Origin of the sequence: Halorubrum sp. JWXQ-INN 858 (assembly GCF_009806985.1) — an archaeon.
In the GTDB taxonomy this organism is placed as follows: domain Archaea; phylum Halobacteriota; class Halobacteria; order Halobacteriales; family Haloferacaceae; genus Halorubrum.
The window spans coordinates 1-55,803 of sequence record NZ_WUAX01000004.1; the positions used below are offsets into that span (position 1 = coordinate 1).

Annotated in this window: 51 protein-coding genes and 2 tRNA genes (1 of these 53 only partly in view); 15 read left to right on the plus strand and 38 right to left on the minus strand. The window is 69.9% G+C overall.

All coding sequences use genetic code 11. From position 1 onward, the window contains the following. Window positions 1-265: 265 nt before the first annotated feature. Window positions 266-775, minus strand: coding sequence for a DedA family protein (locus tag GRS48_RS00850; RefSeq protein WP_159483059.1), 510 nt, complete (start codon window positions 773-775; stop codon window positions 266-268). 148 nt (window positions 776-923) lie between these two features. Between GRS48_RS00850 and GRS48_RS00855 the strand changes: the two genes are divergently transcribed. After that, window positions 924-2,978, plus strand: coding sequence for a DEAD/DEAH box helicase (locus GRS48_RS00855; RefSeq protein ID WP_321168224.1), 2,055 nt, complete (start codon window positions 924-926; stop codon window positions 2,976-2,978). Between the two features lie 135 nt (window positions 2,979-3,113). On the opposite strand, the gene GRS48_RS00860 is transcribed toward GRS48_RS00855, so the two are convergent. The 3 genes from GRS48_RS00860 to GRS48_RS00870 form a co-directional block, all read right to left on the minus strand. Further along, complete coding sequence (locus GRS48_RS00860) at window positions 3,114-3,497, minus strand: DUF5611 family protein (RefSeq protein ID WP_159483060.1); 384 nt, start codon at window positions 3,495-3,497, stop codon at window positions 3,114-3,116. Between the two features lie 91 nt (window positions 3,498-3,588). Then, complete coding sequence (locus tag GRS48_RS00865) at window positions 3,589-4,806, minus strand: hypothetical protein (RefSeq protein ID WP_159483061.1); 1,218 nt, start codon at window positions 4,804-4,806, stop codon at window positions 3,589-3,591. A gap of 122 nt (window positions 4,807-4,928) precedes the next feature. Further along, window positions 4,929-5,237 (minus strand): thiamine-binding protein, encoded by a 309-nt coding sequence (locus tag GRS48_RS00870; protein ID WP_159483062.1) that lies wholly within the window; start codon window positions 5,235-5,237, stop codon window positions 4,929-4,931. Between the two features lie 149 nt (window positions 5,238-5,386). On the opposite strand from GRS48_RS00870, the gene GRS48_RS00875 reads away from it, so the two are divergent. Then, window positions 5,387-5,701 carry a 2Fe-2S iron-sulfur cluster-binding protein gene (locus GRS48_RS00875; protein ID WP_159483063.1) on the plus strand — a complete coding sequence of 105 codons (315 nt, stop codon included), beginning with the start codon at window positions 5,387-5,389 and terminating at the stop codon, window positions 5,699-5,701. Window positions 5,702-5,906: 205 nt separating this feature from the next. Here GRS48_RS00875 and GRS48_RS00880 read toward each other — a convergent pair whose 3' ends face one another. Next, window positions 5,907-6,101 carry a cold-shock protein gene (locus GRS48_RS00880; RefSeq protein WP_159483064.1) on the minus strand — a complete coding sequence of 65 codons (195 nt, stop codon included), beginning with the start codon at window positions 6,099-6,101 and terminating at the stop codon, window positions 5,907-5,909. Window positions 6,102-6,338: 237 nt separating this feature from the next. Here GRS48_RS00880 and GRS48_RS00885 point away from each other — a divergent pair, with 237 nt between their 5' ends. Next, on the plus strand, window positions 6,339-6,833 hold the full coding sequence (locus GRS48_RS00885) for a hypothetical protein (RefSeq protein WP_321168225.1): 495 nt from the start codon (window positions 6,339-6,341) through the stop codon (window positions 6,831-6,833). 76 nt (window positions 6,834-6,909) lie between these two features. Here the strand turns inward: GRS48_RS00885 and GRS48_RS00890 are convergent, their stop codons facing one another. From GRS48_RS00890 to GRS48_RS00920, 7 genes are all read right to left on the minus strand, one after another. Continuing rightward, window positions 6,910-7,392 (minus strand): hypothetical protein, encoded by a 483-nt coding sequence (locus GRS48_RS00890; RefSeq protein ID WP_159483065.1) that lies wholly within the window; start codon window positions 7,390-7,392, stop codon window positions 6,910-6,912. Window positions 7,393-7,540: 148 nt separating this feature from the next. Next, a complete protein-coding gene (locus tag GRS48_RS00895; RefSeq protein WP_159483066.1) occupies window positions 7,541-8,554 on the minus strand; it encodes an aldo/keto reductase in 1,014 nt (337 codons plus the stop codon). A gap of 192 nt (window positions 8,555-8,746) precedes the next feature. Beyond that, window positions 8,747-9,664, minus strand: a complete 918-nt coding sequence (locus GRS48_RS00900; RefSeq protein WP_394351180.1) for a metal ABC transporter permease — start codon at window positions 9,662-9,664, stop codon at window positions 8,747-8,749. Between the two features lie 65 nt (window positions 9,665-9,729). Further along, a complete protein-coding gene (locus GRS48_RS00905; protein ID WP_159483067.1) occupies window positions 9,730-10,488 on the minus strand; it encodes a metal ABC transporter ATP-binding protein in 759 nt (252 codons plus the stop codon). 72 nt (window positions 10,489-10,560) lie between these two features. Continuing rightward, window positions 10,561-11,571: a metal ABC transporter solute-binding protein, Zn/Mn family gene (locus GRS48_RS00910; RefSeq protein WP_159483068.1), complete on the minus strand. Its 1,011-nt coding sequence runs from the start codon at window positions 11,569-11,571 to the stop codon at window positions 10,561-10,563. Window positions 11,572-11,689: 118 nt separating this feature from the next. Beyond that, complete coding sequence (locus GRS48_RS00915) at window positions 11,690-13,447, minus strand: helix-turn-helix domain-containing protein (RefSeq protein WP_200840181.1); 1,758 nt, start codon at window positions 13,445-13,447, stop codon at window positions 11,690-11,692. Window positions 13,448-13,577: 130 nt separating this feature from the next. Next, window positions 13,578-15,554 (minus strand): histidine kinase N-terminal 7TM domain-containing protein, encoded by a 1,977-nt coding sequence (locus GRS48_RS00920; RefSeq protein WP_200840182.1) that lies wholly within the window; start codon window positions 15,552-15,554, stop codon window positions 13,578-13,580. Between the two features lie 123 nt (window positions 15,555-15,677). On the opposite strand from GRS48_RS00920, the gene GRS48_RS00925 reads away from it, so the two are divergent. Beyond that, window positions 15,678-16,082 carry a hypothetical protein gene (locus GRS48_RS00925; protein ID WP_159483069.1) on the plus strand — a complete coding sequence of 135 codons (405 nt, stop codon included), beginning with the start codon at window positions 15,678-15,680 and terminating at the stop codon, window positions 16,080-16,082. Window positions 16,083-16,114: 32 nt separating this feature from the next. Here the strand turns inward: GRS48_RS00925 and GRS48_RS00930 are convergent, their stop codons facing one another. The 3 genes from GRS48_RS00930 to GRS48_RS00940 form a co-directional block, all read right to left on the minus strand. Then, on the minus strand, window positions 16,115-16,558 hold the full coding sequence (locus GRS48_RS00930; protein ID WP_159483070.1) for an acyl-CoA thioesterase: 444 nt from the start codon (window positions 16,556-16,558) through the stop codon (window positions 16,115-16,117). 553 nt (window positions 16,559-17,111) lie between these two features. Then, window positions 17,112-18,641, minus strand: a complete 1,530-nt coding sequence (locus tag GRS48_RS00935; RefSeq protein WP_200840183.1) for a PQQ-dependent sugar dehydrogenase — start codon at window positions 18,639-18,641, stop codon at window positions 17,112-17,114. A gap of 61 nt (window positions 18,642-18,702) precedes the next feature. Then, entirely contained in the window at window positions 18,703-19,767 is a 1,065-nt protein-coding gene (locus GRS48_RS00940; protein ID WP_159483071.1) for an ion transporter, read from the minus strand. Window positions 19,768-19,964: 197 nt separating this feature from the next. Here GRS48_RS00940 and GRS48_RS00945 point away from each other — a divergent pair, with 197 nt between their 5' ends. Then, window positions 19,965-24,656: a GLUG motif-containing protein gene (locus GRS48_RS00945; RefSeq protein ID WP_159483072.1), complete on the plus strand. Its 4,692-nt coding sequence runs from the start codon at window positions 19,965-19,967 to the stop codon at window positions 24,654-24,656. 187 nt (window positions 24,657-24,843) lie between these two features. Here the strand turns inward: GRS48_RS00945 and GRS48_RS00950 are convergent, their stop codons facing one another. Further along, the gene (locus tag GRS48_RS00950; protein ID WP_159483073.1) at window positions 24,844-26,118 is read right to left on the minus strand and encodes an RNA-guided endonuclease TnpB family protein; all 1,275 of its coding nucleotides are present in this window, start codon (window positions 26,116-26,118) and stop codon (window positions 24,844-24,846) included. A 273-nt stretch (window positions 26,119-26,391) separates the two neighbouring features. Further along, window positions 26,392-27,780, minus strand: a complete 1,389-nt coding sequence (locus tag GRS48_RS00955) for a M28 family peptidase (protein WP_159483074.1) — start codon at window positions 27,778-27,780, stop codon at window positions 26,392-26,394. Between the two features lie 240 nt (window positions 27,781-28,020). Between GRS48_RS00955 and GRS48_RS14980 the strand changes: the two genes are divergently transcribed. Further along, on the plus strand, window positions 28,021-28,161 hold the full coding sequence (locus GRS48_RS14980) for a hypothetical protein (protein ID WP_200840184.1): 141 nt from the start codon (window positions 28,021-28,023) through the stop codon (window positions 28,159-28,161). A 34-nt stretch (window positions 28,162-28,195) separates the two neighbouring features. Here the strand turns inward: GRS48_RS14980 and GRS48_RS00960 are convergent, their stop codons facing one another. After that, entirely contained in the window at window positions 28,196-28,990 is a 795-nt protein-coding gene (locus GRS48_RS00960; RefSeq protein ID WP_159483075.1) for a winged helix-turn-helix domain-containing protein, read from the minus strand. 118 nt (window positions 28,991-29,108) lie between these two features. After that, the gene (locus tag GRS48_RS00965) at window positions 29,109-29,357 is read right to left on the minus strand and encodes a hypothetical protein (RefSeq protein WP_159483076.1); all 249 of its coding nucleotides are present in this window, start codon (window positions 29,355-29,357) and stop codon (window positions 29,109-29,111) included. A 293-nt stretch (window positions 29,358-29,650) separates the two neighbouring features. Between GRS48_RS00965 and GRS48_RS00970 the strand changes: the two genes are divergently transcribed. From GRS48_RS00970 to GRS48_RS00990, 5 genes are read left to right on the plus strand one after another with little or no spacing between them, the layout of a single operon-like run. Next, the gene (locus tag GRS48_RS00970) at window positions 29,651-30,643 is read left to right on the plus strand and encodes a tripartite tricarboxylate transporter substrate binding protein (protein ID WP_159483077.1); all 993 of its coding nucleotides are present in this window, start codon (window positions 29,651-29,653) and stop codon (window positions 30,641-30,643) included. 50 nt (window positions 30,644-30,693) lie between these two features. Next, entirely contained in the window at window positions 30,694-31,368 is a 675-nt protein-coding gene (locus GRS48_RS00975) for a tripartite tricarboxylate transporter TctB family protein (protein WP_159483078.1), read from the plus strand. Continuing rightward, the gene (locus GRS48_RS00980; protein WP_159483079.1) at window positions 31,369-32,877 is read left to right on the plus strand and encodes a tripartite tricarboxylate transporter permease; all 1,509 of its coding nucleotides are present in this window, start codon (window positions 31,369-31,371) and stop codon (window positions 32,875-32,877) included. Window positions 32,878-32,934: 57 nt separating this feature from the next. Further along, the gene (locus GRS48_RS00985; RefSeq protein ID WP_159483080.1) at window positions 32,935-33,462 is read left to right on the plus strand and encodes an LUD domain-containing protein; all 528 of its coding nucleotides are present in this window, start codon (window positions 32,935-32,937) and stop codon (window positions 33,460-33,462) included. Beyond that, on the plus strand, window positions 33,455-35,677 hold the full coding sequence (locus GRS48_RS00990) for an LUD domain-containing protein (protein ID WP_159483081.1): 2,223 nt from the start codon (window positions 33,455-33,457) through the stop codon (window positions 35,675-35,677). The genes GRS48_RS00985 and GRS48_RS00990 overlap by 8 nt, the downstream gene beginning before the upstream one ends. 34 nt (window positions 35,678-35,711) lie before the next feature. On the opposite strand, the gene GRS48_RS00995 is transcribed toward GRS48_RS00990, so the two are convergent. The 7 genes from GRS48_RS00995 to GRS48_RS01025 are packed head-to-tail and all read right to left on the minus strand — an operon-like array spanning window position 35,712 to window position 43,005. Continuing rightward, window positions 35,712-36,260: a hypothetical protein gene (locus GRS48_RS00995; RefSeq protein ID WP_159483082.1), complete on the minus strand. Its 549-nt coding sequence runs from the start codon at window positions 36,258-36,260 to the stop codon at window positions 35,712-35,714. Then, a complete protein-coding gene (locus GRS48_RS01000; protein ID WP_159483083.1) occupies window positions 36,257-36,697 on the minus strand; it encodes a hypothetical protein in 441 nt (146 codons plus the stop codon). The genes GRS48_RS00995 and GRS48_RS01000 overlap by 4 nt, the downstream gene beginning before the upstream one ends. After that, entirely contained in the window at window positions 36,690-37,370 is a 681-nt protein-coding gene (locus GRS48_RS01005; RefSeq protein ID WP_159483084.1) for a hypothetical protein, read from the minus strand. The genes GRS48_RS01000 and GRS48_RS01005 overlap by 8 nt, the downstream gene beginning before the upstream one ends. Continuing rightward, window positions 37,367-37,807: a hypothetical protein gene (locus GRS48_RS01010; protein WP_159483085.1), complete on the minus strand. Its 441-nt coding sequence runs from the start codon at window positions 37,805-37,807 to the stop codon at window positions 37,367-37,369. Before GRS48_RS01010 ends, GRS48_RS01005 begins: the two co-directional genes overlap by 4 nt. 58 nt (window positions 37,808-37,865) lie before the next feature. Then, window positions 37,866-38,657 carry a type IV pilin gene (locus GRS48_RS01015; protein WP_159483086.1) on the minus strand — a complete coding sequence of 264 codons (792 nt, stop codon included), beginning with the start codon at window positions 38,655-38,657 and terminating at the stop codon, window positions 37,866-37,868. Then, a complete protein-coding gene (locus GRS48_RS01020; RefSeq protein WP_159483087.1) occupies window positions 38,654-40,672 on the minus strand; it encodes a type II secretion system F family protein in 2,019 nt (672 codons plus the stop codon). Before GRS48_RS01020 ends, GRS48_RS01015 begins: the two co-directional genes overlap by 4 nt. Beyond that, window positions 40,669-43,005: a type II/IV secretion system ATPase subunit gene (locus GRS48_RS01025; RefSeq protein ID WP_321168226.1), complete on the minus strand. Its 2,337-nt coding sequence runs from the start codon at window positions 43,003-43,005 to the stop codon at window positions 40,669-40,671. The genes GRS48_RS01020 and GRS48_RS01025 overlap by 4 nt, the downstream gene beginning before the upstream one ends. A 185-nt stretch (window positions 43,006-43,190) precedes the next feature. Here GRS48_RS01025 and GRS48_RS01030 point away from each other — a divergent pair, with 185 nt between their 5' ends. Further along, window positions 43,191-43,352: a hypothetical protein gene (locus tag GRS48_RS01030; protein WP_159483088.1), complete on the plus strand. Its 162-nt coding sequence runs from the start codon at window positions 43,191-43,193 to the stop codon at window positions 43,350-43,352. A gap of 28 nt (window positions 43,353-43,380) precedes the next feature. Here GRS48_RS01030 and GRS48_RS01035 read toward each other — a convergent pair whose 3' ends face one another. Next, window positions 43,381-44,289, minus strand: a complete 909-nt coding sequence (locus tag GRS48_RS01035; protein WP_159483089.1) for a methyl-accepting chemotaxis protein — start codon at window positions 44,287-44,289, stop codon at window positions 43,381-43,383. Window positions 44,290-44,414: 125 nt separating this feature from the next. After that, window positions 44,415-44,948 (minus strand): inorganic diphosphatase, encoded by a 534-nt coding sequence (locus tag GRS48_RS01040; RefSeq protein ID WP_159483090.1) that lies wholly within the window; start codon window positions 44,946-44,948, stop codon window positions 44,415-44,417. A 414-nt stretch (window positions 44,949-45,362) separates the two neighbouring features. Between GRS48_RS01040 and GRS48_RS01045 the strand changes: the two genes are divergently transcribed. After that, complete coding sequence (locus GRS48_RS01045) at window positions 45,363-45,722, plus strand: PadR family transcriptional regulator (protein WP_159483091.1); 360 nt, start codon at window positions 45,363-45,365, stop codon at window positions 45,720-45,722. Window positions 45,723-45,828: 106 nt separating this feature from the next. Here GRS48_RS01045 and GRS48_RS01050 read toward each other — a convergent pair whose 3' ends face one another. The 4 genes from GRS48_RS01050 to GRS48_RS01065 all read right to left on the minus strand — a co-directional run bounded on the left by GRS48_RS01050 (window position 45,829) and on the right by GRS48_RS01065 (window position 47,579). After that, complete coding sequence (locus tag GRS48_RS01050; RefSeq protein WP_159483092.1) at window positions 45,829-46,566, minus strand: hypothetical protein; 738 nt, start codon at window positions 46,564-46,566, stop codon at window positions 45,829-45,831. After that, entirely contained in the window at window positions 46,553-47,149 is a 597-nt protein-coding gene (rnhA, locus tag GRS48_RS01055; RefSeq protein WP_159483093.1) for a ribonuclease HI, read from the minus strand. The genes GRS48_RS01050 and rnhA overlap by 14 nt, the downstream gene beginning before the upstream one ends. A gap of 143 nt (window positions 47,150-47,292) precedes the next feature. Further along, window positions 47,293-47,368, minus strand: a tRNA-Ile gene (locus GRS48_RS01060). 138 nt (window positions 47,369-47,506) lie between these two features. Beyond that, window positions 47,507-47,579 (minus strand) — tRNA-Asn (locus GRS48_RS01065). A 124-nt stretch (window positions 47,580-47,703) separates the two neighbouring features. On the opposite strand from GRS48_RS01065, the gene cca reads away from it, so the two are divergent. Next, entirely contained in the window at window positions 47,704-49,167 is a 1,464-nt protein-coding gene (cca, locus tag GRS48_RS01070; RefSeq protein WP_159483094.1) for a CCA tRNA nucleotidyltransferase, read from the plus strand. A 28-nt stretch (window positions 49,168-49,195) separates the two neighbouring features. Here the strand turns inward: cca and GRS48_RS01075 are convergent, their stop codons facing one another. The 4 genes from GRS48_RS01075 to GRS48_RS01090 all read right to left on the minus strand — a co-directional run bounded on the left by GRS48_RS01075 (window position 49,196) and on the right by GRS48_RS01090 (window position 53,191). Beyond that, window positions 49,196-50,200, minus strand: a complete 1,005-nt coding sequence (locus tag GRS48_RS01075) for a histone deacetylase (protein WP_159483095.1) — start codon at window positions 50,198-50,200, stop codon at window positions 49,196-49,198. Further along, window positions 50,201-50,632, minus strand: a complete 432-nt coding sequence (locus GRS48_RS01080; protein ID WP_159483096.1) for a histone — start codon at window positions 50,630-50,632, stop codon at window positions 50,201-50,203. A gap of 198 nt (window positions 50,633-50,830) precedes the next feature. Continuing rightward, window positions 50,831-52,315: a single-stranded DNA binding protein gene (locus GRS48_RS01085; RefSeq protein WP_200840185.1), complete on the minus strand. Its 1,485-nt coding sequence runs from the start codon at window positions 52,313-52,315 to the stop codon at window positions 50,831-50,833. A 234-nt stretch (window positions 52,316-52,549) separates the two neighbouring features. Further along, a complete protein-coding gene (locus tag GRS48_RS01090; protein WP_159483098.1) occupies window positions 52,550-53,191 on the minus strand; it encodes a riboflavin synthase in 642 nt (213 codons plus the stop codon). Between the two features lie 110 nt (window positions 53,192-53,301). Here GRS48_RS01090 and GRS48_RS01095 point away from each other — a divergent pair, with 110 nt between their 5' ends. Continuing rightward, window positions 53,302-53,592, plus strand: a complete 291-nt coding sequence (locus GRS48_RS01095; RefSeq protein WP_159483099.1) for a hypothetical protein — start codon at window positions 53,302-53,304, stop codon at window positions 53,590-53,592. A gap of 129 nt (window positions 53,593-53,721) precedes the next feature. Here the strand turns inward: GRS48_RS01095 and GRS48_RS01100 are convergent, their stop codons facing one another. Next, window positions 53,722-55,116, minus strand: coding sequence for a M24 family metallopeptidase (locus GRS48_RS01100; protein WP_159483138.1), 1,395 nt, complete (start codon window positions 55,114-55,116; stop codon window positions 53,722-53,724). A 62-nt stretch (window positions 55,117-55,178) separates the two neighbouring features. Next, window positions 55,179-55,803: the 3' portion of a UvrD-helicase domain-containing protein gene (locus GRS48_RS01105; RefSeq protein ID WP_159483100.1), read on the minus strand. Its footprint extends 1,220 nt past the window's final position; 625 of the gene's 1,845 nt are visible here — the last part of the coding sequence; its start codon lies beyond the right edge, outside the window; the stop codon is at window positions 55,179-55,181.

Genomic DNA, 55,803 nt, shown 5'->3' on the forward strand with positions numbered 1-55,803 from the left:
TTCGAGGCCGCTACAAACCGTAAACATCCCAATCCAGCGGCGCGGTGCCGTGGGAATCTTCGCCCTTCAGGGCGGAGAGGATGTCAAGACGAGCATCGGTCGGAGCCACCGCGTCGTCCCGCCGGGCATCGCCATGTCGCGTCATCCGACGCCGTCCCGCCGGCTGTCGCCGTATCGCGTCCTCCCACACCGCCCCGCCGGCCGTCGTTCCACACCGCCCCGCCGGCCGTCGTCCCACGCCCCCTCGTCGCAGACGGGACGACGACTACAGCCCCGCGATCACGTCGACCGATCCGACGACGACCCAGACGATAACCGCGTAGTTCAGTACGGTCGAGACGGTCGCGTACACGACGACGCGCCCGAAGGGATAGCGGGCGATCCCCGCAGGGATCAACACGAAGCTGCCGACGTAGGGAACGAGGTTCGTGACGAAGACGCTCACCCCGCCGTAGCGGCGGAACCACCGGTTCGCGCGGTCCAGCCGTTCCTCCGAAACGGAGAGCCACCGCGAGTCGACGACGTCGGGCCCGTACCGCCTCGCGCCCCCGTACACCAACAGTTGACCACAGACGTAGCCGGCGGCCGCGACGGCGACGGCGGCGGCGACGAGCCGATCGGACGCCGAGACCGCGAGCAGGTAGCCCGGGAGCAGCACGGAGGTGGGAAGCGGCTTCCCGATCAGCGCCCCCTTCATCACGAAGACGACGAACATCGCCGGGAGCCCGAACTCGAGGAGGGCGGTCAGGCCGGCGTCGGCGAGCGCGTCGGTCATGGTCGTCCCGACCTCCCGTTAGATACGGGACGGACCGGATACGGGACGAGGTAGCGTGGCTATCGCTATCGGCCTTTCGCTCGGGTCCGTCGTCCGGGAGGTGCGAAGGCGAACCGCTGAAATACCCGAGACGCGTAGCGTTCGGATAGTGTCACAGCAGTTGGCAGCGGTCGACACGCTGTTCCTCCACGAGGCGCGGAGCGACTACACCGTCGTCGCGACTCGGGACGGGAGCCGCGTGCTACGTGGACGGCTCGAACTCAAGGAGACGTCGGCGGGCCCGCGGCCGGGCAAGTTCCGGGTGGCCCGCGACGACGACGAGGAGCCCCGCCGCCCGGAGGAGTTCGTGGCCCTCGCCCGCGCGGCCGACCGGATCCGGATCTCCCAACAGACCCCCGCGGAGGGCCGCGACCGGCTCGAAGCGATGCTCGACGGGTATCAGCTGGACGCGTTGACGGTGCGGACCTGTCGACGCTGTTCGAACGACGGCCGCTACGGCCCGATCACCGCGGACACCGCGATCGAGCACAACGGCGAGCACGTCTGCCGGGACTGCGCCCGGCGCGAGCTGGAGCGCGAGCTCTCGTATAAGGGGTCGTTCACCGGAGCCGCCGAGGAGCGGCTGGAGGAGCTGCTGTACGACTCGAAGGACCTGAACCGCATCATCAACCTGCTTCAGGGCGGGCTCGACCCGGACCTCACCAAGTACGACGAGGTGTCCGCGAACGTCGACGACGTGACCCCCGTCCGAACGGACGAGCTTGACCTCCATCCCGAGCTCGCCTCGAGGGTTCAGGGGCGGTTCGAGGAGCTGTTGCCCGTCCAGAGCCTTGCCGTGCGGAACGGCCTGCTCGACGGCGACGACCAGCTCGTGGTGAGCGCGACGGCGACCGGGAAGACGCTCGTCGGCGAGCTGACCGGGATCGACCGCGCGCTCCGCGGTGACGGGAAGCTCCTCTTTCTCGTGCCGCTCGTCGCGCTCGCCAACCAGAAACACGAGGACTTCGAGGACCGCTACGGCGACCTGCTCGACGTCTCGATCCGCGTCGGGTCCTCGCGGATCAGCGACGACGGGAACCGGTTCGACCCGAACGCCGACGTGATCGTCGGCACCTACGAGGGGATCGACCACGCGCTGCGGACGGGCAAGGACCTCGGCGACGTCGGGACCGTCGTCATCGACGAGGTCCACACGTTAAAGGAGGGCGAGCGAGGCCACCGCCTCGACGGGCTGATCTCCCGGCTGAAGTACTACAGCGAGGAGCGACAGCGGACCCACGACGGCTACGACGGGACGCAGTTCGTCTACCTCTCCGCGACCGTCGGCAACCCCGAGTGGCTCGCCGAACGGCTCCGCGCGACGCTCATCGAGTACGAGGAGCGACCGGTCCCGATCGAGCGACACGTCACCTTCGCGGACAGCCGCGAGAAGGCGACCATCGCCGACAAGCTCGTCAAACGCGAGTTCGACACGAAGTCCTCGAAGGGGTATCGCGGGCAGACGATCGTCTTCACCAACTCGAGGCGGCGGTGTCACGAGATCAGTCGGAAGCTCCGCTACGACTCCGCGCCGTATCACGCCGGGCTCGACTACAAGCGCCGGAAGCAGGTGGAACGCCAGTTCGGGAACCAGGACCTCTCGGCGGTCGTGACGACGGCGGCGCTGGCGGCCGGCGTCGACTTCCCCGCCTCGCAGGTGATCTTCGACTCGCTGGCGATGGGGATCGAGTGGCTCTCCGTCCAGGAGTTCTCCCAGATGCTCGGCCGAGCGGGCCGCCCCGACTACCACGACCGCGGGCGGGTGTACCTCCTCGTCGAGCCCGACGCGGTGTACCACAACTCGATGGATCGGTCGGAGGACGAGGTGGCGTTCACCCTCCTGAAAGGCGAGATGGAAGACGTCGAAACCCACTACGACGAGACGGCCGCCGTCGAGGAGACGCTGGCGAACGTCGTCGTCGCCGGTAAGCGAGCGAAGCGGCTCAACGACCGGATGATCGGCGAGGTGCCGACGACGCACGCGGTCGGGAAGCTCCTCGAGTGGGAGTTCATCGACGGCTTCTCGCCGACCCCGCTCGGACGGGCGATCTGTCGGCACTTCCTCGCGCCCGACGAGGCGTTCCGGATCCTCGATGCGGTCCGGAAGGGGACCGATCCCTACGACATCGTCGCCGCGCTGGAGCTGTACGACGACGACGAGTGAGCGCGGGCGACGCGGCGAAACGCGTGATCGGCTGAAAACGGCGGGCGATCGGCGGACGACAGTTCGTGGTCGGTGGAAACACCGCGTGGTCGGTGAAAACAGCGGGTGATCGTGAAAAACGGATCCGAGAACGGCTCAGTAGTCCGGCGCGTCGTCCTCGACTTCGCGTTTCAGCGAGTTGCGGCGCGACTTCGCGTCGCGGGCCGTCGCCTCGAGCAGGAAGGAGTTCTTCGCGTCGACCGCGTCGGCGGCGGCGTCGGCGTTCCCCTCGGCGATGACGTCCTCCGCGGGGCGCTCCTCGAAGTGGACCGCCAGTTTGTCCTTCTTGCCGCTGTAGCTGGCCGCTCCGGCGACGATGCGTTCGAAGACCGGGTTGTCGGGGTCCGAGACGACGTACAGCTCGTGACCGTTGACCTCTTCCGTGCCCGTGACCTCGCCGAAGTACTCCTCGATGGACCCCTTCAAGTCCGGCATGCGGTCGTCCAGATGCTCTCCGCGACGCATCTTGTACTCCTTCATGCTGCGACCGTTCGGCAGGAGCGCGTAAACCAGTTTCGTCACGGGTGTGGCCGCCCGGGCGGCCGGTTCGTCGGTCTCGGATTCGCCCGTTTCAGATCGGACGCTCCGCGACGTAGCCACGCTTGCACTCGGGGCAGATGTCGCCCGGCCGCATCGAGACGCCGTCCGCCTCGCGAACCATGCCGCACTCGGGGCAGTAGTACTCCGTCTCCGCGTCCTCGACCGACGTCCGGAGCTCGGGGCTCCCCTCGCGCGTGATCCCCGTGTCGGTCAGGTCAGCCCCCGCGTCGCCGGCGGCTCCGGCGTCGAACGTCGTCGCGTCGCCCTCGGGGGCCTCGACGAACTCCGTCTCGCCGTCGTCAGGGTGATCGACGCGATCGCCCGCCTCGGGGGTGAGCCCTCCGCCGAACTCGACATCTGCCCGCCCGCCGGCATCGTCGTCAGCCGCGACTTCGGCGCTGAATCCCTCGTCCTCGCCGCGCGGGTCCGGCCACGGGGTCGGCTCGGCGGCCGGGTCGGCGTCGGCGTCGACCGCCGGCCACGCGCCGCGCTCCCGCTCGGCGGCGGGCTCCTCCCCGTCCGCGTCGAGGATCACGCCGTCGTCGCCCGCGGACTCCACCTCGGCGGCGTCCGCATCGGTGGGGACGGGGTCGACGGCGTCGTCGTTCGGGGAGTCGCTGCCGTCGCCCGAGCGGTCGCTGCCGACGTCGTCCGCGTCGCTCCCGTCCGGCCCGTCGTCGATCAGTTCCACGCCGGTGTCGGGCGCGTCCGCATCGGATCCGGCCTCCGAGCCGGATGCCCCGGCTCCACCGACATCGGCGTTCGCGGCGTCGGCGTCGACGGTGTCGGTGTCGGTCGTCTCGGCGGTGGCCCCGGACGCTTCGCCGGAGACGTCACTGGAACCGTCGACGTCAGGCCCGTCGTCGATGATCTCCGCGTCGTCCCCCGAGCCGGCCGCGGCCGCGGCGTACTCCGAATCGTCAACCGGATCCGCCGCCGGCCCCTCGCCTCGGTCGGCGGCGGGCCCGACCGGCGCGTCGTCCGGTTCGGCGGTCGGGGCCGGCGCGTCAGCCGGCGCGGACGTCGAGACGTCGGCGTTCGCGTCCGCTTCGGCGGCCTCGGCGGCGACCTCCGCCAGCTGTTTGACAGTCGTGACCTCCGTGTTCTCGCTGACGATCTGCGTTTCGCCGCAGCGAGCGCAGGTTTTCACCTCCCGGAGGGTGGTGACGACCTCGTTGCCGTCCTCCGCACGTTCGCGCTCGACCTCGGGTTCGCCGAAATCGTGCCCGAGCAGACACCTGAGTCCCATTGTCCACCCCTCCGGCGTCCCAACGTAAAAAACGACCCGTCACGGCGTCGGACGCCCGTCACACGGCCGCGACACCGGCCGCTCACCTCACGAACCCTTCGGCGTCCGCCGACCACACCGGCTCATTCGCTGGTCGGATCGCGACCGAGCGCGTCGGCGACGGCGTCCACTTTCTCCTCGGCCGCCATCTCCGTCCCCCGTTTGTCGTCGACTTGGAGGAGCGTCTGGACGTTCGTTCCGTCGACGGCCTCGTGGGCGGCCGCACACGCGCGGAAGAGCTCGCCGACGTCATCGGCCTCGATCGTCGTCGCCATCGGCGTCGTCTCGTAGCGCACGTCGAACCCGTCGAGGGCGTCGACGGCGGCCGCGACGTCCTCGGTCACGTCGTCGTCGGTGATCGGCGTCACGCGGAGCAGCCCAAACACGGTCATACCGAGCGATCCGGGGACGCCGGGGAAAGAGGTTTCGCCGATGGTCGGCACCTGGATCGGCGACCGGGAGCGACGACGAAAAGCGCCGACCGAGAACACCGTCGGACGCACAGTACTATGAGTGTCGACGACATACCACACGATGACACATGCCGACCGTGTACTACCAAGGCGAGGCGATCGAGTGCGAGAAGGGTGCCGTGTTACGCGACGTGCTCCGGGAGGCGGGGCTCTCCGTTTACAACGGGCGGGCCGAGAAGCTCAACTGCCGGGGAATGGGCTCGTGTGGCACCTGCGCGGTCACGGTCGATGGCGAGGTGAGCGAACCGGAGCGGAAGGAGGCGGTCCGCCTCTGGTTCCCGCCGCACCACCCGAGCCACGACGTCAGGCTCGCGTGTCAAACCCGTGTCGAGGGCGACGTGGAGGTGACGAAGGGACGCGGTCTCTGGGGACAACACGTCTGAGAGCGAACGCGCCGGTCGTCGCATCGAGTGCGAAGCCCGGAGACGGGCTCTAGAAGCCGGCGTCACCGCTCGGCGACGGAGGCCCCGAACCGGTCGGGAGCGCCGTCGCTCAGTGGGTGAAGATAACCCCCGCACGGACGTGAATCCGAAGCGGAGTCGAAAACTCGTTTTCGCGTGTGAAGCCTATCGCGGCGAGGCGTACGACTTACTGTCGAACGACGCTGGCCGCGCGCGGGCCCTTGGGCGAGGACTCGATCTCGAACTCGAGCTCCTGACCCTCTTCGAGGTCCGGACCGCCGACGTCTTCCATGTGGAAGAACACGTCATCGTCCGCATCGTCCGTCGTAATGAAACCGTAGCCGCCAGTATCGTTGAAGAAATCAACTTTCCCTTCTGCCATTGCGTATAGACGCATGAGCGTTTGGGGGATAAGGCTTGCGAGTGTACAGTTACCATGCAGGTATGGTGGACGTTCGTCACACGAGACGAGGAGAAAACGGAGGGAAGTTCCGACGTGTGGTCGGTTCGGCGGGGGTGGAGCCGATCGGTTCGGCGGTTTCGGACGCGTTTCCGTCCGGACGCGGTCCCCTGTTCCGCGTGGGTGACGACTTAAGCGTGTTCACGCCCAACACGGGTCGTGCTCCGATCCCTTCGCGAGAACGGGCCGGCGCTCCTCGTTCCGGCCGCCTGGACGGTCGCCGGGGGAGCCGTCGCCGGGGTCGTGTCGACGCACGCGCTGTTCGTCGCACACGTGGTCATGAGCGTCCTGCTCGTCGCGTTCGCGGTCGCCTCCCGACGCGAGATGGCGACGGGGGTCCTCGCGGGCTGGCTCCGGGTGATCCTCGCCGGAACGCCGGTCACCCTCGCCGGCGTCGCCGGGTTCCTCCTCGGGTCCGGTCCCCTGCTCGCGATCGCGTTGTACGGTTGGGCGGTGCTCCCCGCCGTCGGCTTCGTGTACACCGCTCGCCGGGTGACCGCCGGTCGTGGGATCTACGCGGCGGGCGCGGGCTGTTGTGTCGTCGGCGTGGCGGGCCTCGCGCTCGCGTCGACGGCGACGGGCGCGGTCCTCGCTATCGGGCTCGTCGGCGTCGGACAGACCGCGGGGATCCTCGACGCGACGCTGCGATACTGACCCACACCGAGGTACAGATCGGCATCGAGGTACAGATCGGCATCGAGACACCGGCCGACGACGATCCGCGGCCCGGTCACGGTCGGAGCCGACCGAGGACGACGCCCCCGATGACGTCGAGGACGCCGAACGCGACGGCGATAAGCGCCAGCGCGAACTGGTCGATCCCGATCCCGAGCCCGGGAGTCGCCTCGACGAGCGCGATCCCGCCGACGGCGACGACCCCGATCGCGTAGCCGGCCGGCGTTCCCTCGACCGGCAACCGGTCCCGGAGGAGGTACGAGAGGACGCCGGTCCCCGCGACGAACCCGGCGGCGACGAGCGGCGGCGCGACGAGCGCAGCCAGCCCGAGGAGGACCCCGCCGACGCCGACGCCGACGCCGGCCGACCGGAGCCGTGCGGGAGCGTCGTCGGGGTCGACAGCGGATCCGCCGCCGGTGGGTGATCCCTCGTCGATTCGCGATCCCTTACTGCCCGACGGCCCGACGTCCGGTCCGCCCGGACCGTCGTTCGCGGGCGGATCGGCGGTCGAGGCGTCGACCACGGACGGTTCGTTCATAAATGCGGGGACGGTCCACCGGACATTACGGTTGGCGGTCCGATCGGACGACGGTGCCGCAGTCGATCGGACGGCGGTGCCGCAGTCGATCGGACGACGATGCCGCAGTCGATCGGACGGCGCTGTCGCGGTGTGGCGATGTGGCGGTTTATAAGCCCTCGTACGGGCCGGGCTTCGCCACGGTCAGCCGCTCGACCTGTTCGTCGGAGAGGTCGATCGCCGCGGAGGCGAGGTTCTCCGCGAGCTGGTCGACGGTGCGCGCGCCGACGATGGGGGCCGTGACCCCGTCGCGGTGCGAGAGCCACGCGAGCGCGACCTGTGCGGGGGAGGCGTCGACCTCGTCGGCGACCGCGTCGAGCTCGTCGTGGACGTCGAAGTTCTCCGGGGTGAGGTACGACTCCTGGAACCGGCTCGATCCGGCGATCTTCGAGTCCTCCGGCAGGTCCTCGTCGCGGTCGTACTTCCCGGTGAGGAACCCCTGCCCGAGCGGGCTCCACGGACAGACGGCGAGCCCCTGCGTCCGCGCGAACTCGAGGTAGTCGCCCTCGATCTCGCGGTCGACGAGGTTGTACCGCGGCTGGAGGACGCTGAACGGCTCCCACCCTTCCGCGCGGGCGATCTCGTTGGCGCGGGCGACCTTCCACGCGTTCGGTCGGTGCGTCGACGCGCCGAGGTAGTGGACCCGACCGGACTCGACGAGCCCGTTCAGCGTCTTCATCAGCTCGCGGGCGTCCGTCGCGTCGTCCCAGCGGTGGATGTAGAGGACGTCGACGTAGTCGGTGCCGAGCCGGTCGAGCAGCGCCTCGATCCGGTGGCGGATGTTCTTCCGGTTCGTTCCCAGGCTGTTCGGGTCGCCGTCGCGGATCTGCCAGTAGATCTTCGAGGCGACCGTGTAGCGCTCGCGGTCGCGGTCGGCGAGCCAGTCGCCGATCCACTCCTCGCTTTCGCCCCCGCCGTACACGTCGGCGGTGTCGATGTAGCGCCCCCCGGCCGCCTCGTAGGCGTCGAGCAGCTCGTGGGCCCGTTCCTCGCCGATCTCGACGTCGCCCGACTCGTTCTCCTTGCCGAAGCGCCAGGTGCCGAACTGGAGCTCGCTCGTGTGGATGCCGGTGCCGTCGAGCGAAACGAACTCGAGATCGAGGTCCGCGGGTGCGGGTGTCATCGAGTGGACGTTGGGGCGACCGGGGCAAAAGGGTACAGGAACCGGCGACGGGACGAGATCGACGAACGGGAGACGGAGACATCGGTGGACGGGAGACGAAGGAGTCGACGAACGGGACGGGGCGGTCGACGAACGGAGGAAGGGGATCGGTGAGGAACGGGACGGCAGCGTCGGCGACCCCGAAACGCGGAGCTACCGCGAGCCGACGACCAGCGACAGGAGGTAGACCGCGATGGCGACGAGGATGATCGTCGCGCCCGTCGCGATGTTCCACAGGTACGAGGCGAATATCCCGCCGAAGACGGCGACCTGCCCGAAGACGACCGACAGCAGGAGCCCGCGGTTGAAACTGTCCGTCACCTGCATCGCCGCGGCGACGGGGATGACGAGCATGCCGGCGACGAGGATCGCCCCGAGGATCTGCATCGCGGCGACGACGACGAGCGCGGTGAGGACGATGAGGAGCGTGTCGTAGAACCACACGTCGACCCGCGCGAGCCGCGCCGCCTCCCGATCGAAGGTGATGAACAGCAGCTGCTTGTGCGTGAGCGCGACGGTCCCCGCGACGAGCAGCGTCAGCCCCACCATGAGCTGAACGTTCCGGAACGGGACGAAGAGGATGTCGCCGAACAGGTAGCTCTCGACGGTCGCGCTGAAGACGACGCCGTAGGAGATGATCGCGATCCCCACGGCGAACCCGCCGGTGAGCATGATCGCGATCGGGATGTCGGCGTAGCCGTCCGTATGAACGGCGATGTACTGCATCCCGAGCGCCGCGACGGTGGCCGCGACGAGCGCGAACAACAGCGGGTAGTCGAGCCCCGGCACCGCGGCCCCGACGAACAGCCCGATCGCGACGCCGCCGAACGCCGTGTGCGCGAGCGCCTCGCCGATCAGCGCCATCTGTCGATTGACGAGGTACGCGCCGACGATCGGCGCGGTCACCCCGATGAGCGCCCCGGCGGTGAACCCCCGCTGGAGGAACCCGCTACAGACCAGCCAGGTGTCGACGGTCGTGCAGGTCGTGTCCCAGAACGCGCCGTACAGCGGGGGGAAGACCCAGAGGAGAAACGCCGTGATCGCCAGTCCCGCGGGGACGCCAGCCGCCAGGACGAACCCCAGTCGACGGGGGAGGCTTCGGGGCGGGAACGACCGCCGGAGCCGGTCGCCGACGCTCACCGGCGGTCGCCTCCGGCGAGCGCGCTCGCGCGGACGGTTCGGGCGGAGCTGAACGCTCGTTCGAGCGCGTCGCTTTCGAGGAACTCGCGCGTTCCACAGTGGGCGTACAGCTCGCCGTCGAGACAGGCCATGGTCCTCGCGTGGTCGGCCAACAGCCCGATGTCGTGTTCGATGAGGACGACCGTGATCCCCTCGGCGTTGAGCTCGTCGAGGAGCTCATAAAAGCGCCCGACCGAGTCGGTGTCGACGCCGACCGTCGGCTCGTCGAGCGCCAGCAGGTCCGCCTCGCTCGCGAGCGCGCGGGCGATGTACGCCCGCTGCTTCTGGCCGCCCGAGAGCCGGTTGATCCGCCGATCGGCGAGGTCCGCGATCCCGACGCGGTCGAGCGCGTCGTCGACCGCCCGCCGGTCCGCGTCGCGCAGCCGGCGGAGCCCGACGTGCGCGTACCGCCCCATCGTCACGACCTCCCGCACGGTGACGGGCATGGTCGCGTCGGCCTCCGTCGACTGCTGGGAGACGTAGCCGAGGCGGGTCCCTTCGGTGAACTCCCGCGCCGGCGTGCCGAACAGCCGGACCGTCCCCGAATCGGGCGACTGAAGGCCGAGCATCACCTTGAGCAGGGTCGTCTTCCCCGACCCGTTCGGTCCGACCAGTCCGAGGAAATCGCCCTCCTCGACGGTCATGGAGACGTCCCGCAGGACGGGCTCGTCCTCGTACGCGAAGCTCACGTTCTCGACGGAGATTGCGGGGGTCATAGGTGACGAGGGGCGTCGTCGATATCGGTCGTATTTCGACTGAGAGGCATATATGTTCCGTATCCGGCCGTTTCAGTCGGCTCGCAGCGCCGTCTCCAACGACGGGAGGTTGATCTCGCGGAAGTGGTCGACGTATCCCCAGTCGGGCTCCATCACGAGGTCGCCGCCGATCGGTGGGACGCCGTCGATCTGCGTCTCGACCGGCGAGAGCGGCAGCACCGTCGCCTCGGTCTCGTCGGCCAGCGACTGCGCGAGGGTCCCCGGCTCGCCCACGTCGTAGAGGACGTGCTCGATGCCGAAGTCCGCGATGAGCTCCTCGATCTCCTGGACGTCGCCGGGGGAGGCGGCGTCGTCGGGCGACGTGCCGACGGGCGAGTAGACCTCGATCCCGTACCGCCGGTTCCACCACTGGAAGGAGTCGTGGGTGCCGACGACGATCTGGTTCAGCTCCGCGCGATCGACGATCGCCTCGAAGTCCTCGTGAAGCGCCTGCAGTTCCTCGTTGAACGCCGCGGCGTTCGCCGCGTACTCCTCGGCGTGGTCCGGGTCGATCTCCGCGAGGCCGTCGGCGACGTTGTCGACGCCGGTCTGACACTCGATCGGGTCGAGCCACCAGTGTTCGTCGTTCTCCTCGACGGGGCTGTCGAAGAACTCGATGCCTTCGGAGGCCTCGATGACAACGACGCCGTCGTCGTCGGCCAGCTGTGCGGCCGCGTCGTCCTGCCAGCTGGAGAACTCGCGGAGGTAGACGAACCCGACCGCCCCGTCCAGCTCCTGAACGGTTCCCGGCTCCGGGTTCCAGTCGTGGCCGTGTTCGCCCACCGGAACCAGGTCGATCGCCTCGATGTAGTCGCCGGCGACCTGCCGAACGAAGTCCCACACCGCCGGCATCGTCGCGAAGACGGTGGGGCGGTCGTCGTCGGTGTCGCCCGTCGATCCGCCGCCGTTCGGGTTGCCACCGTTCGATCCGCCCTGCGGGTCGTCGCCGAGACAGCCCGCCAGCCCGAACGCCGCGCCGCCGACGCCGGCGAGCGTGGCGCGTCTCGACAGGGCGGTTCCGGTCGCGTCGTCGCGCTTCGCCATTGCAGACAGATGAGCCACCCAAACCGATATACCTTGCGATACGAACAATATATTTAGACACGTCTAAATAATTTCTTGGCGGCCGGTGTCAGGGTATAGACGACCATAGACGGGCGTTTCACCCAGCAGAGTCACGGAGGAGCCGCGTGAAGACCTTCCGCTCCGCGGCGCGGAGGTGCTGGGTAACGGTCGCCCGCGAGACGTCGAGACTCGCCGCGAGCTCCCCCGTGTTCGTCGTCCGCGGACGCTCGAAGTAGCCCGCCTCGAGCGCGACCTCCAACACCTGTCGCTGCCGGTCCGTCAGCGACGCGGTCGGGTCCGTCCGCGCCGCGGGTTCGTCCCCGTGATCCGATCGGACCGTCGTCACCGACACGCCGTCGAAGGCGTTCCCGACGGCGTCCGTGAGGCCGCCGACCGACCCGCTCGGGCTCGTGACCAGTGAGAGCCGCGCGCGTCCCCCCTCGACTGCCGTCCGTTCGAACCGCCCCCCGGCCTCGACGGCGACCGCCTCGGGGACGGGGGTCGTGACGACAAGCCCGCAGCGGATCGGGTCGTCAGCCCCGTAAACGTCGACCGAGAGGACGGCGGGGGCGGCGGCAACCGCCGCACGGAGGTCGGCCACGGACGCGCCGGCGACGGTCGCGAGATAGAGCGCCTCGGCGTCGTTGCGGGGGACGACCGTGGTCGCCGTCACGGTCGCCGTGCGCGGCAGCGCCGACGAGAGCGCGACGAGCGGGGCCGACGCGTCGTCGAGCGCGATCTCGACCCGCCGATCGTGTGAGGAGAGCAGCGTCTCGCGCCACGTGGCGGTTTTGAGCGCGTAGCCGACCGTGGTCGCGTACGCGTCGAGGAGCTCGTGGTCATGGTCCGGAACCGCGTCCGCCGCGGCGTAGACGGCGATCGCGCCGTACCGGATCCCGTCGTGGCCGATCGGGACCGCCGCCGCCGACGCGAACCCCGCGCGTCGCGCCGCCGCGCGCCAATCGGACGAGGCAGGGGCGGGGGCGTCGCGGGGCCCGTCCTCGGCCGGCTGGTCGGCCGCGATGGACGCGACGGTTACGGGTCGAGCGTCCGCGAACGCGCGGGCCGCCGGCTCGTCCGCGGGGAGCCGCTCCGTCTCGTGGTCGAGCGTCGCGTCGAGGTAGTCGGTCGCTCCGGCGGCGGCGAGCGGGGTGAGGGCCCCCTCCTCTCCCGGAACCCCGATCCACGCGTGCGCGTATCCATCCTCGTCGACGAGGGAGGCACAGATCCGTCGGGTGAACTCCCGACGGGTCGAGCCCGCGGTGAGCATCCCCAACAGCGCCTCCTTGCTCCGTCGCTCGCGCCGTACCGCCCGCTCCGCCCGGTCGGTGGCGACGAGGGCGTCGATGCGCTGAGCGAGGAGCGTCGGACGGCGGGCGACGTCCGCTTTCCTGACGTAGTCGGTGACCCGTTCGCCGATCGCGTCGCTCGCCACCCGCTCGTCGCCCTGGCCGGTCACGATGACGAAGGGCACCTCCGGACGCACCTCGCGGACCTCGGCCAACAGCTCCAGGCCGGTCCCGTCGCCGAGTTGATAGTCACAGACGATACAGTCGGGGGGCTCGGCGAGCAGCGCGCCGCGGGCGTCCACGAGCCCGTGTGCGGTCGTCACCGAGATCGTGTCGTGAGCGCGTTCGAGCGTTCGTCGCTGGGTCCGGGCCCAGGTCTCGTCGTCGTCGACGAGCAGGACCGCGATACCCGCTCGCGTCGGCGACCGGATCGTCCCGAAGGGACTGGAGGGGTCCGAAGGATCGGAAGGATCAGACGGGTCGGACGGGTCGGAAGGATCGGACGGGTCGGAAGGATCGGACGGGTCGGAAGGGCCGGAGGATCCGGACCGGTCGGAACGAGTCATCAGCGGTCGTTGCGGCGGCGTTCGGGAGGTCGTCTCGGGGCGATCGCGGGGGGACCCACAGTCATCATCGATCCGACGGTTCGTCGCGGGCGTATTTAAACACGATACCACCGTTCGAAGGTGTCCCGGATCACTCCGCCCCCTCGTCGATGCCGCGAACCTCGAAACGGGCCCCGCCGACGGCGGACTCCGTGACCCGGAGCGACCAACCGTGGGCTTCGACGATCGTGCGGACGATCGCGAGCCCGTAGCCCGAACCCGAGCCGGTCCCGACGCCGAACTCGAGGAGCGCCTCCCGCCGCTCGGCCGGGAGGCCCGGGCCGTCGTCCTCGACGTAGAATCCCGACGGGACGGCTCCGACGGTCGGAGGGGTCGAACCGTTTCCGGCGGTCGAGGCGGTCGAATCGTCTCCGGCGATCTGGGTGGCCGGTGCGGGCGGCGCGGCGGATTCCGCCGGGAGCGTTCCGACGGTCACCGACGTCGCCGACCTGCGCGGGCGACCCTTCGGCGCTCCTCCCCCGGAGGACGGACCGTTCCCGGGAGGGGATCCGTCACGGACCCCGTGATCGACGACGTTTCGGAACAGGTTCTCGAACGCCTGCTGGAGCCGCCGCGGGTCCGCCCGGAGCGCACACGTCCCGTCGATGGCGAGCGTCAGGTCGCCGGTGTCGACCACGCGCCACGCGTCTCCGGCGACCTCGGCGAGGTCGCAGTCGACGGGCGACTCGACGTCGGTGCTCTCGCGGGCGAGCTCCGGGAGGGCCTCCGCGAACGCGCGCAGCCGTCGATGGACCGTTTCGAGGTCGTCGAGCGACTGTTCGAGCTCCGGGTTCCCGTCGTCGATGTCCGCGCGGATGAGGTACAACAGCCCTTCGCCGGTCGCCAGCGGCGTCTCCAGGTCGTGGGAGACGACGCCGGCGAGCCGTTCGAGCTGCTCGTTTTTCAGCTCCAGCGCGTCCGTCTGCCGCCGGAGCGCCGCGTTCGTCTCGGTGAGAGCGTCCCGTTGGCGCTGCTGGACAGTGATGTCGGTGAACGAGACGATGTAGCCCCACGCGTCCGCCCCGCGCTCGGGGTCGATGTCGCGTCGCTGCGCGAGGTACCGGCGGCGCTCGCCGCCGTGGGCGATCGAACACTCCACCGCGTCCCCCAGCGCGGGTCGGGGACGACCGTCCGCGAACAGCGCCGCGGGAAGCACCTCCTCGACGCGACAGCCATCCAGCGAGGCGAGCGCGCCGAACACCGCCGTCGCGGCGTCGTTGGCGTCGAGCACCCGGTCGTCGGGACCGACCACGAACACCGGGTCCCCGAGGGTCCGGAACACCCGCCGGTGTGCGACCGGGACGAACGTCCGCAGGTCCGTGCGGATGACGACCGCGGCCAGCGGGATGCCGACGAGGGTGAACACGAGCGGCGACGGGTCGACCGGGACGATCGGCCTGGCGCCGACGTGATAGGCGGCGTTCACCGTCCACGGGACGAGCACGCAGACGAGCAGGACCGCGGACTGGCGGCGGTGAAGCCGGCTGTCGGCGATCGCGGCGACGAGCAGGAGCCCCGACCCGACCGCCAATACCGTGTACGAGTAGACGATGTTCACCGCGTGCCACGGCCCGGACTCGGTGACGAGGGCCGGCCGACCGTCGAACGTGCCGGCCGCGATCGAGGCGTAAAACAGCGAGTGGTACTCGGCGGTGAACACGAGCCCGAGCGTCAGCGCCGGGACGGCGGACAGCAGGGCGAGACGCCGCGCCGAGAGCAGCTCCCCGCGGTCCGTGTAGACGAGCGCGAACGTCAGCCAGGCGAGGGGGGTGGTGACGACGGCGACGTACGACAGCTGGGTGTACCGGAGCTGCCACGTGATCGACGACGTGGACAGCGCCCCGACGTGCGCCAAGGACCATCCCGCGACCGTGAGCATGAAGAGACCGAAGACGAACGCCGGCTGCCCGCGGTCGTGCGTCGCGAGCAGCCACGCGGCGACGCTGCCGCCGCCGACCGCAGCGAGCAGGAAGACGAACGTCGCGTACGCGTACATCCCAGACGTGTGGTACCGAGCGACGCCAACAACTACCTGTCGGTCCGCCCGCGGCCGCCCGGACCACCACATGGTGGTATGTCCGTTATGTGGACGGGGATCGACGATCGAGACAGCGAGGCGGACGAGGGCCGTCCGACGGAGAGGCCGGAGGCTCCGGTCCACGCGACGGCCGTCACGCGCCGCGAGCACACCATGTCAGAGGACACAACCCATCGAGGCGACGGCGAGAACGGCGATTCGCCGAACGGGGCGTTCGGACGCGGGCTCGCCGCGGCGGGCCATGTCGTCGCCCGGATCGGACACGGGATCGCTCGCGTCGGCGCGCTGTTGAATCCGGCGACGATGGGGTCGCGGGCGCGGGCCGTTCGGGACGGGACGCTGCAGGGCGGCGCGCTACGGGACGACCTGTGGTCCCGGACCCGGTCGCTGGACTGGGAAGCGGTCGCGTCCCGACTCCGGCTCCCGGCGATCGTCGCGGGCGGCCGGAGCGCGTGGGATCGAACGCCCGCGATGCTCCGCGGCGCGCTCTTCGGCCTGCTGGCGATCGTCCTCGTCGCGATCGCCACCGGGGCCGTCGTCGACGGACCGGTGAAGTAACACGGAGCGGAGCCGGCCCCCCGTCCGAACGGTCACTCCGACGGCTCGGCGGCGAGCGCCGCTCGGCGGAGCTCCCGACACCGGTCGCCGGCGACGGTGAGCTCGGGGACCGGCGTCGGCGACCCGTCCTCGTCGACGGCGACGAACACGAAGTACGAGTCGGTGGTGAGCTCCCGCTCGCCGGTTCGCGGCGACTCCCGGAACGCACGAGCGCGAACGCGGACGCTCGTCCGGCCGGCCGCGTACGCGTACGACTCGACGACGCACGTGTCCCCCTGCGGGACCGGTCGTTTGAAGTCGAGCTCGTTGATCTTGGCGGTGACGCACGTCTCGCCGGCGTGGCGCATCGCCGACAGCGCGCCGATCTCGTCCATCCACTTGACGACGTTGCCCCCGTGTGCCGACGCGTAGTTGTTCGTGTGAGTCGGCTGGACGCGCTGGCGGTTCTCGATGTACGTGTCGCTGACGGTCGGCATACGCCGACCACGGCTGCCGCATATAAAAGCGCCCGCGACGGGCGACATGACCGTATAAGCAGACGTCGGCGACGAACGGCGCGGCGTCGCCCCGGGAGGAAAGTCGGGCAGACGCCGCCCGCAACGCGGCAAACGGAACAGCCGTTCACTGACGGATGCGAATATACCGGCAGAATATATAATGACAGGGACAAAATTGGAGCTATGAAGCCGTCATTTAGACGTGACACGTTTATTTTCATCAGCTTATTTTTGATAGGTCTGATAGTTGTTGGTGCTCTTGGAGCTGTTTTACTCGGACGTGCTCCGTCCGTGTTTCTTCGTGACTTATTTACTGACCCTGTCTGGCTATTCACCTGTGCGCTTCTGATCGCTATCTGGTTTTGGATGTATCCAAAATACCGGAGAAACTACGATAGACAAACGAGCTGATTCACTACTGCTCTGTTATCTACATACCCTGTACTGAGCGATCCGTGCGTCTCCTCTATTGACCGCAGTCGAGTCGGGGTATGACACTTGCTGAGGGTTTCAACGGGCCCGGCACGGTCCTTCACCTCGGCACCAGCCTGAGGAGGGGGACGTCGGCGTCGTCGATGGCGACGTAGAGGAAGCCCGTATCGGGCGCGACGGCGACGTCGCGGACCCGCCAACCCTCGCCGGCAAGCAGCGCCTCCCGCTCCGTCACCGCGATCGCGTCCCTGTCGCCGTCGTTGCCGTCCCCGCCCCCGACGTCCCCGCCGCCGACCGCGCCCTCGTACCCCTCGATCCCGAACCGTCCGAGGTAGCCGCCGGCGAGGGTGCCGACGAACAGGTCGCCCTCCCATGCCGGGAAGGCGTCGCCCCGGTACACGGTCATGCCCGCGGGCGGGAAGCCCCCCGACCCGCACTCCCAGTAGTGGACGGGGTCGACGACGTCGTCGCGCTCGTCCGGCCGGTCGCCGACGGGGGCGTCGGTCCCGTACGCACAGCCGTAGTGGGCGACCGGCCACCCGTGGTTGCCGCCGCGTTCGATCACCGTGATCGAGTCGCCGTCGCGCTCGCCGTGCTCGCTCGCCCAGAGGTCCCCCGTCCCCGGATGGACGGTCAACCCCTGCGTGTTCCGGAGGCCGTACGCGTAAACCGCGTCGGAGACGGCGGGGTCGTCGACGAAGGGGTTGTCCGCCGGGACGGCCCCGTCCGGCTCCAGCCGGAGGACCGCACCCAGGTCGTTGCTCGGGTCCTGTGAGACGTGTTCCGGACCGAAGTCCTTGAACTGGCGGTCGCCGACCGTGACGTACGCCATGCCGTCCCGGCCGAAGACGACCCGGGAGCCGTAGTGGCCCGTGGAGTCGACGAACGGTTCGGCGACGTACGCGGTCTCGAACCCCGCCAACGACGGTTCCGTCCCGTCGTCCGACGGGTCCCCGTCGAGCCGGCCGCGGCCGAGACACGTCGTCGTCTCGCCCGCCCCGTTCGACGCCGAGAAGGTGAGGTACACCCACGGCTCCTCGGAGAACGCCGGCCCGAGCGCCACGTCGAGCAGCCCCCCCTGCCCGGCGGCGGCGACGTCTGGCGTCCCCCCGACGGTCCGTGTCGTCCCCGCCGCCACGTCGACGAGCCTGAGGGTCCCCCGGCGCTCGGTCACGAGGAGACCGTCCCCGTCGGGGAGGAACGCCAGCCCCCACGGGCGTTCGAGCCCGTCCACGACCGTCTCGACGGCGTAGGGGCGCTGATCCGAACCGTCGTCTCCCGTCGCTCCGTCGCCGGCGCCCTCGCCGTCCGAACCGCTTGGGCCGCCCGAACCCCCCGATCCTCCCGAGACGCTCGAACCGCCGTCCGCTCCGTTCCCGAGACAGCCGGCGGTACCGAGCACGCCCACCGTCCCGACGGCGGCGGCACGGCGCAGGAGGTCACGCCGGGCGTGGCGGGCGTCGTCTCGGGAGTCGCCGCGGGCGTGGCGGGCGTCGTCTCGGGAGTCGCCGCGGGCGTGGCGGGCGTCGTCTCGGGCGTCGCCGCGGGCGTGAGGAGCATCCTCGCGGGCGTCGCCGCAGGTGTCGGCGCAGTCGGACGTTCGGGACGGGAGGGCGGGCGTCTCGGGCATCTGTCCGCCCCAGCCTTGGGCCCGGGAACCAATCAGGCTTCCGTCGGTCCCGTTGCCGGGATCAGTCCTCCCCGGCCGAGTCGTTCCCCTCCGGCGTTTCGTGCCCCGTGTCGCCGCCGAGCGGGCTCCGGAGGTCACGCCACGCCGCGACGACCTCGCCCCGCGACCCCTCGAGTTCGACCAGGTACTCGTCGCTGCCGTCCTCGTGAACGGCTATCGTGCCGTGGACGCCGTGATAACCGTAGTCGAGCACGCTCTCCCGGGTGATGTCGATCCGGACCCGGTCGCCCGTCTCGTACACCGGGCCGCCGCCGTCGATATCGGACGCCCAGTCGACCTCGTGGCCGCAGTCGGGACAGAAGCCGGTCTCGTACGAGGAGCCCTCGATGAAGCCGGACGCCATGATCGACGCCGGGAGCGCGAAGAGGCCGATCCCGAGGATCGCCACCGCGCTCCCGATCAGCTGCCCGAGCGGCGTCACCGGCGTCACGTCGCCGTAGCCGACCGTCGTCAGCGTGACGATCCCCCACCACATCGTCCCGGGGATGGAGGGAAACGCCTCCGGCTGGGCCCCCTGCTCCGCGAAGTACATCAGCGACGAGGCGACGACCAACAGGATCAGGTTCCCGGTCATCGCGACCGTCAACTCGCCGCGCTTGAGGTGAAACGCCCGCCCGAACGCCTGCATCGACTCGCTGTACCGGACGAGCCTGAACAGCCGGAGGAACCGGATCAGCCGGAGCGCACGGAGGAACCGGAGGTCGGTCGGGCCGCCGAGGAGGGTGACGTAGAACGGCAGGATCGCGACGAGGTCGAAGACCAGGAGCGGTCGGGTGGCAAATCGGAGCCGGCCGACGATCGGGCGGTCGTAGGGTTCGCCGGCCTCGACGGCGCTCCAGACCCGCGCGAGGTACTCGACCGTAAAGAGCGCGACCGAGACCGCCTCCAACACGTAGAACTCCGTCGCGTAGGCCGCCTGCAGCGAATCGACCGTCTCGAACATCACCGCGAGCACGTTCACCACGATGAGACACATGATGAACCAGTTGACCACCGTCCCGCCCCGGTCCAAGTGGGCGGGGTCGAGGAGTTGTCGTGTCCGCGCTCGCAACGTGGGGGGCTGCATCGTCACCCTATCGACGGGGGTGTGTGATAGGTCTTCGCTCCCGACGATCGCCGGACTGAGCGGACCTCGGTGGGTCGTCGAGAGGGACACCACCATACGCTGGTGTCGAGTATATACCGCCGAGCCGGGACCGATCGGTACGGACCGGGCACGGGCAGTCGACGGACTCGACGACGGACGCCGCCGGTTTCACTCGCATGTACAGGGATCAACGACACCGGGACGGAGGGGGATCGCGAACGAACGGGCACCGCGGCACGGCGACGGAACCGGACGGACCGGAACGAAGGGCGGTCCCGCTCGTGATCGCGGCGATCCTCCTGCTCGTCGCGGCGGCGGCGCTTGCAGGCGTGGCGGCCGCCGATCCGCTCGTCGAGCTCGATCCCGACGAGGACCTGTCGGGGGAGGGAACCGCTGAGGATCCGTACGAGATCGGGGACGCCTCCGAACTCCAGGCGATGCGAGGGAACCTGGACGCCAACTACGTCCTCGTCGCGGACATCGACGCCACCGGGACCGCCGCGTGGGACGGCGAGGCCGGCTTCGAGCCGGTCGGCGACGACGCCGACCCCTTCACGGGCTCGCTGGACGGGAACGGACACGTCATCGACGGGCTCACGATCGACCGCGGGTCGTCGGACGGCGTCGGGCTGTTCGGGGCGACCGAGGACGCCGATGTCGCGGCCGTCTCCTTCGTGAACGCGGACGTGACGGGGAACGCCCGCGTCGGTGCGCTCGTCGGCTCCCAGGAATCGGGCGTCGTGAGCGGATCGACGGCCGACGGCGACGTGACCGGCGAGGGCGACGAGTACGTCGGCGGGCTGATCGGGTACGGTGCTGGAGAGGTGACGGACTCGCACGCGACCGTCGACGTCGTGGGGGCGGCCGAGGACGAAACGGACGGTGACGAAACGGACGGGGGCGGGACGAACGCGGTCGGCGGGCTCGTCGGCCATCTCGACGGCACGGGCGAGGACGCGACCGACGCGTCGGTGACCGACTCGTCCGCGTCCGGGCCCGTGACGGCGACCGGCGACGAGGTCGGCGGGCTGATCGGTTCGGTCGTCCGAGCCGACGTGACGGGGTCGGACGCCACCGGGGCGGTCGACGGCAACGCCCGGGTCGGCGGGCTGATCGGGCGAAGCGACGGCGACCCCGAGGGCGACGTCGTCCAGATCGACGGCTCGTCGGCCGCCGGCGACGTCACCGGGGAGAACGACGAGGTCGGCGGGCTCGTGGGTTCCCTGGACCACACCGAAGTGCGCGCGTCGACGGCAACCGGTGACGTGATCGGGGGCGGCGACGTCGGCGGGCTCGTCGGCCTGAGCGACGTCGGGAGCCTCGTCGTCGACTCGGCCGCGGCGGGCGACGTCGCCGGCGGCAGCGGGCTCGCGATCGGTGGCCTCGTCGGGCACAGCCTGAGCGCGGACGTCACCGGGTCGACCGCCGGCGGCGACGTGACCGGCGGCGGCGACCTGGGTGGGCTGGTCGGCGTGGTCGCCGACGGCACGGTGACCGACTCGCGCGCCGTCGGTAACGTGACCGGAGTGGACGACGGGGAACGGGACGACGTCGGCGGGCTCGTCGGCCACCTCGACGACGGGACGGTGAGCGGGTCGTACGCGACCGGGACGGTGACGTCCGAGGCCACGGGCGTCGGCGGGCTCGTGGGCACGGTCGACGACGGCACGGTCCGCGACTCGTACGCGACCGGCACGCTCGTCGTCGGCTCCGCGGAACGGATCGGCGGGCTCGTCGGGCAGAACCGCGCCGGAGAAGACGCGGCGAGCACCGTGCGTGACTCGTACGCGAGGGTGACTATCGTCGGCGGCGACGCGGACACCGTCGGCGGGGTCGTCGGCGTCAACGACGGCGGCACCGTCGACACGACGTACTGGGACGTCGCCGCCACAGCCGAACTCGGCGACGAGGACGGCGTCGGCGGCCTCGAACCCGACGAGGAGAGCGTTGGAACGATCGCCCTCGACCCCCGCGACTTCGCGGGGTTCAACGCCACGATCGAGTTGGGCGGGCTCGACTTCGAGGGGACGTGGGTCCCCGGACCCGACGAACCAGATCTCGCGTGGAGCCCGCCGTACGCGGACGGCCCCGACGCCTTCGACGGACTGGTCGACGGCGACGGAACGACCGACGAGCCGTACCGGATCGGGACCGTCTACGAGCTCCAGGCGATCGGCGGACGGCCCGCGGCGGCCCACGCGCTGACGCGCGATCTCGACGCGTCGGCGACGGCGGATTGGGTGTCCACGGGCGGGGGCGGGTTCGGGTCGATCGGATTCGAGCCGATCGGGTCCGACATCCAGCCCTTCGAGGGGTCGTTCGACGGAAACGGGCACGTCATCGACGGGCTCACGATCGACCGCGACGAGGATGACGTGGGGCTGTTCGGCGTCGTCTCCGACGACGGGACGGTGTCGGACGTCGAGCTCGTGAACGCGGACGTGAGCGGGGTCAACCAGCTTGGCGCGCTCGTCGGGGCCAACCGAGGGGAGGTCACGGGGTCACACGCCGACGCGGAGGTCGTCGGGAAAGAGAGCTTCATTCCGGAGGGGAGCACGAGAGCGATCGGCGGTCTCGTCGGGTTGAACGACGGGAGCGTCCTCGATTCGAGCGCGGCCGGAACCCTCACCGTCGAGGAGGGCGACGGCGTCGGCGGACTCGTCGGCCGGAGTTTCGGGCTCGTCGACGGCTCGAACGCGAGCGTCGCGGTCAGCGCCGCTGACGGAAGCGCCGTCGGCGGACTCGTCGGCAACAACGACGGCGCGGTGATCGACTCGCGCGCCGCCGGAACCGTGAGCGCGGCGGACGGGACCTCCGTCGGCGGGCTTGTCGGGTCCAGCACGGGAACGCAGGGCGAGGACGACGTGATCCGCTCCGTCGCAACCGTGGACGTCCTCGCGCCGGGCGGCGAGCGCGTCGGCGGCCTCGTCGGCAACGCCGGCTCCTGGGCCGAGGTGATCGACTCGTCGGCCACGGGCGCGGTCGTCGGCGAGCGGTTCGTCGGCGGCCTCGTCGGGGACTCGGAGAGCGATATCTTCCGCTCGTTCGCGACCGGGGACGTCGAGGGCAACGAAGACGCCGGCGGGCTCGTCGGACGGATATACGGGCCGGTCGGCGACGCGTACGCGACCGGAGACGTCATCGGGGATGCCGAATCCACCCGGCTCGGCGGACTCGTAGGGCAACTCCATGGGAGCGTGGCGACGTCCTACGCGACCGGAGCGGTGAGCGGCGGCGAGGACGTCGGCGGCTTCGCCGGCGAGGTCGTCGGCACCGACGCGGTGTCCGACGCCTACTGGGACGTCGAGACGAGCGGCGTCGACGTCGGCGTCGGGCTCGGGCCGGACGACGGTGTGATCGGCCTCGAGACGGCACGCATGCAGGGCGCGGCCACCGTCGGGAACCTGTCGTTCGCGTTCAACCCGGTCTGGATCGCGACCGACGATTACCCGCGGCTCGTCCGACAGGTCGACGGCTACGCGCTCGCCGTCGACGAGACGGAGCTTGACGTCGGCGAGACCGCCGCGTCGACGGTGACGCTCGCGCTCGCCGACGGAACGAGCCTGACCGCCACCGAACCGGCGGCGTACGCGGTCGACGACGGCGACGTCGCGTCCGTCGACGGCGACGGGACGGTGACCGCGATCGACGACGGGGCGTTCGAGCTCGTCGCCGCCGCGAGCGGCTTCGAGGACGCGGTCTCGCTGTCGGTGGTCGCCCCGAGCACGGGGAGCTCCTCGTCGAGTTCGTCGAGCTCGTCGCCCTCGACGCCGACCCCCACGCCGACACCGACACCGACACCGACCCCGACGCCCGCCCCGACCGCGACGGAGACCGCCCCCGACCCCGAGCCGGAGCCGACCCCCACCGCGGAGCCGGAAGCGACCGAGGAATCGGAGGAGGCGAGCGCCGTGCCGCCGTCGACCGGCGGCCGCTCCGTCTCGCTCTCGCAGGCCGCCGTCGGAGGGAGCGCCGCGGCGATCGGCGGTTGGGCCGGGCTCGTGTTGTTCTCGCGGACCGAGCTGTTCGCGACGTCCGCGCCCGCGAGCGTCGCGAGCGCGGTCGCGGCGGTGCCGGGCGCGACCAGCTACGTCCTCGCCGAGCCCGAGCAGGCGGCGTTCGTCGTCGCGGGAACGGCGGTGCGGTCCGACGGAGCCGGCGAGAGACGGGACGGGGGCCCGGACCCGGACGGAGACGGGAACGGAACCGACGCCGTCGCTCCGGGCGACACGATAACGGTGGAGGCGACGATCGAGAACAAAGGCGACGTCTCCGGCGCGCGCGAGGTCACGCTCACGCTCGAGGACGCCGAGGACGTGACGACGCTCGACCTCGACGCACACAGCGCCGAGACGGTGGCCCTCGAGTACGGAACGACGCGCGACGACGCCGGGAAGACGCTCGGGTTCACGGTCGACTGTGAGACCGACGCCGCCGACGTCGACGTCGAGGTAACCGACGCGGCCGCGGACGACACGACAACTCAGGAACCAATGAACGAGACGACAACTGGCGACCGGGCGGGAAGCGGCGGCGAAACGACCGACGACGAGATCGACGAGGGGACCCGAACGGGGCCTCTCGACCGGCTCTGGATGGCGAAAGGGAAGGTCCTCGCGTACGTCGCCGGGACGATCATCATCTACATCGGCGCGACCAACTTCGCGGACAACCGCTTCGCCGGCGGGCTGGGCGTGTTCCTCGGCGTGATGGCGCTGCCGATCGTCCGCGCGCAGCTCCCGACGTCGACGCGCGTGCTGATCAGCCGGTACGGGAAGGTGCTCGTCGTCATCCTCGCGGCGGTGTTCAGCGGCGCGCTCTTCGACACGACGGCCGTCCTCGAGACGGTGCGGGCCCTCCTCCCCTGACACCGTAATGGCGTCGGCGTCCGATACCCTCCACAGCGAACGCGGTTCGGTCCCTCGTGATCAGCACGGACGAGACACCGAACGATCCCGTGACCGGTCACTTATCAACGGATCTCAACGGAACCGATTCCTCTTTTGACATCCTCCCCGCCCTGAAGGGCGAGGATTCCCGACCGCCGTTGGGATATTATGGTTCGCGGTTAGCAACCTGTTCTCGTGGGGCGAAACAGCCCTCACTACGGTCGAACAGGTGAACCGCTGGCTGTGCCAACCAGCCGTTATCCCTATCACCGCCATCCGTGGCGAGACTCGGGAGTACCTTTTGCCGAATGTTCTCCGCACCGTTCACGTCTGCGTTCGCAACCGTATCGCACTTCTCACACACGTACAGTCCACGTTCGACACGCTGGTTATCGTCCGTGTGGCCGCACGCCGAACACGACTTCGACGTATCGCGTTCCGACACTAACTCCACGTCGATACCTTCGGCTTCCGCCTTGTAGTCGAGTAGCGTCGTGAAGCGGTCGAACGCCCACCCGTGCAAGTCAAGATTGCCGTGGTCGCCCCAATTCCGAGACTCGTCGTTCTCATCGTCCTCGCGGATGCCACCAAGGTCGCCAACGACAACCGTTCCGACACCTCGTTCAACACACTCCTCCACGATTGCTTTCGAGAGGACGTGTAAGAAGTGCGTCCGGCGGCCCGTTCGCTTACGGTCGAGACGAGTGGCTTCACGGGACGAGGAATCGTCACACTTGGCTTTCTTTTTCGTGAAGTAGTATTCGTCCTCTTTCAGTGCGCCACCGGGATACAACACGGATTCACCGCCGAACGAGACAGCGGCGAAGTTACAAATCCCGAGGTCAACACCAGCCACCTCGTCACCCGGCGGTTCCGGGTCGATGGTGGTGCGACAGACGAATTGAAGTCGCCACTCGTCATGCTTGTAGATGGCGCGAACCTGTTGAATGTCCCACTCGGTCAGGTCAACATCAGGGCGAGTCTGGTACTCGCACAGGATGAAGTCCGAACGGTGTTCTTTCAGGTTGCGGCCTTTCGAGAGGCGAACACGAGTGAACTGTGCATCGTGCTTGAAGCCAGCCGCTTTGAACGACACAGTTGAACGTGGATGGGCGTCTCCGTTTTTGCGGTAGCCGGGCGGTCGGGCACGGTCGTCGCCATTCCGACGCTTGCCGAACCAGCCGTTGAACGCTTCAGCGAGTTCTTCGAGAACGCGCTGACTGGATTGAGAATGTAAGTCCGTGTAGCGTTCGTGGCTTTTGAGTTCGGCTTTGAGTTCCCCGTCATCGGGTATCTCACCCGTTTCATCCCACTGTTCTTGCGCGTAGTAGCGACCGACGTTCCAGAGTTTTGAGGCGGCCCATCCGAGCTGGTCGAGGTCGTCACGAACCTGTCGCTGGTTCGGTATCGTAGCCTCGAAGGTTCGGATGGTTCGACTCATTTTCTGGCTTCATAACTGGTTATGAATGCCGTTTTCTTAATAATGTCGATTGGCGTTGAATATCCCGTCTTGCCATCGGCGGTGGATTGCGTAAGAGTTGTCGGCTGTGTCCCCACCCTGAAGGGCGGGGTTTTAGCCTTGCAACTTCCATAAACAACCACGCCAGTCCCACGAGCACTTATAAACACGGTCCGTGACGGATCGCGCGATCCGCACGCTGTAGCGACTCACGTGTTCAGTCCACCGTCGGTCCGAAAGGGAGTTTCTGCCGCGTTACAGCTCGTCGGCCCACGGCCACGAGCGCTCGTCGCCGAACGGCCACGTGCCCGTGGCTTTCATCCCGACGTCGAAGCGCTCCTCGACGACCTCCGATGCGACGTCCTCGACCGACCGCCCCTCGACCGGACGGTCCGCCTCCGCGAGCTTCGCGACGCCGCCGGCGGACAGCACCGCCAGCTCGCGGAGGTCCCGGGGGTCGAGCTTGTCGAGCGTGTCGCCGTGGGTGTGCCCCCAGCCGCGGTCGTTGCCGCCGGAGCTGGACCGCCCCTGTGCGCCCGGCACGCCGCGCTGGACGAACGGCCAGTGGTCGCTGTGGGGGCGGAGCCCCTCCTCGATGGCGACCGGGATCCCGTACTCGTCGCTCACCTCCGAGAACGCCTCGCCGATCGCGTCGAAGCCGTGGGTGTGGACCTCGAGATCGCGGGAGTACCCCGCGCCGTCCATGTTCACGACGGCCTTGACGCGGTCGAGGTCGTGCGTGTGCGTCCAGTAGTAGGAGCCGTACAGTCCGACCTCCTCCGCGCCGACGACGAGGAACCGGACCTTCGTCTCGAGCTCGTCCTCGATCGACGCGAGGATCCGCGCGACGGAGACGACGAGCGCGGAGCCGAAGCCGTTGTCGTTCGCGCCGGTCCCGACGTCGTGGGCGTCGAGGTGGGCGGTGTACAGCACCTCCTCGTCGGTGTCCGGGCCGATGACGCCCTCGACGTTCCGCGAGGTCGCCGGCTCCGTTCGAGTCTCGACGTCGAGCGTGGCGTCGATACCGCCGTCGTCGATCGCGTCACAGTGTCGGCTGAGACGCGCCCCCAGCTCCTTGCTGAGCCCGACCGCCGGGATCGGGCCGGGGCCGTCGGTGTCGCCGATCCCGCCGGTCGGGGGGAGCGCGCCCTCCAGGTGATTGTAGAACAGGAACGCCTCCGCGCCCGACTCCGCGGCGTAGCCGTACTTCTCGCTCCGGTGGACCCAGCGCCCGTAGTCGTCCGGGGTGACGCTCGAGGCCATCGCGATCGTCCCGGAGAGGTCGACGTCCTCGAAGTCCTCCGGGAGGCCGTACCCCATGTCGACGATCTCGCCGGTCACCGTCCCCGAGGGGCTGCCCGGCAGCTCGACGAGCTCGTGGGAGCCGTCGAAGACGTTCGTGCGTCCGCCGTGGTCGATCGTCAGCGACGCGCCCTCCCGCCACCAGCCCGGGACCGGGAACGACGTCTCCGTGACCTCGGACACGCCCGCCGTTTCGAGGGCGTCGGCGATCAGCTCCGCGGCGATCGCCTCGCCCTCGTGGCCCGCCATCCGGTCGCCGAGGTCGGAGAGCTCGGCCAGAAGCTCCCAAGCCGTCGTGTCCGTGTACGCCTCGCCGATCGCCGCGGGTGGTACGCTCGTCATGCCCGTTCGGACACAGGACGCGTATATCAGGGTTTGGAAGCCGGCGGTCGAACCGATTGACGTGAGACGGGCGAACGGGCCGGCATGGGGCAGGCGGACGGGCCGACATGGAGCAGGCGAGCGAGCGCCGATGCGGAGTCGTCGAAACGCGGAATAACCAGCGGTCATCTCCGCTCCCCGCGGCCATGTGTTATGCGTATGGGTAATTATTAGGCCGGGGAAGACGATCGATCGATCGAGATGGCAGCACGAACCCCGCGGGTCGCTATCGACCACCTGACCGTCGTACCGGTCGGTTTCGACCCCGATGACGAAGGCGAAAGTGGCTCCGACAGCGACCGCGAGGGCGACGGAAACCCCGGTTCCAACCGCCCGACGTAGCCCGCCCGCGCCGACGCTCGGAGCTCCGAGGCCCTCAGTCGCCGACGGCGTCCGACAGCTCGACCGCGGTCGCCGAGAGCTCGTCGAACCGCTCGTCCGCCCAGTCGAGCACGGCCGGGTCGGACGACTCGAACACACACCGCGGGTTGTTTCGCTCGTCGTGGGCGATCACGCACGCGGTCTCCTCGTCCCGGAACAGCCCGAACCCGATCGGTTCGGTCGCGATCAGGACCGACGCGTTCTCGTCCACCAGCGCCCGGTCCGTCGCCGGGCCGAAGTCCTCGACCGATGCGTCGAGCACCTCTCGGTCGATTATCAGCCGGATGCGCGCCCCGCGGTCGAGCGCCTCCGCGGCCGCCTCGTTGTACTGCCGGGTGACGATCGGCGATATCGACCGGATGCTCTCGCCGGTGCCGCCACGGATCACCTCGACGACGCGATCGACGGCCGCCAGCGGGTCGCGGTCGTCGGCGACCGTGAGCTCGCCTTCGGTCAACGCAGACGGGGGGAACCCCGCCCCGACGCGCTCGAGGTCGGCCGCGAACCGCCCGTAGCGATCGGCCCGTTCGATCTCCGAGAGCAGGTCCTCGTACGCGTCGTGGACGCGCTCACCGGTCGCCGTCACGTGGTACGCGCTCCCGCGTTTGACCACCCAGTCGCGTTCGCGGAACCCGGCGAGGATCCGCTGGACGGTCGTTCTGGTGGCGTCGACCGCGTCCGTCAGCGCCGCCGGTCGGCGCGGATCGTCCCGCAGCGCCCGCAGGATCGCGGCGCGCGCCGGCGATCCCGAGAGGAATCTCGCCCCGTCGTGTCCGATCTCGGCCCCCATCGTGCGACCGTCGGGTACGGATCCCGACGTGTTAACCGTGTCGCCACGGGCCGACTATCGACGCGAACCGCGCCGGAGAGCGAACCGAGACACTCGCCTCGCTCGGCCGCAGAGCGGTTCAGGGACGGTGTCGGAACGTCACGACCGTCCCGATCTCGTCGTCGCCACCGACCGACTCCGTGGTGATCGTGAGCCCGAACACCGCGTCAGCGCCGACCGCCTCCTCGACGATCGCCCGGAGCGCTTCCGGGTCAGCACCGCCTTCGAGGACCGGGACCCGAACCCGCTCCCGGCTGACGCCGACGTCGCCGAGGTCGTAATCGGTGTGCTCGAACGCCTCGCGGATCGCGGTTTCGACGTCGGTCATGTATTCGGTGTCGATGCGTAGTTCCTTAAAAACCGGCGGCGAGAGCGCAGTGAGAGGCGGCGAGAGCGCAGTGAGAGGCGGCGAGAGCGCAGTGAGAGGCGGCGAGAGCGCAGTGAGAACACGACGAGAGCACGACGAGAAAGCGATCACGTTACCGAAGTATCGCAAAAAGATCTCCGTTTATCAAGATCGTTCGACGTTTCGAGGAATTCGTGTCGAACTCACGCCGATAACGGTTCGGCTGATCACTGCTATGAATAGACTTATGTCGTGACGCACGTGACGACATGACTATGAAACGTCGTGATTACCTCAAACGAACCGGCGCACTGGCAGTCCCCGCTACCCTGGGGGTTGCCGGCTGTCTCGACGACGCGGACGACGGCGACTTCCCCTCCCAGACGCTCTCGTGGATCGTCCCGTTCGGCGAGGGCGGCGGGACCGACACGTACGCGAGGCAGGTACAGGGCCCGATGCAGGAGGCGTTCGGCGAGTCGATCGAGATCGACAACCAGCCCGGCGCGGGCGGGCTCAACGGGGCACAGGCCCTCCACGGGGCAGAGCCCAACGGCTACACGATCGGCTCCGTGAACCTCCCGTCGGTCATCACGTCCTGGCTCGTCCAGGAGCCCGACTTCGATATGACCGAGGTCGAGGGCGTCGGCTCGATCGGGCGCTACCCGTTCATGCTGATCGTTAACCCGGCATACGACCACATCACGGACCTCGACGAACTCGTCGACGCGTATCAGGACGGCGAGTTCACTCAGTTCGCGATGCAGGGGATCGGCCACTCGACGCACGCCATCGCGCTGCTGCTCCGCGACGAGTACGGGATGGAATGGGAAGACATCGTGCCGTACGACGGCGGTGGCCCCACGAACGAGGCGGTGGCGACCGACGAGGTCCCCGTCGGGATCGCGACGGCGACGTCGGCGCTCGGTCCGTCGGAGGCCGGCGACATCAACGTCGTCGCGAACCTGTCCAGCTCCGAGACGCCCGTCTTCCCGGACATCGCTCCGGCGACCGACCTCGGCTACCCCAACATCGACTTCGTCTCCGAGACCGTGCTCGCGAAGTTCGCGCCGCCGGGGACCGACCAGGACCGCATCGACGTCATCAGCGAGGCGATGGAGACCGCCGTCGGGAGCGACGACGTCCAGGCGTGGTCCGACGACACCGGCAACGCCGTCGACTACACCGATCCCGCCGAGACCCACGACCTGCTGATCGAGTCGATCGAGAGCATCGAGGACTCGGTCGACCTCGCCCAGCTCCGCGAGTAATCGAACCACCGCAGTTATAAGCCACCCTCCTCCCTCGATCCGATGATACGATGAAACAACGAGTAAGCGACGTCCGCGACCGCCTGACGATGGAGCACGTACTCCTCGCGACGTTCATCGGAACGTCGGTGTACATGCTCGTCGAGTCATACGGGTTCCAGCCGGCGGGAGCGATGTTCCCCCGGTTCACGTCCGTCGCCGTGATCCTTCTCGGGCTGCTCCTCGTGTTCCGCACGTACCTCCCGACCCCGCTGCAGCGCGTCGTCACCGACTCGGGCGGGATGTTCGACGTCGAACCGGACGTCGGGGACGACGCCGCGGAAGGCGAAGCGGAGGGATCCGTAGAGGAAACGGAGGGCGTGAAAACGGAGGGCGTGAAAACAGAGGGCGTGGAAGAGGAAGGCGTGGAAGAGGAGGTTGTCGACGGAGCGAAGGACGCGGAAGGCGGGGCGGCGACGGTCGACGACGACGCGCACGTCGGTCGCGGGACGCTGGTGACCGGCGGGCTCTGTGTGGCGTACCTCTTCGCGTCGTACCTCGTCGGGATGCTCTGGGCGACTCCCCTGTTCGTGATCGCGTACACGGCGTGGACCCGCCAGCGGTGGTACGCGATCGTCGGGCTCGGGCTCCTCTCGTTCGGGATCGCGTTCCTGTTTTACGACGTGCTCAACCTGGATATCGCCTCCGGCTGGATACACGAGTGGCTCGTTACGGAGGTCCTGTAGATGTCGCTGTCCGTCTTCGTCGAGGCGTTCTGGACCGTCCTGAGCTGGCCGGTTATCTTCTGGCTCGTCGCCGGCATGCTCATCGGTATCATCGTCGGCTCCCTGCCGGGGCTCGGGGCCTCGCTCGGGATGGCCATCCTGCTCCCGCTGACGCTCGCGCTCGACGGGATATCGGCGATCATCCTCCTCATCAGCATCTACAGCGGCGCGATGTACGGCGGGTCGATCGCCGCCATCCTGGTGAACGCACCGGGCACCTCGGCGGCGGCGGCGACGACGTTCGACGGCTACCCGATGTCCAGACAGGGGAAGGCAGTCACCGCGCTGTCGCTGTCGGCGACCTCCTCGGCGCTGGCCGGATTCATCACGGTCGCGGCGCTGATCGTCGCGTCTCCGGTGTTGATCACCGTCGTCCGGATGTTCGGCTCGCCCGAATACTTCCTCATCGCCATCCTCGGGTTGGCGATGATCACGATCGTCGCACAGGGGGCGATGGTCAAGGGGCTCATAGCCGGCTTCTTCGGGCTCTCGTTGACGACCGTCGGGTCCGCCCCGATGACCGCCGACGTTCGGTACACGTTCGACTACTTCGCGCTGTTCGACGGCGTCTCGTTCGTCGCGGCGCTGATCGGGCTGTTCGCCGTCGCCGAGATGCTGAAGCTCGCGGGCGAACGCGGCGGGATCTCGAAAGGCGAGGTGCGGATGGGCGGCGACGTGCTCCCGGCGGTCAAGTCCGTCCTCAACCACCCGGTGACGCTGCTCAAGTCCGCGTTCCTCGGGATGGGGATCGGCGCGATCCCCGGCGCGGGGTCGACCGTCTCGAACTTCGTCGCGTACACCGAAGCGGTCCGGTCGTCCGACGACCCCGGGTCCTTCGGCCACGGGAACGAAGTGGGCGTGATCGCCTCGGAGGCGTCGAACAACGGCACGATCGGCGGGTCGGTGGTGCCGGCGATCGCCTTCGGGATCCCGGGCAGCGCCGCGACGGCCGTGCTCATCGGCGGGCTGATCATGCACGGACTCGTCCCAGGCCCGGAGCTGTTCGACGCGGACGCGAACCTGATCGTCACCTACTCCGTCTTCATCGCGCTGCTCCTCGGGAACGTCATCATCCTCGCCGTGGGGCTCGGGCTGGTGACTCGCGCCGGCTATCTGACGCGGATCGACACGAAGTACATCATCCCGATGATCATCGCGCTCGCGTTCCTCGGCGCGTTCGCGCTCCGGTCGGGCAACTGGTTCGACGTGGTGACGATCGTGGCGCTCGGCATCATGGGGTACTACATGAAGCGGTACAACTACTCGATCATCGCGTTCGTCCTCGGGGTCGTCCTCGGGTCGATCGCCGAGGAGAACCTCTACCGGTCCGTGATCCTCTCGCGACGGGTCGACTTCCCCGTCGACCTCCCGGTGTCGATCTTCTTCGTCCGCCCGATCTCGCTGCTGCTGCTGGTCGGGATCGTGGTGCTACTGATCGGCCCGATCGTTCGCCCGTACCTCGATCGATAACGGATCCCGACGAGGGACACCCCTACAACGATATACTTCCGGGCGCTTTCGACGGATATGAGCCACGCTAGCGGATCGATCGTGGAGCGGTTCACGTCGGCGCTCGCCGACCTCGACGTGCCCGTCACGCGGACCACGCCGACCGACTGCGCCGCGACGATCGCGGGGATCGTCGCGGAGCCAGTCGTCGGCGTCGAGCTCCCGTTCGAGGGGGTCACGCTCCCGGGAGTCGTCGACACCGACCCGAGCCCGTCGTCGCTGGAGGCGGCACGCACCGGGGTCACGCCCGCGTCGTTCGGGATCGCCGACTACGGCAGCGTCGCGCTGACGGCCACCCCCGACGGGAGCGAGCCGGTGAGCCTGTTCGTCGACCGCCACGTGGCGGTGCTCCGCCGACGCGATCTCCTCCCGGACATGCCGACCGCCTTCGAGCGGCTCGGCCCCGCGCTGCGGGCGGGCGACAGCGTCGTGTTGGCGACGGGGCCGAGCGCGACGGCAGACATGGGCGAGCTCGTCCGCGGCGCACACGGACCGAAGGAGGTCCACGTCGTGCTCGTGGACGACGAGGGGGCGACCGATGAGTAGCTCGCGCGAGGAGCGGGCGGCACGCATCCGCCACCTGCTCGACACGGAGGGCTCCGCGGTCGGCGAGAACACCCGCGGGTTCAACCGGGGACGATACGACGCCGTCGCCGACCTCGAGGCGTACGAGTCGCTGAAGGATCGTGCCCGAGCGATCAAGGCGGACGCGATCGCGGACCTCCCCGCGCTCGTCGAATCCGTCACGGAGGCCGTGGAGTCGAACGGCGGGACCGTGTACCTCGCCGACGACGCCGACGACGCGAACCGGTACATCCGCGAGGTCGTCGCCGACCGTGACGCCGACCGGCTCGTCAAATCGAAGTCGATGACCAGCGAGGAGCTCGAGGTGAACGACGCGCTCGCGGCCGACGGCGTCGACGTCGTCGAAACGGACCTCGGCGAGTGGGTGTTACAGGTCGCCGACGAGGCGCCCTCCCACATCGTCGCGCCCGCGATCCACAAGTCCCGCGCCGACATCGCCCGCCTGTTCAACGAGCGCTTCGACCCCGACGAGCCGCTCGAGACCGCCGCCGAGCTGACCGCCTTCGCCCGGGAGCGGCTCGGCGAGCTGATCGCGGACGCCGACGTCGGGATGACCGGCGCGAACTTCATCACCGCCGACTCCGGGACGATCGTACTCGTCACGAGCGAGGGGAACGCCCGCAAGTCCGCGGTCGTGCCGGACACGCACGTCGCCGTCGCCGGCGTCGAGAAGATCGTCCCGTCCGTGGAGGACGTTTCGCCGTTCATCGAGCTCATCGGCCGGTCCGGCACCGGACAGGACATCACCTCCTACGTGTCGCTGCTGACGCCGCCGGTCGACTCGCCGGTCGTCGACGCCGGCGAGCCCGACGTCGCGCTCGCCGACCGCGACGACGACCGCGAGTTCCATCTCGTGTTGATCGACAACGGGCGGTTCGACCTCCGCGAGGACGACGAGCTCCGCGAGACCCTGTACTGTATCCGGTGTTCGGCGTGTGCGAACTCCTGTGCGAACTTCCAGGCGGTCGGCGGCCACGCCTTCGGCGGCGAGACGTACACCGGCGGGATCGCGACGGGCTGGGAGGCCGGCGTCCACGGCTACGACAGCGCCGCCGAGTTCAACGACCTCTGTACGGGCTGTTCCCGCTGTGTGAACCAGTGTCCCGTGGGGATCGACATCCCGTGGATAAACACGGTCGTCCGCGATCGGCTCAACCGCGCGGGCGACGACGGCCGGTTCGACGCCCTCTACGCGGAGCTCACCCCCGACGCGGAGCCGGGCGGGCTCGATCTGGGCAAGCGGCTGTTCGGGAACTACGGGACCCTCGCCCGCGTCGGGAGCGCGACCGCCCCCGTCTCGAACTGGGTCGCCTCGCTCCCGCCGACCCGCGCGCTGCTCGAACGGGTCGCCGGCGTCGACCGCCGCCGCGACCTCCCGACGTTCGAGCGGACGACGCTCCGCGACTGGTTCGCGGCGCGCGGGGGGTGTCGGGTGGACGAGGCGAGCGCGACCCGGTCGGCCGCCCTGTACGCCGACGTGTACACGAACCACGTCGACGTCGACCGTGGCCGGGCGGCGGTGCGAACCCTCGAAGCCCTCGACGTCCACGTCCGGCTGCCGTCGGTCCCCGAGAGCGGGCGTGCCCCGTTCTCGCAGGGAATGATCGCCACCGCGAAGGAAGCGGCCGAGGGCGTCCACGACGCGCTCCGTGCGGACCTCGAGGCCGGGCGCGACGTCGTCGTGATCGAGCCGTCCGATCTGGCGATGTTCCGCACGGAGTACGGGAAGCTGCTGCCGGCGGCGGACGCCGACGCGCTCGCCGCGGGGAGTTACGAGCTGTTCGAGTACGTCTACGGGCTCGCGGAGAACGGGGCCGACCTCGAGGTACTGACCGGCGGTCCCGAGCCGGTCGCCTATCACGCCCACTGTCAACAGCGGACCCTCGGGCTGGAGGCGTACACGACGGCGGTCCTCGACCGGCTCGGCTACGACGTCGTCGAGAGCGACGTCGAGTGCTGTGGGATGGCCGGGAGCTTCGGCTACAAGCGCGAGTACTACGAGTTGAGCATGGACGTCGGGAAACACCTCGGCGACCGGTTCGCGGCGGCCGACGCGCGCGACAGGACGGTCGTCGCGAGCGGCACCTCCTGTGGCGAGCAGCTCGACGACCTGCTCGACCGCGGGTCGCGACACCCCGTCGAACTCGTCGCCCCCGACCGCCGGAGCGAGAGGTAGGGTCCGCCGATCCGGGCGGCGGCCGAATCGACGGTCAGCCGGGGACGCGGACCACGACGCGACGCTCCACCGTCCCGTCCGGCGTCGTCGTTCGGACGTCGAACGCGGCGGCGAGCACGACCGGCTCGCCCGCCCGGTCCTGCACGACCACGCCCCCGTGAACGGTCGGCTCCGCGAAGTCGCCGGCGACGCCGGAGCGCCAGCGACCGTCCGTGACCCACTCCTCTGCGACCCCCGGAGCGTACGCGATCCGGGCGGCGGTGCCCTGCTCTATCCGTGCGGTCTCCAGACGGCCGAGGTCCGCGTCGACGTGGCTACGGAACGCGGCGGCCGCGGCCCCGTTTCCGCCGGGATCCGTCCCGTCGACGGCCGATCCGCCCTCGGAGACGGCTCGTTCGAGCGCGCGGTCGAGGTCCTCCCCGACCGCGGGGCCGGTGGGCTCGGCGGCGACGTCGCCGGCGTAGCCGAGCTGGAGGTACGCCAGGACGAGGGGGAACAGCGCCATGGCGATCGCCGCCGCCGCGACGAGGACGAGCTGTCCGCGGTCGCGACCGCCGACGAACGCGAGCCGGCGATCGGTCACGCGTACCACACCTCCACGGCGACCTCCCCGACGGGCGTCACGGCCGTTGCCCGCCCGACGGTGACGCCGCGCGGCGGGTCGACACCGACCGTCCCCGCGGGCGTCGTCACCCGGTACAGGAGGTTGTCCGGGAGGAGACCGTCGACGCGTCGGTCCAGGGCGGCGAGGTCGTCGTCGAACGCCGCCCGATCCCCCGTGTGGACGGCGGGGCCGTCGCCGCCGTCGGGCGGCTCGTTCGCGAGTATCGTCGACGCGTCCGTGGCGTACGTGTCGAGCTGTGCTTCCGTCGTTCCGGGATCCGGCAGGGCCAGGCCGAAGCTCGCCGCGACGGTCAAGACGAAGACGACGCCGACCGCGGCCTCGACGAGCGACAGTGAGAGCTGTCCACGGTCGTCCGGCGCCCGCGACCCGCGTCCGGGACGAAGCCGCTCAGTCATCGACGGTCACCGCCAGAACGCCGCGTTCGACCGCTTCCGCGTCCGCCTCGACGGTCACCCGGCCGCCGTCGCCGGCGGCGGTCACCGTGGACGGTCCGTAGCGGTCGGTGGCGACGCGGATCGGCTCGCCGCCTGAAGCCGGCTCGTGGGCGACGATTCGTCCGTCGACGCGGACGGCGTCGACCGCGCCGTCGACGTGGAGGACGATCGATCGAGTTCGGGACGGAACCGTGACCGAATCGTCGTCCCGGGTGCTCGTCGCGGCCCGCCAGGGCTCGGTCGACGCGAGGAGCACGAGCCGGCGAACCGTCGTTCCGCCGCCCGGGTCGCCCCGTTCGAGAACGACGACGCCGCCGACTCGGACCCTGACGTCGGCGTCCGCCACGGCGGGAACGAGAGATGCGAGGGAAGCGACCGACAGGTCGGCCGTGGCGTCGGCGTCGAGGACGTTCTGGCGGCGCGTGTGGGTCGCGTCCGCAGCGACGAGCCGGTCGGCCGCCGACACCGCGGTCGCGCGCTCGCCGGCGTCGCGCTCCGCCCCGAGGTACGCCCCCTCGGCCATGGCGATCGTCATCCCCGTCACCGCCGTGAGCACGACGAGCGCGACCGCGACGACCGGTAGGTTCGCCTGTGCCCTATCGATCGAGCACGAGGGCGGGTCGCGTGCGGTCATCGCCCGTCCACCAACCTGATGACGACCCCGTCCGCCCCCGACGCGGGTTCGATCACGACCGTCCCGTCGCCGCCCGTCACCGCCCCGTCGACGGCGACGACGTGAGGCGGGAGCGCGAGCGAACGCGACCCCTCGACCGAGGAGTGCGGGTGCCGGAGTTCGAGACGAGGCGGCTCGGACGCGGGGTCGACCGCCGCGATCCGATAGCCGTCGGACCGGATCGTCGTCGGGAGGTCGATCCGCCGCTCCGCGCGGACTCCGGTCGCGTTCGCGGGGACGGCGACCTCCACCTCGTTCGCCGCCTCGACGAGGGTCCGATCGCCGACCTCCGCCGCCGTGGCCGACCGGTAGTCGGGGACCACCCCCGCGTACAGCCCGGTCGTCAACACGCCGATGAACAGCACCACGACCGCCGCCTCGAGCGACTTGGCGACCATGGGCGTGCTCGCTCGGTTCGTCCGGGGGCGGGCTCGCGCCGCCGTTCGCCGAGGCCGTTCACCCATCGCGTCCCTCCACGGCGACGCGGTGGGCGACGACGTGTCCCCGACGGTCTCCCTCGAACGTGGCGACGACGCTCGCGTGCTCGTCCCCGTCGAACCGACCGGTGTAGACGGTCGCGCCCGTCTCCTCGAGGGATCGGACCCACGGGTCCGGCGTCGGCGTCTCGACGGCCACGCTCCACTCCCCGCGTTCGTCCTCGATCAGCCGGTCGTGATCGACCTCGGTTACGAGGGTCCCGGAGACCGCGCCCGAGCCGTCCATCGAGACCCCCTCGGCGCGGAGGTCGACGACGCCGATCACGACCACGTCGTCGGACGCCGAAACGGGCGGATGACTCGCCATCGACCGGCTCCCCGCGTGGTCCCGGACGACGCCGCCGCCGACCGCTGTGACGCCGTAGTCGCCCCGCTCGTAGACGACGGCGTCGCTCTCGCGGCTCGCGACGAGTTCGCCGTCGCGGAAGACGCGCACCGTCCGCCGTTCCGTACGGATCGCACCCTCCGCGAACGTCACCCGCGCCGTTCCGCTGCCGGTCGACTCGATCGGGTCTATCGCGTCGTCGAGGTCCGTCGCGACGCGCTCGACGTCTCCCGCCGCCGCGTGGCTGTCGACGACCGTCCCGACGGTCGCCGTGAGCGCGCCGAGACTCACCATCGTCAGCCCGATCAACAGGGCGACGCCGATGACGTTCGACTGGGCACGGCCGTCGACGGCTATCGAGACGGACCGACCGTCGGTCCGGGCGATCTCGCCAGTCCCGACGGAGACCGCCGCGATCGCGTTCATATCATCCCTCCGCCCGCGAAGACGAGGTAACAGGCCCCGACCAACAGCCCGGAGTGTAACAGCGCCTCGTAGGGGCCACGGGAGGCCGCTCCCGCGAACCAGCCGGACGCGAGCATCGTCGCCTGGGTCACGACGTAGAACCGGAACCGCTCTCGATCCGGCTGGACGGCGTCGGGGTCGAGCGCGAAGCCGGACGTCCCGGACAGCTCGGAGAGCTGGGCGAACCCGTCGATCACCTGCGTGTTGACGGCGACGACGATCCCGACGACGAGCAGGGCCGTCGTCCAGCCGACCGCGACGTAAACGAGCATCGCGGAGCGGAGCGCCTGCTTCTCGTGGTACAGCCGGCCGATCTCCGCCTGTAGCGTCTCGAACACCGCTTCGGCGTCGCTGCCGGCGTTGAGCGCGCCCGACACCAGCCCGACGGTCTGTCCGGCCAGCGGCGTCCCGACGCGATCGACGAACCGGTCCAACGCCGCGGTCCGGAGGTCCGCCTCGGGAGCGACGTCGCTCGGGTCAGCGGACGCCTGTTCGGACCGTCCCGGGCGGCCGGCGGCGAGGTCGCTGTCCGCCCGCGGCCCCGCGGCGGTCGTCAGCGAGAGGTTGAACGCGAGGTCCGCGACGTCCGCGTTCAGCGCGCCGAGGTCGACGTCGCGGGCGACGACCGCGACCGCCTCGGGGAACGGACGGCCGAGGGAGACGTGTCCGGAGACCGCGTGGACGAAGTCCTTCATCTCGCGGTCCTTCGCGTCGTCGACCCGCGCCCGGCGGACGGAAACGACCCCGACGGGGACGGCGAACGCGACGTACGCGAACAGCCCGGCGTTGACCGGCGTCGCTCCCGCGAGGGCCGCGGCCGCGCCGACGCCGATCGCCGGTCCCGCGACCGCGAGCGCCGCGGCCGGCGGGGTGTGTGGGACCGCGGCGAGGACGCCGACCGGCGTGTCGGCCAGCTCGTAGCTCGTCCGTTGGTCGGCCGGCCGGAGGCTCTCGACGGTCGCCGCGCCGGCGAGCCCGACGACGAGGACGAACGCCGCGGAGCCGTAGACGACGATCGATCGGGCCGGGACGTGCCCGATCGGGGTCCAGACCGGTCGCGACAGCCCCGGCGCGAGCACGCTCATCACGGTCAACACGATGACCAACAGCGCCGGCAACACGAGCACGACGATGAAGAGCTCCGCGAGCAGTTCGAGGTACCCCTCCGCGCGCTTCCTGGCGCGGTCCTGTCTGTGTCTGAGCATCCGGCTCTCCATCCGGAGGTAGTTCGCCAACGCGTCGCCGCCCTGGTTGGCGTGTTCGCGAAACTTCAACAGGAACGGCGCGAGCAGGTCCCGCGAGGGGGTGTCCCGGGCCACGCGGCGGAGCCCCTCGTCGAGGCTCCCCGTGAGGCGTGTCGTGTTACACACCTTCCGGAGCGACACGGCGGTCGCCCCGTACGCGTCGCTTCGTGCCGCCTTCGCGACCATGGCTCGGGCGTCGTCGCTGCCGGACGAGAGCGCGTTGAGGTACCGGACCGCCCCGGGGAGCGTGCGCTCGATGTCCGTTCGGCGCGCGGACGAGAGCCACCGCAGGTAGAGCCCGCTCGATCGGACCGTCGCCCGTTTGGCGGCGACGCCGGCGACGCCGGCGACGACCGCGGCGGCCCACGGTGCGGGGACGTCGCCGACCCCGATCGGGACGGCCGACGGCGGGGGCGCGGTCGCGTCGTGGACCGCGGCGAGCACGCCGGGCGCGACCGCCGAGGCCACGAGCAGCGTCGGGACCAGCGTGAGGAGACACGCCGCCCACGAGAGCCCGTACGTGCGGGACAAGAAGACGTCGAAGCTCGTCCGGAGGTTCGTTCCGCGGTACCGTTTCCGGTCGACCGCGTGGCGGCGTTCGTCGGCGTGGCGGGCGAACAGCGCGTACAGCCCGCGGTCGATCACCGACAGCCGGGACCCGCTGCCCGACCCGACCGCGCCGGAGGAACGACCGGCCTCGACGGTCGCGGTCGTGCCTCCGTCGTCGGTCATTGACGGCCCCCACGGTCCATCGTCCGCGCCGCGCGCTCGACGGTCGCCGCCTCGTCGGTCCGGAGGTCAGCGAGGAACTCGAAGAGGTCGTCGAAGTCGTCGACCGCGTCGCGGACGAGGTACTGGACGTACCGGTGTTTCCTGGCGAACTCCGCCTCGACCGCGTCGACGTCGCGGTCGGTTCGGTCCGCGAGCCGGGAGAACGCGTGTAGTCGGCGGTCCGGGCCGGTCGACGCCGATCCCGTGGCGGCCGGTCCCGCCGACTCGTCGGACGGGTCGCCGGCGAGACGGAAGCGTCCCTCCGTGTCACGCCACGCGACCGTGTTGTAGTGGACGGTCGTCTCCCCCTTCTCGACGACGCCGGCACCCCCGTGTCTCGGGTTCCCCGTCGGGCTCCGTTTCGCCTCCGAGGAGAGCCCCTCGTACTCGCTCGCCGAGAGGAGTTCGACCACCTGTGCCACGTAGCGGTCGCCGCCGACGCGGTGCGGGAACACCACGAGGTCGAGCTCCCGCAGGAGGTACGCCGGGAGCCCCTGTTCGATAACGCGGTTGACCAACGTCTCGACGTTCTCCGCGTGCGTCGTGCCGACGACCCCGTGACCGGTGTTCAACGTCTGTGCGAACGTCTCGAAGCTCGCCGGCGTGTTGATCTCCGCGATCACCTCGACGTCCGGGTTGAGGTAGTTCGTCTCCGTCATCAGCTCCGCCATGGTCACCGCCTTGTACGCGTTCTCGTGATCGCGGGTGGTGAGCGACACGCCCGTTTCGTGGGGGAGCCGCACCTCCCGTGACCCCTCGTCGATCGATATCGGGCGGTCGTCGAAGGGGATAAACGGCATGTGGGCGTTCATCAACGTCGTCTTCCCGACCCCCGTCGGCCCCGAGAAGAGGACGACGCCGTGGTGTTCATACAGCATCCACAACAGCGTGACGAGCTCGGTCGACAGCGCGTCCCGCTCGATCAGGTCGACGGGCGTCATGACGTCGGGGGCCTGCTTGCGGATGGAGACGTGCGGACCGTCCTCGGAGATGACGGGGAGCGCGACGGCACACCGGATCGTCTCCGCGACGCCGTCGAGGTCGAGGTTCACCTTGGCGGACGGCGTCGAGGCGTTGAGTTCGGTGCCGTCGCGCGCCGCCAGCTGAGTCACCACGTTGACGAACCCCGTCTCGTCGTCGAACGCGAGGTTCGTCGGGACCCGGTCGTCGGTTCCGGGGAGTCCGCCGGCGGGGCCGGCCTCGTCGGTCGTCCCCGCCGGTTCGCGGATCGACGCGCGTGGAACGACCTTCACCCGCTCGCCGACGCGATTGGCCTCGACGTCCTCCAGGTTCGGGTCGCGGACGGGGATCGAGAGGATCCCCTCGCCCACCAGATCACGCAGCACGTAGTAGACGAGGTCGTCGAGCCGGTCGTGGGCGTATCGGGAGTCGACGGGCGGCACCGCGAGGTCGTACTCCGCGAGCGCGGCCCGCGCACGGAAACGGGTGGCGTCGAGCCACGCCCGCGTGTTTCGGGCCGTGAGCCGACGCGAGAGGAACCGGCGCGCCCGTTCGGCCACGAACGCCTCGCGGTCCTCGACGACGCCGTCGACCGTCGTCTCCCAGATCCGTTCTTTACACTCGCGGATCAGCGCCTCGTCGTCGGGGAGCAGGTCCGGTTCGAGGACGGCGTACTTCGTCGTGAACTGATCGGAGCCGAGCAGCCGGTCGCGATAGACGACGACCCCGACGTCGAAGCCGGCGAACGCGACGGTGTACTGGTGGAGCCGCTCGGCGGCGACGCGCTCGACGTAGGCGGCGTCCGGGTCGATCCCCGTCTCGAGGGGCGCGAACGACTCGGTGTGAACGATCAGCTCCTCGGCGTCGCCGACGTCGGCGACCTCGATCCGGTCGTCGAGCGCGACCGGAGTGAGGTCGTTCAACAGGCGGAGCTCGCTCAGGGCGTGATAGCTGAGGCGGCGGCGCGCGGCCGCGCTCGTGTCGAGCAGGCGATCGAGCGCGCGCTCGTACTTCGGCTCGAACCCGGCCTCCGCGCGCTCGACGACCCCGGCCCGCGTCAGCGGACGGCGGTGACGGACCGCCGAGAAGTGCGTTCTGACGGCGTCCAGCGAGCGCTCGTCGGCTCGCGACAGCGGCGGCTCGCGGACGTCGTAGGCGAACCGTCCGTCGTCGTACTCGGTCACCGTGGCGACGACGCCGGGCGCGGGCGCGTACTGCGCCCGAACCGCCGGCGCGTACCACGCTTCCGGGTCGTCCGGCGGAACCGGTGCCGGAACCCGCCCGTCGCGATCGCTCGATCCGTCCCCGATCTGCAGCGTTGGTCCATTCGTCACGTCGACTCACTCGTCGTCGATCCGGGGTGGCTCCCGATCGGGTTTAAACCTTTATTTCTATCAGTAATTAGTTTCAAAATTCGTAAACCAACGGGGAGCGCGAGGGATTCCCGAGACCCCTCCGGCGGTCTCAGTATTGAGAACTCCGGCGATGCGTTTAGGCGTCCGGCCGATGGAGCGACGGTATGAACGGTTCCGAGGCGTCGTGGTCCGAAGGGGCGGCGGCCGAGGTCGTCGAGGAGTTCCTCGATCGGGGCCTCCTGTCGGCGGCGACGGAGCGCCGGGTGCGCGCCCTGCGGAGCCGGGGCGACGACGTGGCGGCGTTAGAGGAGGTCCTCAAGGACTGATCCCCGCAGCGGTCGCGGCGCGGTCCGATCACTCCTCTTCGATCAGTTCCTGGAACCCCTCGTTGACCTCCGAAACCATCGCCGACTGCTCTTCGACCGCGGCGCTGATGTTGTCCGTCTCGTCGCTTATCTCCTCGGCGTTGGACGCCGTCCGGTCGACCATCGAGGCGATCTCCTCGGTGCTGGCCGCCTGCTCGTCGGTCGCGTGTGCGACCTCGTCGATCCCGATGTTGAGCTCCTCGATCGAGCCGTCGATGTCCTCGAACAGCGAGAGCGTGGACTGGACCTCGCTGATCCCGTTCTGAACGGCCTGCTCGTTGTCCTCGAGCCCGTCGACGGCCCGTTTGGTGTCGTGTTGGATCCCGTCGACGAGCTCCTCGATGTCGTTCGCGCGCCGCTGGGACTTCTCGGCCAGCGACTTGATCTCCTCGGCGACGACCGCGAAGCCGGCCCCGGCGTCGCCGGCCCGCGCGGCTTCGATCGAGGCGTTGAGCGCGAGCAGGTTGGTCTGGTCGGCGATGTCGTTGATGACGGCGACCATCTCGTCGATCTCCTCGACGCTGTCTTCGATCCGATGGACCCGCTCGTTCACCTCCGTCGAGGACTCGTCGACCCGCGTCATCGCCGTTCGGGTGTCGCGGGCGGCGGAGCGCCCCCGCGTGGCGAGCTCGCTCACCTGGTCGCCCTCGCTCGCGACCTCCTCGGCCGACGAGGCGATCTCCTCGACGGCCGCGCTCATGTCGGACACCTCGCTGCGGACCTCGGACATGCCGTCCGCCTGCTCGCGTGACAGCGCGGAGATCTCCTCGGTTCGGACCGCGATGTCCTCCGAGGCGTCCTGAAGCTCGACGAGCGCGTGCGCCGCCTCCTCGACCTCCCGTGTTTCGTGTTCCTCGGCGATCTCCGTCGTGTGTTCGGTGGACTCCGTCGTAGCCATTACGGCTCTAAGCGTCGGCCGTCCGCCACTTAGACGTTCGCGTCCGATCGACGCGTTTGATAATTAGAACCGTCGGCCGGCGCTAGCTGGTACTCCCGAGCGTGCAACTGGTACTCCCGAGCGTACTACTGGAACTCCTGAGCGTACAGGTCCTGTGCGTGCTCGATCGCGTCCTTCGCGGTCGCTTTGTCCTCCCAGCCGAGCGTTTCGACCTCCTTGCCCGCTTCGAGGTTCTTGTACGTCGAGAAGAACTCGTCTATCTCGTCGCGGATCTGCTGGGGGATGTCCTCGAGGTCCTCGATGTGGTCGAATCGCGGGTCCTCCGTGGGCACCGCGATCACCTTGTCGTCCTGCTCGCCGTCGTCGTCCATCCGCATCAGGGCGACGGGGCGGGCCTCGATGATGCATCCGGGGAACGTCTGGTCCTCGACGAGCACCATCACGTCGAAGGGGTCGCCGTCGTCGTAGTACGACTGCGGGATAAAGCCGTAGTCGTACGGGTAGTGAACGTTCGAGTGGAGCACACGGTCGAGGACGACCGCGGGGATGTCCTTGTCGTACTCGTACTTGTTTCGCTCGCCCTTCAGACACTCCACGACTGCGTAGATCTCGTCGGGCGCGTTCGGTCCCGTTTCGAGGTCCTCCCAGAGGTTCGCCATGTGGTACGGAGTCGGTCCAAGCGCATCAAAGTCCTTTCGGGTCCCGATCGCGGGGGTTCGAGCGACCCTGGCCCCGATCGCGGGGGTTCGAGCGACCCTGGCCCCGATCGCGGGGGTTCGAGCGTCTTCGGCCCGGTCGCGAGGGTTCGAGCGTCGGACCACGGGACGACGCGGACTCACCCGACCGACGGGAAAACGGATCCTCGATGGGAGGGCCGTTCACGTCGCCGATCCGTCGAAACGACGACCGGATCCGCGACGGATCGGCAGCCGCCGACGCGGTGTGATACAACCCAGTTGTGACACCGACACCCATCGTTCCGCCCCCGAGGAAGGCGAAAAGCGCCCATTGAAGGACTCGAAGCGTCGAAATCCTTGAGAAAGGTTATATGCCCGGGTGACATTTCGATAGCCATGTCAGAGGCACAATCTGTCACCGAGGTGTCGACGGCTGCACGCGACCTCACGGCGTTCCAGCAGAACATCCTCACGATCCTTGCCGAGAAGCCGCGCTACGGGCTCGCTGTCAAGCGCGAACTCGAAGCGTACTACGACTCGGAAGTGAACCACGGGCGCCTCTACCCGAACCTCGACGACCTCGTCGAGATGGGGTTCGTCGAGAAGAGCGAGCTCGACAAGCGGACGAACCAGTACGAGCTCACCGCCGACGGCCACGACGCCGTCCTCGGCCAGATAGAGTGGGTCCTCGAACGGTTCGTCACCGACGAGGAGCGCGTGGACGAGATCCGCGCGATCCTCGCCGACCAGGCGTAACCGACTCCATCGACACCACCGGCGCATCGAGCGGCAACCGATCGAAAAACGGTTCTGTCACACGGCGCGGCTCACGCCGCGCGACTCCGACCTCCGAGCGACGCGGCTACGGCTCCGGATCCGGGACGTCAGCAGCGACCTCCGCGACGAGCGCGAGCGAGTCCGCCAGGACGGCCCGCTGGTCGTCGCTCGGCCACGCGTTCCGCGGGAAGTACTCCTCGCGGAACTCCGCCCGCACCTCGGGGAGCGCGTCGTCGACCGGCCGGACGTAGTGGTTGCTCATGAACGTCGCGAACGCCCGGGCGTTCGCGACGTGCGCCTCGTCGGCGACCGCGTCGGCGACCGCGTCGACGACCGTGTCGTTGTACGCCGCGACCGCCCGATAGCGGTCGCTCTCGCCGGGCCCGGACAGCGACACCTCGACCGCGCGGTCGGTGTCCTCGATCCGGTCGAACCGAACGGTCCCGTCCGCGACCCACTCGTCCGGGTACAACACGAGCGTGTCGTCCGCCTCGCGGACCCGGGTGGTGTAGGCGTGGTCGGCGACGAGCCCGTCGCGACGGTCGCGATAGGACGTCGCCGCGTCCGGGTCGGTCGCCTCCCGCGCGAGCCGGGTGAGCCGTTCCGCCTCGTCGACGACCCCGACTGGGACGTCCGGAACCCGGTCGTCGCTCGATCCGCCCTCCGGCTGCGCGTCGGTGTCCGTCGGTGCTCCCCCGGCGCCCGCCGGCTCCTCGTCGGAGCCGTCGTCACCGGCGGTGTCGCTGCCCGCGGTCATCCCGTCGGCCAGTTCGCGTGCCCGTCGTTTCGCCCATTCGGGCGGCTCGTCGTTAGTGCCGGTCATCGAATGCCTCGTTCGCCAGATCGTCGGCGCGTGCGTTTATCTCCCGCGGAACGTGCGCGATCGACCACCGGTCGAACCGCGTCAACAGCTCCCGGACACGGACCCGGCTCTCGCGGAGGTCGGGGTCGTTCGTGTTCCACTCGCCCCGGACCTGCTTGACGATCAGCTCGGAGTCGCCGCGGACGTCGATCTCGTCGAAGCCGTACTCGTCGGCCGCCTCCAGCGCGCGTATCAGCGCCGCGTACTCCGCGCGGTTGTTCGTCATCGTCCCGACCCGCTCGCCGCCCTCGGCGACGATCCCGTCGCTGGTGACGAGACACCAGCCGACCCCGGCCGGTCCCGGGTTGCCGCGGCTGGCCCCGTCGAAGTAGACGTGGGCGCGGCCACCGCCCTCGCGGATGAGGTTGGTGATCCGGGTCGGGTCGGTCCCCTGAACGACCACCTTGTCGGCGTAGGCGACCGCGACCGCGCCCTCCCGTGCGGCACGCCATCGCTCGTGGTCGGTGTTACCCGGCTCGATCCGGACGCCCGCCGCCTCCAGCCGCGAGCGCGCGGCCGCCGGGTCACAGTCGATCGTCGGCATTCCGTGAGGGTCCGCGCCGCCGCTTCAAAGGGTTGTCCGTCCCGGCGGACGACGGGGAGCGACCGATCGGAACGTGATGACCTCGTAGCTGCCGTCGACGAGGCAGCGGCTCCGGAGACACTCGGAACCGGAGCAAGCCGCGATGGGCCTTGCCGGATTTGAACCGGCGATCACTCCGTTATGAGCGGAGGGCTTTAAGCCAGACTAAGCTAAAGGCCCGTGGTCCGGCGTATACAGGGGACGCTCTTTAGCGTACCGACTCGTCACGATCCGCCGCGTTCGGGCCGTCGAAGTCGGGGGGTTTCGGCGGGGAGCACACCGACTGCAGCGACGCTCACGGGTGGAGAAACGGGTGGACGCCGAAGCCAGGACTCGAACCTGGGACCGCCTCGTTAACAGCGAGGCGCTCTACCAACTGAGCTACTTCGGCTCGCATCCCTTCGTACTCCGCTCGTTTTGATAGGGCTTTCGTTTCCGACCGCCCCGGGCGGGACGGCGCGGGCGACGACCCCCCGACCGACACGTTTTCGGCCGGACCGCGAGAACCCCGCGCCATGAGCGAACTCGACGCGGTCCTGGCGCGCGTCCGCGAGCGCGTCGTTCCCGAACCCGCGGAGCGCGAGCGGCTGGCGACGACCGCCGCCGCGCTCGCGGAGCGGGCCCGCGGGGCGATCGCCGACCTCCCGATCGACGCCGACGTGGTGCAGGTCGGGTCGACCGCGCGAGCGACGTGGGTCGCCGGCGATCGCGACATCGACCTGTTCGTCCGGTTCCCGCCGGACCTCGACCGCGAGGAGCTGGAGTCGTACGGGCTCACGGTCGGTCACGCCGTGCTCCCGGACGGCCACGAGGAGTACGCCGAACACCCCTACGTGAAAGGCGAGTACGGGGGGTTCGACGTCGACCTAGTGCCCTGTTACGACGTCGCGGACGCGACGGCGCTGGTGTCGGCCGTCGACCGCACCCCGTTCCACGACGCGTACCTCACGGAGCGGCTCGACGACGACCTCGCCGACGACGTCGTGCTCGCGAAGGCGTTCCTGAAGGGGATCGGCGCGTACGGCAGCGACCTCCGCACGGAGGGGTTCTCCGGATACCTCACCGAGCTGCTCGTCGTCGAGCTCGGCGGGTTCGTCCCGCTCGTCGAATCCGCGCGGAGCTGGCACCCGCCGGTGGAGTTCGATCCGGAGGGTCACGCCGAGCGGACGTTCGACGACCCGCTCGTGGTGGTCGACCCGACGGATCCGACCCGGAACGTCGCCGCGGTCCTCTCCGCGGCGAACCTCGCCCGGCTCCAACACTACGCCCGCGACTTCCTCGACCGGCCGCGCGACTCCCTGTTCGTCGCGGAGCCTCCCGAACCGCTCGACTCCGGCGAGGTCCGCGACCACCTCGACCGGCGCGGGGCGACCCCGGTCGCCGTCGTCTTCGACGCGCCGGACCTGGTCGACGACCAGCTGTGGCCACAGCTCCGACGGTCGCTCGACGGCGTCGTCCGCGGGTTGAGCGACCACGGCTTCGACGTCCTCCGCGCACAGGCGATGGTGAGCGGCGAGAACGGGAACGCCGCCGGCGACGGCGACGACCGCGAAGCCGACGGGAATGCCGGCGGCGGGGGGAACGACCGCGGAGGTTCCAACCGGCCGGTGGACTCCCCCGGGCGCGCGGCGCTGTACGCCGAGCTGGAGGTCACGGAACGCCCGCGCGTCGAGCGACACGAGGGTCCGCCGGTCGCCGTCCGCAAGCACGCGGAGGGGTTCTATCGGACGTACGCCGACGACGTCGACCCGGACACGTACGGCCCGTACATCGACGGCGATCGCTACGTCGTCGAGCGCGAGCGGGAGTTCACGACGGTCCGGGAGTACCTCGAGGACGAGGCGGCCAGCGACGTCGCGCTCGGGGCGCAGGTCGAACGCGAGTTCGGCGACCGGGAGGTGCTCGTCGGTGACGCCGTCACGACGCTCGTTGACGGGTTCGGACGAGCGTTACGCGAGTTCTACGAGCCGTACCCGTGATGTCCCGCGCCTGAAGGAGCGGGGCCCCTCAGAGGTCGAGCTCGGCGCGGAGGTCCTCGACGAGCGTTTCCGTGGCCCCGTTCGGGTCGTCGTCGGGGTCGACGGGCCGTCTGCCGTCGTACGTCTCGTGGACCATGGCGACCCCTTCCGCGAGCGTTTCGAGCCCGTACCCGCCCTCGAGTACGTACGCGACGGGGGCGTCGGCGTCGTCCGCGATCGACCGGACGCGGTCGGTCATCAACGCGTACCCCTCCGAGGAGACCCGCATCCGCGAGATCGGGTCGTGGCGGTGTGCGTCGAAGCCGGCGGAGACGATCACGAGGTCGGGGTCGAACCGGGCCAGCGCGGGCGCGAGCGCGCGGTCGATGACGTGGAGGTAGTCGGCGTCGCTCGCGCCCGCCGCCAACGGGGCGTTCAGCGTGGTCGACTCGCCGTCGCCGGTGCCGGTCTCCGAGAGGGCACCGGTGTCCGGGTAGAGCCCGTCCTCGTGGATCGACGCGTAGAACACGTCGCCGCGGTCGTAGAACACGTCCTGCGTGCCGTTGCCGTGGTGGACGTCCCAGTCGAACACCGCGACGCGATCGGCGAGGCCCGCGTCGAGGACGGTCTGGGCGGCGACCGCCGCGTTGTTGAAGAAACAAAAGCCCATGGCGTCGTCGGGGACCGCGTGATGGCCCGGCGGCCGCCCGAGCGCGAACGGGGTCCCGCGGCCGTTCGACCCGTTGAGCGCGGTCGTCGCGGCCCACTGGGAGAGGCCGGCGGAGGCGAGCGCGGCGTCCCACGTCGCCTCACAGGCGACCGTGTCGGGGTCCCAGTTACCGCCGCCGTCGTCACAGAACGCCTCGAACTCGTCGACGTAGCCGTCGTCGTGGACGGCGGTCACGTCAGCGCGGCTGGCGGGGTCCGCCTCGACGTACTCGACGCCGTGACGCTTCGCGAGCCCACGGCGGATCGCCCGGAGCCGGTCCGCCGTCTCCGGGTGGCGCTCGCCCGTGTCGTGTGCGAGGCACTGCTCGCTGTAGCCGAAGCGCATCTACTCGAACAGCGCGAAGTACGTCTCGATGTCCTCGGACTGTATCGTCCGCCGGTCGGCGTGCCGGGCGAGCGTCGCGGCCGCGCTCGCGACGTTGTCGGCGTAGTCCTCGAGGATGTCGGCCAAGGCGATCCGGGCGTCGACGCCGACGCGATACCGGTCGTCGATCCGGAGCCGCGCGATCCGGTCGACCGGCGCGACCGGCAGCGTCAGATCCTCGCGAGGGATCACCTGCTCGACGCCGAAGTCCGACGCCATCAGCGTCTTCCGCCCGTCCGTGGTCGCCCGTTTCGCGGCGTCGATCGCCAGCTCCGCGCCGTGTGACTGGATCCGACGGGCCAGCTCCTCGGCGGCGTCGGCGCTCACTCGGAGCTCGCCCGCGTTCCGCCGAATGATCTGGTCGACCGGCGCGAAGGGCAACTCGACACTCATACACACACTCGCGTCCGTCCACCGTATAACGCTTTCCGTTAGCGGCGTTTCCGCGCACGAGCGGGGGCGTCGTCGGCACTCAACCGCTCGTTTGGCGCGGGAGGGGCGGGACACCGGCACCACGGAAGGACGGACACCGACACCACGGAGGAACGCATCGATCCCACGAGGAACGCGCCGGTCGGAGACCGATCCTCGTCAGAAGACGTCGTCGGCGTGGATGGTGCCGTCCCGCTCGGGGCCGCGCACGGTGACCTCCTCGCCGAGCCGGAGGCTGGCGTCCGTCTCGACGCTCTTCGTCCGTTTCCCGTCGTCCAGCACGACCGGCTCGCCGACCTGCACGACGGTGCCGGTGAACTCCACGTCGCCCTCGGCCGACGACGACTCGGCGGTTGCCTCCGCGGTCGTGGCCGCGGCCCCGCCGGAGCCGCCGGCGGTGTCGGCGGTCGCGGCAGCGTCGGCGGTCCTGTCCCCGCTCCCGGCGGCGTCCGCCCCTTCGGCGAAGGCGTCGAGCCCCGTTCCGGTGCTGTCGGCCGCGCCGTCGCCGGTGCCGTCGTTGTCACCCGCCCCGCTCGGGGGCTCGTCGAGGACGGAGACGGTCGACCGCCAGTTCGCGGACGCCTCGAGGTCGTCCTGCCAACCGTCCTGGATCTCGACGTCGGTGAAGACGACGTGGTCGGCCAGGTCGATCCCGGCGTCCGCCTTGTCGCCCCACAGCGCGACGCGGATCTCGCCCGTGTCGTCCTTGACCCGGACGTTCCGGACCTGGCCCTCGCTGCCGTCGTCGCGGTCGAACGTGCGTTTCGGGTCCGTCTCGATGACGCCGCCCGCGATGTCGACGGTCCGCCCGATCTCGAGCTCGCCGATCGGCGTCGTCTCGGGGACGTACTCGACCGTCTCGTCGACGCGTTCGACCGTGCCGCGGTCCCCGACGTGGAGCTCGAGGGAGCCGTCCCGCTCGCGGACGTAGCCGTCGCCGACCTCGACGACCTCGCCGGCGTCGAACTCCTCGGTCAGGTCGGCCTTCTCGTCCCACAGCGTGACGCGGACGCGGCCGGTCTCGTCGCCGACGGTGAGGTTCGCGACGCGACCCTCGCTGCCGTCGTCGCGGTCGAACGTCCGGACGGAGTCCGTGTCGAGCACCTTCCCCACGAGGTCGACGTCGGACGCGCCGAGCGAGAGGTCCTCGACGCGATAAGTGTCGAGCACCTGCACGTCGACCTCGGCGTCGTCGTCGGGCTCGACCTTGTCTGCGCTCACCTCGAGCCCGCTGTACCCCTCCTTCGGGCGACCCATCACGCGGAGCACCTGTCCGACCTCCAGCTCTTCGACGGCCGCGGCCGCCATCTCGTCCCAGAGCGCGACGCGAACGGAGCCGGACGCGTCGGCGACGTCGACGTTACAGACGCGCCCCTCCTCGGCGTCGTCCCCGTCGCGCTCGAACGTGCGCACGTCGCCGATGGACGTCACCTTCCCGAGGAACTTCACCTCGTTCATCCCGGGCTCGATGTCGGCGATGGTGTCCGCCTGCTCGTCCCGCAGCTCGTGGGCGATGAGCATCGCGGCCGTCTCCTCGTCCGCGAGCCCCCCCATCTGCTCGACTTTGTCCTCGACCGCCGCCGTGAACTCCGAGAGGTCGACGTCGGTGTCGAGGTCCTCGTAGACGTCCTCGATCACTCCCATAAGCGTACCTCGTGGGTTGGCGACGCCGCGCATAAACGTTGTCCTTGGCGGGTTCTCGCCGTCCCTCCGGCCGGTTTCGGTCGAGCGTCCACGACGGGCGGACGCCGCGTGAGCCGCGCCGCGGACCGTTCCGTCAGGGACCCGGTTCGAGTCATGGTCACCGGTAGCGCCGGCTCGGTATAAAAGGTGTTCAGCCGACGCGGAGAGCGCGTACGCTCCCCCCGCCGAGCGCGATCAGCGGTATCCCTCGACCATCCGCTCGACGTACTTGGCGATCACGTCGACCTCCAAGTGAACGGGGTCGCCGACGGCCTTCCCCGAGAGCGTCGTCAGGTCGTACGTGGTGGGGATGATCGCGACGTCGAACGAGCCTTCGCGGCGCTCCGCGACCGTCAGCGAGATCCCGTCGAGCGTCACCGACCCTTTCTCCACGAGGTAGCGGCCGTGTCCCGCCGGGATCGAGAACGTGAACCGCCAGTCCTCGCCGACGGGATCGATCGCCTCGATCGACGCGACGGTGTCGACGTGCCCCTGCACCAGGTGGCCGTCGAACCGGCCGTCGGCGGGCATCGCGCGCTCGACGTTGACCGCGTCGCCCGCCCGGAGCTCGCCGAGGTACGTCTTCGCGACGGTCTCCGCGGCGAGGAACACCTCGAACCAGTCGTCGTTCGCGTCCGGCCCCGCGGCCGGTCCCGCGTCCGTCGACGCCTCGATCGGTCCGAACGTCTCGACGGTGAGACAGACGCCACTGACGCTTATCGATTGGCCGTGGTGGAGGTCGTCGAACCCGTCGACGCCGATCCGCAGTCGGAGGCCGTCGGCCGTCTCGGTGCGGTCGCGGACGACCCCGGTCCCCTCGACGATGCCGGTGAACATACCGAAACGCGGGGCGGCCGACACATAGCCGTTCGGAGTTCGTTCGGAGTTCGTTCGGAGTTCGTTCGGCGGCGGGCCCCTTTTACCCCGTGGCGGGCTATTTCCCGGCGATGAAGCTCGGGCTGTTCGACATGATTGGACTGGCGACGACGCTGGTGTTCGCGCTCCCGCTCGCGAACTACGCCGTCATCCGGCTGCTTGCCGGCGAGACCGCCCTCGGGATCGGTCTCCTCGTCGTCGCCGCCGCGATGGTGATCCTCCCCCAGTACTTCCTCGACCCCGGCCGGCTCCTTCGGGGGCTCGCCCGCGGCCTCCTGCCGAAACGGCTGCGCGGGGGCGAGGGTCGCGCCGACACCGACGCGGCCGGAGACGCCGGCGACTCCGAACCCACGGAGGAGTGAGAAGGGCAAGGAGAGTGAGAAGCGACGAACCGGGACGTCGGTCGCGCGATCGAGCAGCCAAGCGATCGATCGGCCGGGCAACCAAGGGGTCGATCGAGCGGGCGGCCGAACGCCTCCGCCACGCCGAACTCAGGCGTCGCGCCGGGACGGCGTCATCGCGAACGGGTACGTCGAAAGGATCTCGTACCCGTCGTCGGTGACGGCGACGAGGTCCTCCAGGCGGACCCCGCCCGTGTCGGGGTCGTAGACGCCCGGCTCGACCGTGACGACGTGGCCGGGGCGGAGCTCGACGTCGCTCGACAGCGACGGCGACTCGTGGAGGCTCACGCCGACCCCGTGGCCGGTCCCGTGGGTGAACCCGGGGTCGTCCTCGACCGCGTTCGGGTCGAAGCCGTACGCGGCCAGCTCGGCGGCCGCCTCCCGGTGGACCGCGGCCGCGGTGACGCCCGGCCCGATCTCGGCGAGCGCGGCCTCGCGGGCGGCCTCCACGGCGACGTACGCGCGCCGCTCCCAGCCGCCGTCGCTCTCGACGACGAACGTCCGGGTCAGGTCCCCGTAGTAGCCGTGCGGGCCGCGGGGGGAGACGTCGAGCAGGACCGTCTCGCCCGGCCGGACGACGTCGACGCCGGTGTAGTGGAGGTCCGCCGCCGTGGGCCCCGCGCCGATCACCGTGTTGCCCGCGTCGCGGACGCCGTAGGCGGCGAGGGTCGCGTTCACCTGCCGGCGAAGCCGTTCGGTCGAGAGCGGGCCGCCGTTCCAGAGGAGCACCGGGCCGTCGACGTCGTCGCCGACCGCGCCGTCGACCGATTCGGCGACCGTACACTCCGCGAGCACCGTCTCCGCGCGCGCCATCCCTCGCGCCGTCGCGCGCTGAACGCGGCGGAGGCGGTCGACCTCGGCGGACGTCTTGACCGCCCGGGCCTCGCTCACCGCGGCCGTCGAGACGACCGCGTAGCCCGCGCGCTCGAGGTACACCGCGGCGTCGTGGGGGATCGACTGCGGCACCAGGACGGTCGGCGCTGACCCCGTCCCGTCGGCGGTGCCGTCGCGGGAAGCGTCATGGCGGACATCGTCGCGGAGGTCCGCACGGAGGTCGTCGAGGACCGCCACGGCCCGTTCGCCGGCGGGGTCGCCGACGTTCGCCGAGCGCACCTCGCGGGCGACCCCGTCGTGGAAGCCGGTAGGGACGGTCGCGTCGGCGGTGTCCGGGTCGGACCCGTCGACCCGCGCGCTCGCGACGAACTCCCGGCGGGCCTGCCCGTCGAACAGCGACGGCGCACAGAGGACGGCCCGGTCGCCGCGATCGTGGTCGCCCGCGGGAACGACGACCAGCGCGAAGTCCCGGTCCGGGCCCGAAAAGCGGGTGAGGTACCGCAGGTCGTCGTCGAAGCGGTCGCCGACGGCGACGAAGGCGTCCGCGTCGGCCCGCACACACGCCGCGACGATCGGCGACAGGTCGGTCCGGAGGGCGTCCAGGGATTCACGCGGCGTGTCGTTCACGGGCGGCGTGTCGTCCACGGGCAGCGTGTCGTCCGCGGGCGAAGCGTCGGCGTCGGCCCGTGAGGGCCGGTCGTCCCGTTCCCCCGTCACGGTTCCGGTTCGGGGACCGCGACCGCTTCCTGGACCTCCTCGATCAGCTCCGTCGGCGGCTCGTCGCGGAGCTCGTTGAACAGGAGGACGCTGATCGGCAGCGTCGGCGCCCCGCTGATGAGACTCTCCATGATCACCAGCCGCTCACGGGCGCGCGACATGCCGACGTAGAACACCCGACGCTCGTTGTCGGTGAGCACGGGAACCGGGCTCGTCGACTTCGTGAACTCGTCGACGCCGTCGACGTCGGTCGGGTCGTCGACGGACGCCGCCATCTGCTCGACGACCTTCTCCGTGAGGTCCGTCGCGACGAACACGTGGTCGGCCTCGCGACCCTTCGCGGAGTGGATCGTGCCGACGCGGACGCGGTCGGGGTCGGCCCCCTCGTAGTCGCCGCCGAAGTACGCGCCAATCGACTTGCGCTGGAAGCTCGTCACCTTCCGGACCATGTCGTCGGCGCTCTCCGTGCCGGGGAGGAACGGGATGTGGTCGTTCAGCTCGTCGGTCGTGACCTCGATCTCGGCGATGTCGTCGGCGTCGGCGGCCTCCTCGCGGTCGTCGAGGAAGTCGTAGAAGTCGTCGCGCTCCTTCGTCCCGAACGCCGACTCCTGGAGCATGTCG

What these genes read in the sequence shown, in the direction of transcription:
- GRS48_RS00890 (WP_159483065.1), bottom strand. Translation starts at nt 7,392, where the DNA reads ATGAACGAACCGTCCGTGGTCGACGCCTCGACCGCCGATCCGCCCGCG.
- GRS48_RS00850 (WP_159483059.1), bottom strand. Translation starts at nt 775, where the DNA reads ATGACCGACGCGCTCGCCGACGCCGGCCTGACCGCCCTCCTCGAGTTC.
- GRS48_RS01050 (WP_159483092.1), bottom strand. Translation starts at nt 46,566, where the DNA reads ATGACCGGCACTAACGACGAGCCGCCCGAATGGGCGAAACGACGGGCA.
- GRS48_RS00865 (WP_159483061.1), bottom strand. Translation starts at nt 4,806, where the DNA reads ATGGGACTCAGGTGTCTGCTCGGGCACGATTTCGGCGAACCCGAGGTC.
- GRS48_RS01095 (WP_159483099.1), top strand. Translation starts at nt 53,302, where the DNA reads ATGAAGCTCGGGCTGTTCGACATGATTGGACTGGCGACGACGCTGGTG.
- GRS48_RS00925 (WP_159483069.1), top strand. Translation starts at nt 15,678, where the DNA reads ATGTCAGAGGACACAACCCATCGAGGCGACGGCGAGAACGGCGATTCG.
- GRS48_RS01020 (WP_159483087.1), bottom strand. Translation starts at nt 40,672, where the DNA reads ATGACCGACGACGGAGGCACGACCGCGACCGTCGAGGCCGGTCGTTCC.
- GRS48_RS00945 (WP_159483072.1), top strand. Translation starts at nt 19,965, where the DNA reads ATGTACAGGGATCAACGACACCGGGACGGAGGGGGATCGCGAACGAAC.
- GRS48_RS00860 (WP_159483060.1), bottom strand. Translation starts at nt 3,497, where the DNA reads ATGAAGGAGTACAAGATGCGTCGCGGAGAGCATCTGGACGACCGCATG.
- GRS48_RS01045 (WP_159483091.1), top strand. Translation starts at nt 45,363, where the DNA reads ATGTCAGAGGCACAATCTGTCACCGAGGTGTCGACGGCTGCACGCGAC.
- GRS48_RS01035 (WP_159483089.1), bottom strand. Translation starts at nt 44,289, where the DNA reads ATGGCTACGACGGAGTCCACCGAACACACGACGGAGATCGCCGAGGAA.
- GRS48_RS00970 (WP_159483077.1), top strand. Translation starts at nt 29,651, where the DNA reads ATGAAACGTCGTGATTACCTCAAACGAACCGGCGCACTGGCAGTCCCC.
- GRS48_RS00975 (WP_159483078.1), top strand. Translation starts at nt 30,694, where the DNA reads ATGAAACAACGAGTAAGCGACGTCCGCGACCGCCTGACGATGGAGCAC.
- GRS48_RS00910 (WP_159483068.1), bottom strand. Translation starts at nt 11,571, where the DNA reads ATGGCGAAGCGCGACGACGCGACCGGAACCGCCCTGTCGAGACGCGCC.
- GRS48_RS00895 (WP_159483066.1), bottom strand. Translation starts at nt 8,554, where the DNA reads ATGACACCCGCACCCGCGGACCTCGATCTCGAGTTCGTTTCGCTCGAC.
- GRS48_RS00870 (WP_159483062.1), bottom strand. Translation starts at nt 5,237, where the DNA reads ATGACCGTGTTTGGGCTGCTCCGCGTGACGCCGATCACCGACGACGAC.
- GRS48_RS00985 (WP_159483080.1), top strand. Translation starts at nt 32,935, where the DNA reads ATGAGCCACGCTAGCGGATCGATCGTGGAGCGGTTCACGTCGGCGCTC.
- GRS48_RS01005 (WP_159483084.1), bottom strand. Translation starts at nt 37,370, where the DNA reads ATGACCGCACGCGACCCGCCCTCGTGCTCGATCGATAGGGCACAGGCG.
- GRS48_RS01040 (WP_159483090.1), bottom strand. Translation starts at nt 44,948, where the DNA reads ATGGCGAACCTCTGGGAGGACCTCGAAACGGGACCGAACGCGCCCGAC.
- GRS48_RS00950 (WP_159483073.1), bottom strand. Translation starts at nt 26,118, where the DNA reads ATGAGTCGAACCATCCGAACCTTCGAGGCTACGATACCGAACCAGCGA.
- GRS48_RS01080 (WP_159483096.1), bottom strand. Translation starts at nt 50,632, where the DNA reads ATGAGTGTCGAGTTGCCCTTCGCGCCGGTCGACCAGATCATTCGGCGG.
- cca (WP_159483094.1), top strand. Translation starts at nt 47,704, where the DNA reads ATGAGCGAACTCGACGCGGTCCTGGCGCGCGTCCGCGAGCGCGTCGTT.
- GRS48_RS01085 (WP_200840185.1), bottom strand. Translation starts at nt 52,315, where the DNA reads ATGGGAGTGATCGAGGACGTCTACGAGGACCTCGACACCGACGTCGAC.
- GRS48_RS00955 (WP_159483074.1), bottom strand. Translation starts at nt 27,780, where the DNA reads ATGACGAGCGTACCACCCGCGGCGATCGGCGAGGCGTACACGGACACG.
- GRS48_RS01090 (WP_159483098.1), bottom strand. Translation starts at nt 53,191, where the DNA reads ATGTTCACCGGCATCGTCGAGGGGACCGGGGTCGTCCGCGACCGCACC.
- GRS48_RS00930 (WP_159483070.1), bottom strand. Translation starts at nt 16,558, where the DNA reads ATGCCGACCGTCAGCGACACGTACATCGAGAACCGCCAGCGCGTCCAG.
- GRS48_RS00980 (WP_159483079.1), top strand. Translation starts at nt 31,369, where the DNA reads ATGTCGCTGTCCGTCTTCGTCGAGGCGTTCTGGACCGTCCTGAGCTGG.
- GRS48_RS01015 (WP_159483086.1), bottom strand. Translation starts at nt 38,657, where the DNA reads ATGAACGCGATCGCGGCGGTCTCCGTCGGGACTGGCGAGATCGCCCGG.
- GRS48_RS01010 (WP_159483085.1), bottom strand. Translation starts at nt 37,807, where the DNA reads ATGGTCGCCAAGTCGCTCGAGGCGGCGGTCGTGGTGCTGTTCATCGGC.
- GRS48_RS00965 (WP_159483076.1), bottom strand. Translation starts at nt 29,357, where the DNA reads ATGACCGACGTCGAAACCGCGATCCGCGAGGCGTTCGAGCACACCGAT.
- GRS48_RS01000 (WP_159483083.1), bottom strand. Translation starts at nt 36,697, where the DNA reads ATGACTGAGCGGCTTCGTCCCGGACGCGGGTCGCGGGCGCCGGACGAC.
- GRS48_RS00905 (WP_159483067.1), bottom strand. Translation starts at nt 10,488, where the DNA reads ATGACCCCCGCAATCTCCGTCGAGAACGTGAGCTTCGCGTACGAGGAC.
- GRS48_RS00915 (WP_200840181.1), bottom strand. Translation starts at nt 13,447, where the DNA reads ATGACTCGTTCCGACCGGTCCGGATCCTCCGGCCCTTCCGACCCGTCC.
- GRS48_RS00880 (WP_159483064.1), bottom strand. Translation starts at nt 6,101, where the DNA reads ATGGCAGAAGGGAAAGTTGATTTCTTCAACGATACTGGCGGCTACGGT.
- GRS48_RS00940 (WP_159483071.1), bottom strand. Translation starts at nt 19,767, where the DNA reads ATGCAGCCCCCCACGTTGCGAGCGCGGACACGACAACTCCTCGACCCC.
- GRS48_RS01030 (WP_159483088.1), top strand. Translation starts at nt 43,191, where the DNA reads ATGAACGGTTCCGAGGCGTCGTGGTCCGAAGGGGCGGCGGCCGAGGTC.
- GRS48_RS00875 (WP_159483063.1), top strand. Translation starts at nt 5,387, where the DNA reads ATGCCGACCGTGTACTACCAAGGCGAGGCGATCGAGTGCGAGAAGGGT.
- rnhA (WP_159483093.1), bottom strand. Translation starts at nt 47,149, where the DNA reads ATGCCGACGATCGACTGTGACCCGGCGGCCGCGCGCTCGCGGCTGGAG.
- GRS48_RS00935 (WP_200840183.1), bottom strand. Translation starts at nt 18,641, where the DNA reads ATGCCCGAGACGCCCGCCCTCCCGTCCCGAACGTCCGACTGCGCCGAC.
- GRS48_RS00960 (WP_159483075.1), bottom strand. Translation starts at nt 28,990, where the DNA reads ATGGGGGCCGAGATCGGACACGACGGGGCGAGATTCCTCTCGGGATCG.
- GRS48_RS00990 (WP_159483081.1), top strand. Translation starts at nt 33,455, where the DNA reads ATGAGTAGCTCGCGCGAGGAGCGGGCGGCACGCATCCGCCACCTGCTC.
- GRS48_RS00920 (WP_200840182.1), bottom strand. Translation starts at nt 15,554, where the DNA reads ATGTGGTGGTCCGGGCGGCCGCGGGCGGACCGACAGGTAGTTGTTGGC.
- GRS48_RS01075 (WP_159483095.1), bottom strand. Translation starts at nt 50,200, where the DNA reads ATGCGCTTCGGCTACAGCGAGCAGTGCCTCGCACACGACACGGGCGAG.
- GRS48_RS14980 (WP_200840184.1), top strand. Translation starts at nt 28,021, where the DNA reads ATGGCAGCACGAACCCCGCGGGTCGCTATCGACCACCTGACCGTCGTA.